At 46.8% G+C, this 57671-nt stretch carries 46 protein-coding genes (2 of these 46 cut by a window edge); 14 read left to right on the forward strand and 32 right to left on the reverse strand.

Going from position 1 to position 57671, the window contains the following annotated elements:
* Positions 1–219, forward strand: partial view of a hypothetical protein gene (locus ACMUEV_RS17575; protein WP_190649891.1) — the 3' portion only. Its footprint begins 183 nt before the window's first position; only the last 219 of its 402 coding nucleotides appear in the window; its start codon lies beyond the left edge, outside the window; the stop codon is at positions 217–219.
* Here ACMUEV_RS17575 and ACMUEV_RS17580 read toward each other — a convergent pair.
* Together ACMUEV_RS17580 and ACMUEV_RS17585 are read right to left on the reverse strand one after the other, a co-directional pair.
* Positions 143–682 carry a DUF456 domain-containing protein gene (locus tag ACMUEV_RS17580; RefSeq protein WP_190649892.1) on the reverse strand — a complete coding sequence of 180 codons (540 nt, stop codon included), beginning with the start codon at positions 680–682 and terminating at the stop codon, positions 143–145. The two genes, ACMUEV_RS17575 and ACMUEV_RS17580, sit on opposite strands and share 77 nt — an antisense overlap.
* A 33-nt stretch (positions 683–715) precedes the next feature.
* The gene (locus tag ACMUEV_RS17585; RefSeq protein ID WP_190649894.1) at positions 716–1558 is read right to left on the reverse strand and encodes a M48 family metalloprotease; all 843 of its coding nucleotides are present in this window, start codon (positions 1556–1558) and stop codon (positions 716–718) included.
* A 156-nt stretch (positions 1559–1714) separates the two neighbouring features.
* On the opposite strand from ACMUEV_RS17585, the gene ACMUEV_RS17590 reads away from it, so the two are divergent.
* Positions 1715–2815 (forward strand): glycosyltransferase, encoded by a 1101-nt coding sequence (locus ACMUEV_RS17590; RefSeq protein WP_190649896.1) that lies wholly within the window; start codon positions 1715–1717, stop codon positions 2813–2815.
* Here ACMUEV_RS17590 and ACMUEV_RS17595 read toward each other — a convergent pair.
* Together ACMUEV_RS17595 and ACMUEV_RS17600 are read right to left on the reverse strand one after the other, a co-directional pair.
* The gene (locus ACMUEV_RS17595) at positions 2812–3729 is read right to left on the reverse strand and encodes an NAD(+) kinase (protein WP_017287781.1); all 918 of its coding nucleotides are present in this window, start codon (positions 3727–3729) and stop codon (positions 2812–2814) included. The genes ACMUEV_RS17590 and ACMUEV_RS17595 overlap by 4 nt on opposite strands.
* Before the next feature lie 276 nt (positions 3730–4005).
* Positions 4006–4671 carry an NAD(P)H-dependent oxidoreductase gene (locus ACMUEV_RS17600; RefSeq protein WP_242044322.1) on the reverse strand — a complete coding sequence of 222 codons (666 nt, stop codon included), beginning with the start codon at positions 4669–4671 and terminating at the stop codon, positions 4006–4008.
* A 290-nt stretch (positions 4672–4961) separates the two neighbouring features.
* Between ACMUEV_RS17600 and ppsA the strand changes: the two genes are divergently transcribed.
* Complete coding sequence (gene ppsA / locus ACMUEV_RS17605; protein WP_190649900.1) at positions 4962–7400, forward strand: phosphoenolpyruvate synthase; 2439 nt, start codon at positions 4962–4964, stop codon at positions 7398–7400.
* Between the two features lie 78 nt (positions 7401–7478).
* Here ppsA and ACMUEV_RS17610 read toward each other — a convergent pair whose 3' ends face one another.
* The 3 genes from ACMUEV_RS17610 to ACMUEV_RS17620 all read right to left on the reverse strand — a co-directional run bounded on the left by ACMUEV_RS17610 (position 7479) and on the right by ACMUEV_RS17620 (position 10609).
* Entirely contained in the window at positions 7479–8165 is a 687-nt protein-coding gene (locus tag ACMUEV_RS17610) for a manganese catalase family protein (protein WP_017287778.1), read from the reverse strand.
* A 178-nt stretch (positions 8166–8343) separates the two neighbouring features.
* Positions 8344–9564 (reverse strand): zinc-dependent alcohol dehydrogenase, encoded by a 1221-nt coding sequence (locus tag ACMUEV_RS17615; RefSeq protein WP_190649902.1) that lies wholly within the window; start codon positions 9562–9564, stop codon positions 8344–8346.
* 184 nt (positions 9565–9748) lie between these two features.
* Complete coding sequence (locus ACMUEV_RS17620) at positions 9749–10609, reverse strand: DNA/RNA non-specific endonuclease (RefSeq protein ID WP_190649904.1); 861 nt, start codon at positions 10607–10609, stop codon at positions 9749–9751.
* Positions 10610–10739: 130 nt separating this feature from the next.
* Between ACMUEV_RS17620 and ACMUEV_RS17625 the strand changes: the two genes are divergently transcribed.
* Positions 10740–11960: a DUF790 family protein gene (locus ACMUEV_RS17625; RefSeq protein WP_190649906.1), complete on the forward strand. Its 1221-nt coding sequence runs from the start codon at positions 10740–10742 to the stop codon at positions 11958–11960.
* A gap of 211 nt (positions 11961–12171) precedes the next feature.
* Here the strand turns inward: ACMUEV_RS17625 and ACMUEV_RS17630 are convergent, their stop codons facing one another.
* Positions 12172–12690: an Lrp/AsnC family transcriptional regulator gene (locus tag ACMUEV_RS17630; RefSeq protein WP_190649908.1), complete on the reverse strand. Its 519-nt coding sequence runs from the start codon at positions 12688–12690 to the stop codon at positions 12172–12174.
* Between the two features lie 291 nt (positions 12691–12981).
* On the opposite strand from ACMUEV_RS17630, the gene ACMUEV_RS17635 reads away from it, so the two are divergent.
* Genes ACMUEV_RS17635 through ACMUEV_RS17645 form a run of 3 tightly spaced genes read left to right on the forward strand, consistent with a single transcriptional unit; the run spans position 12982 to position 16127 of the window.
* A complete protein-coding gene (locus ACMUEV_RS17635; RefSeq protein WP_415354611.1) occupies positions 12982–14016 on the forward strand; it encodes an ABC transporter substrate-binding protein in 1035 nt (344 codons plus the stop codon).
* A 24-nt stretch (positions 14017–14040) separates the two neighbouring features.
* Positions 14041–15237, forward strand: a complete 1197-nt coding sequence (locus ACMUEV_RS17640; protein ID WP_190649912.1) for an aromatic ring-hydroxylating oxygenase subunit alpha — start codon at positions 14041–14043, stop codon at positions 15235–15237.
* 8 nt (positions 15238–15245) lie between these two features.
* On the forward strand, positions 15246–16127 hold the full coding sequence (locus tag ACMUEV_RS17645) for a sugar phosphate isomerase/epimerase family protein (RefSeq protein ID WP_242044323.1): 882 nt from the start codon (positions 15246–15248) through the stop codon (positions 16125–16127).
* A 47-nt stretch (positions 16128–16174) separates the two neighbouring features.
* Here ACMUEV_RS17645 and gyrB read toward each other — a convergent pair whose 3' ends face one another.
* A complete protein-coding gene (gene gyrB, locus ACMUEV_RS17650; protein WP_190649916.1) occupies positions 16175–18097 on the reverse strand; it encodes a DNA topoisomerase (ATP-hydrolyzing) subunit B in 1923 nt (640 codons plus the stop codon).
* A gap of 125 nt (positions 18098–18222) precedes the next feature.
* Between gyrB and miaA the strand changes: the two genes are divergently transcribed.
* A complete protein-coding gene (gene miaA, locus ACMUEV_RS17655) occupies positions 18223–19209 on the forward strand; it encodes a tRNA (adenosine(37)-N6)-dimethylallyltransferase MiaA (RefSeq protein WP_199329407.1) in 987 nt (328 codons plus the stop codon).
* 214 nt (positions 19210–19423) lie between these two features.
* On the opposite strand, the gene ACMUEV_RS17660 is transcribed toward miaA, so the two are convergent.
* From ACMUEV_RS17660 to ACMUEV_RS17670, 3 genes are all read right to left on the reverse strand, one after another.
* On the reverse strand, positions 19424–20581 hold the full coding sequence (locus tag ACMUEV_RS17660; protein WP_242044324.1) for a DUF1822 family protein: 1158 nt from the start codon (positions 20579–20581) through the stop codon (positions 19424–19426).
* 38 nt (positions 20582–20619) lie between these two features.
* A complete protein-coding gene (locus tag ACMUEV_RS17665; protein WP_190649917.1) occupies positions 20620–21819 on the reverse strand; it encodes a sigma-70 family RNA polymerase sigma factor in 1200 nt (399 codons plus the stop codon).
* Between the two features lie 142 nt (positions 21820–21961).
* Complete coding sequence (locus ACMUEV_RS17670; protein ID WP_017287766.1) at positions 21962–22972, reverse strand: phosphate/phosphite/phosphonate ABC transporter substrate-binding protein; 1011 nt, start codon at positions 22970–22972, stop codon at positions 21962–21964.
* 238 nt (positions 22973–23210) lie between these two features.
* On the opposite strand from ACMUEV_RS17670, the gene ACMUEV_RS17675 reads away from it, so the two are divergent.
* Entirely contained in the window at positions 23211–24113 is a 903-nt protein-coding gene (locus ACMUEV_RS17675; RefSeq protein ID WP_017287765.1) for a c-type heme family protein, read from the forward strand.
* Positions 24114–24375: 262 nt separating this feature from the next.
* On the opposite strand, the gene ACMUEV_RS17680 is transcribed toward ACMUEV_RS17675, so the two are convergent.
* From ACMUEV_RS17680 to ACMUEV_RS17720, 9 genes are all read right to left on the reverse strand, one after another.
* Positions 24376–26841 (reverse strand): caspase family protein, encoded by a 2466-nt coding sequence (locus ACMUEV_RS17680; RefSeq protein WP_190649919.1) that lies wholly within the window; start codon positions 26839–26841, stop codon positions 24376–24378.
* A gap of 536 nt (positions 26842–27377) precedes the next feature.
* On the reverse strand, positions 27378–29195 hold the full coding sequence (locus ACMUEV_RS17685) for an ABC transporter ATP-binding protein (protein ID WP_190649921.1): 1818 nt from the start codon (positions 29193–29195) through the stop codon (positions 27378–27380).
* A 3-nt stretch (positions 29196–29198) separates the two neighbouring features.
* Positions 29199–30320 carry a methyltransferase domain-containing protein gene (locus tag ACMUEV_RS17690; RefSeq protein WP_190649923.1) on the reverse strand — a complete coding sequence of 374 codons (1122 nt, stop codon included), beginning with the start codon at positions 30318–30320 and terminating at the stop codon, positions 29199–29201.
* On the reverse strand, positions 30317–31198 hold the full coding sequence (locus ACMUEV_RS17695) for a hypothetical protein (protein ID WP_190649925.1): 882 nt from the start codon (positions 31196–31198) through the stop codon (positions 30317–30319). The genes ACMUEV_RS17690 and ACMUEV_RS17695 overlap by 4 nt, the downstream gene beginning before the upstream one ends.
* A gap of 142 nt (positions 31199–31340) precedes the next feature.
* Entirely contained in the window at positions 31341–31502 is a 162-nt protein-coding gene (locus ACMUEV_RS17700; RefSeq protein ID WP_190649927.1) for a hypothetical protein, read from the reverse strand.
* Between the two features lie 205 nt (positions 31503–31707).
* Positions 31708–32481 (reverse strand): class I SAM-dependent methyltransferase, encoded by a 774-nt coding sequence (locus tag ACMUEV_RS17705; RefSeq protein WP_190649929.1) that lies wholly within the window; start codon positions 32479–32481, stop codon positions 31708–31710.
* Positions 32481–34346 carry an asparagine synthetase B family protein gene (locus ACMUEV_RS17710; protein ID WP_190649931.1) on the reverse strand — a complete coding sequence of 622 codons (1866 nt, stop codon included), beginning with the start codon at positions 34344–34346 and terminating at the stop codon, positions 32481–32483. The genes ACMUEV_RS17705 and ACMUEV_RS17710 overlap by 1 nt, the downstream gene beginning before the upstream one ends.
* Before the next feature lie 3 nt (positions 34347–34349).
* Positions 34350–34667: a PqqD family protein gene (locus tag ACMUEV_RS17715; protein WP_190649933.1), complete on the reverse strand. Its 318-nt coding sequence runs from the start codon at positions 34665–34667 to the stop codon at positions 34350–34352.
* Between the two features lie 68 nt (positions 34668–34735).
* Positions 34736–36376, reverse strand: coding sequence for a lasso peptide biosynthesis B2 protein (locus ACMUEV_RS17720; RefSeq protein WP_190649936.1), 1641 nt, complete (start codon positions 36374–36376; stop codon positions 34736–34738).
* Between the two features lie 322 nt (positions 36377–36698).
* Here ACMUEV_RS17720 and ACMUEV_RS17725 point away from each other — a divergent pair, with 322 nt between their 5' ends.
* The 3 genes from ACMUEV_RS17725 (at position 36699) to ACMUEV_RS17735 (ending at position 38426) form a co-directional block, all read left to right on the forward strand.
* Positions 36699–37397: a glutathione binding-like protein gene (locus tag ACMUEV_RS17725; RefSeq protein ID WP_190649938.1), complete on the forward strand. Its 699-nt coding sequence runs from the start codon at positions 36699–36701 to the stop codon at positions 37395–37397.
* Between the two features lie 77 nt (positions 37398–37474).
* Positions 37475–37849 carry a helix-turn-helix domain-containing protein gene (locus ACMUEV_RS17730; protein WP_190649940.1) on the forward strand — a complete coding sequence of 125 codons (375 nt, stop codon included), beginning with the start codon at positions 37475–37477 and terminating at the stop codon, positions 37847–37849.
* Complete coding sequence (locus ACMUEV_RS17735; RefSeq protein WP_190649943.1) at positions 37830–38426, forward strand: IS630 family transposase; 597 nt, start codon at positions 37830–37832, stop codon at positions 38424–38426. Before ACMUEV_RS17730 ends, ACMUEV_RS17735 begins: the two co-directional genes overlap by 20 nt.
* A 124-nt stretch (positions 38427–38550) precedes the next feature.
* Here the strand turns inward: ACMUEV_RS17735 and bcsA are convergent, their stop codons facing one another.
* From bcsA to ACMUEV_RS17775, 8 genes are all read right to left on the reverse strand, one after another.
* Positions 38551–40761 carry a UDP-forming cellulose synthase catalytic subunit gene (bcsA, locus tag ACMUEV_RS17740; RefSeq protein ID WP_190649945.1) on the reverse strand — a complete coding sequence of 737 codons (2211 nt, stop codon included), beginning with the start codon at positions 40759–40761 and terminating at the stop codon, positions 38551–38553.
* Positions 40762–40874: 113 nt separating this feature from the next.
* Positions 40875–43331 (reverse strand): cellulose biosynthesis cyclic di-GMP-binding regulatory protein BcsB, encoded by a 2457-nt coding sequence (locus ACMUEV_RS17745; RefSeq protein ID WP_190649947.1) that lies wholly within the window; start codon positions 43329–43331, stop codon positions 40875–40877.
* Positions 43332–43340: 9 nt separating this feature from the next.
* A complete protein-coding gene (locus ACMUEV_RS17750; protein ID WP_190649949.1) occupies positions 43341–44573 on the reverse strand; it encodes a glycosyl hydrolase family 8 in 1233 nt (410 codons plus the stop codon).
* 63 nt (positions 44574–44636) lie between these two features.
* Positions 44637–46895 (reverse strand): tetratricopeptide repeat protein, encoded by a 2259-nt coding sequence (locus ACMUEV_RS17755; protein WP_190649951.1) that lies wholly within the window; start codon positions 46893–46895, stop codon positions 44637–44639.
* A 21-nt stretch (positions 46896–46916) separates the two neighbouring features.
* A complete protein-coding gene (locus tag ACMUEV_RS17760; protein ID WP_190649953.1) occupies positions 46917–48416 on the reverse strand; it encodes a porin in 1500 nt (499 codons plus the stop codon).
* A gap of 666 nt (positions 48417–49082) precedes the next feature.
* Positions 49083–49757: an ABC transporter ATP-binding protein gene (locus ACMUEV_RS17765; protein WP_277880275.1), complete on the reverse strand. Its 675-nt coding sequence runs from the start codon at positions 49755–49757 to the stop codon at positions 49083–49085.
* Between the two features lie 4 nt (positions 49758–49761).
* Entirely contained in the window at positions 49762–50400 is a 639-nt protein-coding gene (locus ACMUEV_RS17770; protein ID WP_190649955.1) for a class I SAM-dependent methyltransferase, read from the reverse strand.
* Positions 50397–51314 carry a metallophosphoesterase family protein gene (locus tag ACMUEV_RS17775; RefSeq protein ID WP_190649957.1) on the reverse strand — a complete coding sequence of 306 codons (918 nt, stop codon included), beginning with the start codon at positions 51312–51314 and terminating at the stop codon, positions 50397–50399. Before ACMUEV_RS17775 ends, ACMUEV_RS17770 begins: the two co-directional genes overlap by 4 nt.
* 112 nt (positions 51315–51426) lie before the next feature.
* On the opposite strand from ACMUEV_RS17775, the gene ACMUEV_RS17780 reads away from it, so the two are divergent.
* Positions 51427–52494 (forward strand): hypothetical protein, encoded by a 1068-nt coding sequence (locus ACMUEV_RS17780; RefSeq protein WP_190649959.1) that lies wholly within the window; start codon positions 51427–51429, stop codon positions 52492–52494.
* 45 nt (positions 52495–52539) lie between these two features.
* Here the strand turns inward: ACMUEV_RS17780 and ACMUEV_RS17785 are convergent, their stop codons facing one another.
* The 3 genes from ACMUEV_RS17785 to ACMUEV_RS17795 form a co-directional block, all read right to left on the reverse strand.
* The gene (locus tag ACMUEV_RS17785; RefSeq protein WP_415354612.1) at positions 52540–53457 is read right to left on the reverse strand and encodes a hydantoinase B/oxoprolinase family protein; all 918 of its coding nucleotides are present in this window, start codon (positions 53455–53457) and stop codon (positions 52540–52542) included.
* A 54-nt stretch (positions 53458–53511) separates the two neighbouring features.
* The gene (locus tag ACMUEV_RS17790; protein WP_415354613.1) at positions 53512–54582 is read right to left on the reverse strand and encodes a hydantoinase/oxoprolinase N-terminal domain-containing protein; all 1071 of its coding nucleotides are present in this window, start codon (positions 54580–54582) and stop codon (positions 53512–53514) included.
* A gap of 329 nt (positions 54583–54911) precedes the next feature.
* Positions 54912–56600, reverse strand: coding sequence for a serine protease (locus tag ACMUEV_RS17795; protein ID WP_190649961.1), 1689 nt, complete (start codon positions 56598–56600; stop codon positions 54912–54914).
* Positions 56601–57073: 473 nt separating this feature from the next.
* Between ACMUEV_RS17795 and ACMUEV_RS17800 the strand changes: the two genes are divergently transcribed.
* A protein-coding gene (locus tag ACMUEV_RS17800; RefSeq protein ID WP_190649963.1) for a glycosyl transferase crosses the window boundary here: on the forward strand, positions 57074–57671 show its 5' portion. Its footprint extends 485 nt past the window's final position; 598 of the gene's 1083 nt are visible here — the first part of the coding sequence; its start codon is at positions 57074–57076; its stop codon lies beyond the right edge, outside the window.

Genomic DNA, 57671 nt, shown 5'->3' on the forward strand with positions numbered 1-57671 from the left:
ATTTACGATTGTCGATCGAAAACAACGATTCAAGACAACAAAGTTTTAGAACTGTTTGAGCAAGACGGAACCGCTGAAGCCGTCTGTAGTTTTTTCAAACCTCCGCGTGATGCTTTTGGAGTAGCAGACGGCAAACCCAGAATCATGTCCACATTACCGACGGCAAAGTTACCCAAACAAAAACTGCCACCGCAGCGATCGCCAGAACCAATTCAATAAGATTTCCAATCAGTGCGCCAAAGCCAATGCCCAATGTGACTCGTCCAGCCGTTCTCAGCCGCTCTGAAGTCGGCAAATCGCTGCGATACAGAAACTCACCGATAAATCCCCCGAGCAATCCGCCGACTAAAATTCCAGCGATCGGGCCACCGAGCGGCAGTGCAGGCAGCAATCCAAAAAAGCCGATCGCCATCCCGATAAACATCCCCATCTGGCTCCACCGACTTGCGCCGATCTGTTTTGCACCCCAGTAAGATCCCAGCCATTCCACCACTGAACTGAGCAGCAAGGCGACAAAAATCAATCCCAATGGCAGCAGCGGAATCGCAAATTTCGTGACAATACACCACAGCAAAATTGCCACCAAGATTAAACTCGGTCCCGGAATCCCTGGAACTACTGCCCCAACGACTCCGACCAACATTACCGCCACCAATATCCAATAGAGCACTGTCAATTCCATAGTTTTACTCCGTCTGACCTATCCAAACTCGCCCTATCTACGCAAGACTGCCTGAGCAAATCGATCGCGCCCATCTTCGAGATCTCTCGGCAATCCTTGTGGAAATTGTTTCTGAATAGCTGCTTTTAATGCCTGCAACCGATTGCCGGGATCGGGATGAGAACTGAGAAACTCCGGCTGTCGTCCACTCCCTGCACTCTTTGCCAAAATCTGCATCACTTCTAAAATGCCACGGGGATCGTAACCTGCGTCCAGCATAAACTTGAGTCCTAAGCGATCGCTTTCGGATTCATCATTGCGACCGTAGCGCAGATTCACTAACTGGTTCGTGGCTTGTGCGATTGCGGCTGCGCCCTGTCCGCCATCTTGTCCCCCACTGGCTGCCACCCCGACTGCTGTGACTAGCGCGCTTCCTAACTGCTGTTTTGCTAAATGTTCTGCTCCATGCCGACCCACGACATGCCCGATCTCATGTCCAAATACGGCTGCTAACTGTGCTTCTGACTTCATTTGTCCAAGCAATGCTGCTGTGATAAAAACTTGCCCACCCGGTAAAGCGAAAGCATTCACGATTTTCGGATCGCGTAAGAGGTGAAACTCATAGGTATAAGGCGATTTTGACGCATCAGAGCGCTGCACAATCCGCTGTCCTACCTCATCCATATAAGTTTGCAAGCCCTGGTCAGGAAATAATCCACCGTGCCTGGCTGCCATTTGTTGACGGCTTTGCAGTCCGAGCACAATTTCTTGTCGAGGAGTCAGTTGGACTCGCTGATTTTCGCCTGTGACTGGGTTTTGGCTAGTATTGCCGTAGTAGCTAAACAATCCCCCGATCGCGAAGATCAGCCCCAAAATTAATCGAATTAAAACACTCACAGCAGATCTTTGTCTTAAACTTGCAGTCCATTAATTCTCAAATGCTCTGATCAGATAAATCAAGTGTTCTGCTCTGCAATTCATGATTTTTAGCATGAACGCTTTAGATACTGAGATCGTTCGGGCACTCTCTAGACTGAGAAATGAGGGAAAGACATGAGCGATCGAATTGCAATTTTGCTAGCCGGTAATAAGATGACTGGCGACACGAGAGTTATCTTTAATTTAGCCGAAGGACTGATTGCTAGAGGGTTTGAAATTGATTTACTGCTCGCATCTTCTGCGCAATTTGTTTTATCAGATTTGTCGAAGCAGGTGAATGTGATTGATCTGCAGACTCCTGTCACCGCCCGCACGTCTAGTATGATCAAGCTGTTGTTTCCGTTGCTTCATTACCTTCGGCGTGTTCAACCCAAAACCTTGATCTCGAATTTGTGTTTTGCAAATGCGATCATGACCCTCAGCAAATTTCTCACGTTTCCAGCCCCAAAACTGGTTCTGGTGGAGCATCTTGCCCTCTCTACCGATGAACATGACGGTGAACCTCACAGTAAACTTCTCCCACTGTTAATTCGAGTGCTCTATCCACATGCGGATGCTGTGATTTCTGTGTCTCAGCAAATTGGTGCAGAATTGAGAAGTAAGTACAATCTCACGAACGTGCTGGCGATCGCAAATGCGGTCGTCAATTCTCGTCTCACTGAACAAGCGCAATCAGACCTAGATCATCCCTGGTTTGCATCCGATGAGATTCCGGTCTTTCTGGGAGCCGGAAGATTCGCGGCGCAAAAGGATTTTACGACGCTGATTCGAGCGTTCTCAATTTTGCGACAAGAGATGCCAGCTCGATTGGTGATTTTAGGAGATGGAGCTTTGAGATCTCAGTTAGAAGCTCAAATCCAATCCTTAGGGTTACAAGCCGATGTCGAGCTTCCAGGCTTTGTTTATAATCCCTACCAATATATGAGTCGCGCCACTGCTTTTGTTTTATCCTCGCGCTGGGAAGCTCTGCCGACCGTCTTGATTGAAGCGATGGCATGTGGGTGTCAAGTCATTGCAACTCAGTGCCGATCAGGCGTAGATGAGATTTTATCTGGCGGCGAGTTTGGGCAAATTGTTCCGATCGCAGATCCAGTAGCAATGGCTGCTGCGATGAAAAATTCAATTCAACATCCCATCTCACCGAGACTGCTAAAATTTCGCGCCGATGATTTCAGTATTGAACAAGCGGTTGATCGCTATCTAGAAGTAATCTAATTGCGATGATTATTGTGATAGTGAATTCTAGCGCCTGCCCATTGTAATTTCTCGCGTAACGTCTGGTAGTAAGAGTAATTTTCGCGCAGCACGATAAATCTTGCTTCTTCTGCTGCCATCCGAATATCCACCCGCTGTCCAGGCCAAATCGAAGTTGCCAGCACTCCGTCCATCCAAAGTTTTGTACTCAAGTCATAATCTGCCAAAGGCCAAATACTCACGACTGATCCAGACGGAATCAAAATCGGGCGACTAGATAAACTCAGGGGACAAATCGGCGTAACGGAGATCGCTGCCATACCGGGATGAATGATTGGACCATTCGCTGCAACGGTATAACACGTTGATCCCGTCGGCGTTGAAATAATCAGCCCATCGCCTTGATACTGATCGACGACTTCTCCATCAATTTCCATTTCTAAAATTGAGGTGATCATACGATCGGCAGATGCAGGCTTAATACACATCTCATTTAAGGCGAGAAAGCGATCGCTGACAGGCTCTAAATTTGTGCGATTTCCTTCATGTACGGTCGCCTGAAGCATCATTCGGGTCTGCACGGCGTAGCGATCGGCTTCTAATCGATCCCAAATCGTCTCACTGTCAAAATCATCGGGTGATTCGGTCAGAAATCCTAAATGTCCCCCAACATTCACCGCTAAAATCGGAATGCCATCAGAGGCTAAATTCCGAGCAGCAGACAATGCGGTTCCATCTCCCCCAAGTACGACAGCGAGATTGATCGGCAGAGACACGGAGGCTAGAAATACAGGATAGGGATTGTCTTTCGGACCACTTGGTCCCATAAGGACATTGCAGCCCCGCTTTTCTAACGCTTCGGCACACTTTTTCGCCCATCGTTGGCTGAGCGCATCACCGGATTTATGAATAATCAGAACTTGTTTTAACTGCACAGGACTCGATCGCAATTTTAGAACTGCTTCTTATTGTGCAGCCATAATCCGCCTTGGAAAACGAAAGGGTACCTCGAAAAATAGACGCTATTGAGAAGAATGAAGCTGATCGTCCCGCGCTTTTACATCTCTTCTCTATAAAAACGAATTTTTCAAGGAACCCGTTTATCGTCTAAGCAACAAGAAGGTGGAAATTTGAAGAGTTTCTTACCCTACAAGTGTGTTCTTAACAATTGCGTTCTCAACAATTGCGTTCTCAGTTCTGCTACAGCTCTCCTAGTCAAGGTTTTGAACGACCTCCTGAGTTGCAAACCGTACTTTCGGTTTGGCTGCATACTTATCCTCAGCAGACCGATAGCCCGTAGGACAAAGCACAACGGAAGCGTATCCTTGTTCACTTAATCCCAACACCTCGTCATACTTGGCTGGAACAAATCCTTCCATTGGGCAAGTATCGATTTCCAACATTGCAGCAGTCGTCATAAACTGCCCCAGGGCAATATAGACTTGGCGTGTAGCCCAAGCCTGCACATCTGAAGGAGAGGGGCGCTGGTCAAGGAAGCCTTTGACGACATTAGCAAATCCTTGGAGTGACTCCACAGGCACTTGTTGAACTTCAGCCATCCGCGCAATATAGCGATCGACGTATGCGGCATCAATGTTTTTCTGGATCGCGAATACAACGAGATGAGAGGCATCGACAACTTGCTTCTGTCCCCAAGAATGCTCCAGCAGTTGTTGGCGAAGTTCTAGATTGCGAATCACTAGAAATTTCCAAGGCTGTAAACCAAAAGAAGAGGGTGAGAGGACTAGACTCTGTTCGAGGACGTTCCAAGTTTCGGGCGGAATCTTCTTAGCAGGATCAAATTGCTTCGTAGCATACCGCCATTGCAAGTGCTCTAGCGCGAATTGTGGGGATGCGATCTCAGACGTAGTTGACATAGAACCTGCCATTCTTCTAATTTCTGACTCTACAGTATCGTATTTGCTATCGATTCTGAGTACAACGGTTACTTGTCTGGTGATGAGCTATCCATTGGGAAAGGGGATCTCCTTTATGGATTATCAACACACCATAACAATCGGGTCAGATAAGGTGCAGTGGCAAGCCTGTCATTCCCAGGGTATGTAGGGCAGGGGCTTATTTTTTCCTCACAAGTTCCTCAAACTTTTTTTCTATAAATTCAGCAGGTTTGAAGCCTATCCGATACATTCCGTTGGGAAGTGCAATTATGCTAGAAGCTCAAGTATCGAACTCCCTCATCAATGAATCCACCAAAGCGCAAGCGCTTGTGTTGCCCTTTCAACAAGTTGGAATTGCAGATATTCCCATCGTCGGCGGCAAGAATGCTTCACTCGGTGAAATGATTCAACAGCTTACATCCAAAGGCGTGAATGTTCCCAATGGATTTGCGACGACCGCATTTGCTTACCGCTCTTTCATTGCAGGTGCAGGATTAGAAACACAACTGCGTCAACTGTTCGCGGATTTGAATGTCGAAGATGTGCAAAATTTGCAAGAACGGGGCAGAAAAGCAAGATCGCTGATTCTCCAAACTCCCTTTCCAGTCGAATTAGAACAAGCGATCGCGAATGCTTACCAAACGCTTTGCGAGGACTATGGCACAGATACCGATGTAGCAGTCCGCTCAAGTGCGACCGCAGAAGACTTGCCAGATGCTAGTTTTGCAGGACAACAAGAAACTTATTTGAACATTCATGGCTTATCGAGTTTACTAGAAGCTTGCCATAAATGTTTTGCTTCGATCTTTACCGATCGCGCAATTTCTTACCGCCAACTGCGCGGCTTTGATCACTTAGAAATTGCACTATCAGTCGGGGTGCAAAAAATGGTGCGTTCAGACCTTGCTGCGTCGGGCGTGATGTTCTCGATCGATACTGAAACGGGATTTAGAGATGCAGCGTTGATCACGGCAGCCTACGGTCTAGGCGAAAACGTGGTGCAAGGAGCCGTCAATCCTGACGAGTATGTTGTCTTCAAACCGACGTTGAAACAAGGCTATCGTCCGATTCTAGACAAACGACTGGGTTCTAAAGAGATCAAGATGGTCTATGACCTCGGTGGAACTAAATCGACGAAGAATCGCTCGGTTTCACTCGAACAACGGCAGCAATTTGCGATCGCAGATGAGGAGATTCTGCAACTCGCAAACTGGGCTTGCATCATTGAAGACCACTATTCACAAGTGCGTGGCGTTCCGACGCCGATGGACATTGAATGGGCAAAAGATGGCATCACAGGCGAACTGTTTATTGTGCAAGCTAGACCCGAAACGGTGCAATCACAAAAGACTCAGCAAATTCTGCGCACGTATCGGTTAGTCGCTACGCCTCCAGAACCCATGATCACGGGGCGGGCTGTCGGTGAAATGATCGGGCAAGGTAAAGCACGAGTGATTCTTGATGTGCATCAGCTTGATCAATTCCAAACTGGGGATGTTTTGGTGACGAATCGGACTGATCCAGACTGGGAACCCATCATGAAAAAAGCAAGCGCGATCGTCACTAATCAGGGCGGTCGAACTTGTCATGCGGCAATCATTGCAAGAGAAATGGGGATTCCAGCGATCGTCGGCTGCGGCAATGCGACGACTCAAATCTATACGGGTCAATCGATTACCGTAAGTTGTGCAGAAGGCGAAACCGGGCGAGTCTATGCGGGAATGATCCCGTTTGAAATCAATGAAGTTGAGTTAGAAACCTTACCGCAGACCAAAACCGACATTTTGATGAATGTCGGCAATCCTCAGGAAGCATTTAGTCTTGCTGCCATTCCAAACGATGGTGTTGGGCTAGCACGCTTGGAGTTTATCATTGCCAATCAAATTCAAACGCATCCACTCGCGTTGATTTACTTTGATGAGCTAGACGATCGCGTTGCCCAAGCTCAAATTGCAGCACTTACTCCCGGATACGACGACAAATCCCAGTTCTTTGTTGATAAGTTAGCCTATGGAATTGGCACGATCGCGGCTGCGTTCTATCCGAAACCTGTGATTGTTCGCATGTCGGACTTCAAGAGCAATGAGTATGCGAACTTACTTGGTGGACGGCAGTTTGAACCGCGCGAAGAAAACCCGATGATTGGCTGGCGTGGAGCTTCTCGTTACTATGATGAGCGGTATCAAGAAGGCTTCGCCCTGGAATGTCAAGCCATGAAGCGAGTTCGAGATCAGATGGGATTGACGAATGTGATTCTGATGATTCCGTTCTGTCGAACGCCCGAAGAAGGAAAACGAGTCCTAGCCGAGATGGCAAAATACGGTTTGACTCGTGGCGAAAATGGGCTGCAAGTGTATGTTATGTGTGAGTTGCCGAGTAACGTCATGTTAGCGACTCAGTTCTGTGAAGTGTTTGATGGCTTCTCGATCGGGTCGAATGATCTGACTCAGTTAACATTAGGACTCGATCGCGATTCTTCACTGGTTGCTCATTTGTTTGATGAACGTAATGAAGCGGTCAAGCAAATGGTCGGACTGGCGATCGCGAAAGTGAAACGCTGTGGACGTAAGATTGGCATCTGTGGACAGGCTCCCAGTGACTATCCAGAGTTCGCCAAATTCCTAGTTCAGCAGGGCATTGATTCGATTAGCTTGAATCCTGATTCTGTATTGAAGACGAGAATGGCGATCGCACAGGCAGAACAGTAACGAGGACCCATGAGGTTATATAGCAAAACGGAGCCTTGATCTTCAAGGCTCCTAGCATGAAAGAGAATTTAGATCTGGTTATGATTGTTGTGACATTGGGTCAGCAATATACTTAAACGTGGGTTCTGAATTCCAGGGACCACGCTGATCTTGACCATTTTGAGAGAGGTTGTAGTAAATATCCACGGTTTCATCCGGTTGAATATTACCAAACATCGGATCAGTCAGTTTGCCCATAGAATCCAATGCTTTCATGAACATTTGGGTGTGCGAAATTTCGCGAGTTAGCAAATGGACTAGCGTTTTCTCAGTTCCTTTGTCTGGAGCGAGTTTAATCAGCGCCTCATAAGTTTGTCGCGCTCCTGCTTCTGCGGCAATGTTAGCGCGTAAGTCACGGACAACATCACCGCCTTCGTTAATGTAGGCAGCCGTCCAAGCTGAGCCTTGGCTATCGAGGAAGTGAGGTCCCATCCCGCGCACAGCAAACAGAGAACTCTTGTAAGCTTCGGTTTGGTCTACATTCTTGGTATGGGATTCGATCAGTTTGCCCACCATTTCCAAGTGCCCAAACTCTTCGATCGCAATGTCCTGGAGCATATCTCGAATGCCAGGATTTTCGCAGTGAAAAGACTGTACCCAGTACTGTAGAGCAGCAGTCAACTCGCCCGTGGCACCCCCGAATTGTTCTAATAGTAATTGAGCAAACTTTGGATTTGCGTCGTCAACATTGACAGTATGGATAGATTCTTTTTTGTGAAAAAACATTTTGTCCCCTTGTTCTAGCTTATGAAAATACTTTCTTAGAAGGCTTTATCGTTTGGTGAATGAAACACATCTAAGAGATTAGGTCAGGGTTTTAGGAAGTACCTTGACCTTTAGGAAGACTTCTGCCAAATGTTCTAAACTCTGCTCTTAGACGTTTCTGAATTTGTTAGAAATAGTTTTAAGCTGTGGCTCCGGGCACTAATTCTACTTTGACCCATCCTGGTTTACGTTGATCAAACGATTTATAGGCATCTAGCACCGAAGTCATCGGCTCGATTTGTGACAGAATTTGTGTTGGTGTTACCATTCCGCTTTGTACCATATCAATCAGTTTCGGAATGTATTTACGGTGATTGCAATTTCCCATCTTGATCGTGAGATTTTTGTTCATTGCCATCCCGATTGGGAAAAACTTATGCGTCAGGGGGTACACCCCAATAATCGATAATGTTCCTGCTTTTGCTAGTGCTTGGACTGCCCATTCCAACGCTTGAGAAGGAGCATTTCCCGGATGCCAATTCCCATTCTGCGGATTGATTTGAGGCGCAATCTCATGGACTTGTTGCTGAAACTGCTGCATTTGTGCTTGAGCTTTTTGAGCAGCAGCACCTGAATGCGGCGCAACAGCATCGACACCGACAGCATCGATCGCTCGATCGACTCCTGCTCCTCCCGTTAAACTTTTCAGTGTCTCGACCGGATCTTCGACATTAAAGTCAATGATTTCGGCTCCGAGTGCCTTTGCCATTTGCAAACGAGAAGGAATCGTATCGATCGCAAAAATTCGTCCTGCACCCAAGAGTTGTGCGCTCTTAATAGCAAATTGTCCAACTGGCCCGCAGCCAAAGATTGCCACTGTATCTCCAGGTGTAATTTCTGCTAGTTCTGCTCCGAAGTAAGCGGTTGGGAAAATATCGGATAGTAGAATTGCTTCATCGTCAGTCACACCTTGCGGCAGTTTGACGAGTCCCGTACTGGCATAGGGAATTCGCGCATACTCGGCTTGCAGTCCATCGATCGGGCCTGTGGGTTCGGGTCCACCAAAGAATGCGGTTCCGGCATCGGGACCATTGGGATTAGCAACGTCGCATTGAGCATAGTAACCCGATCGACAATATGAACAGTAGCCACACGCAATGGTAGACGGAATCACCACTCGATCGCCTTTGTTCAAATTCCGCACATTTGCGCCGACTTCTTCAACGATTCCTACGCCTTCATGTCCGAGAATGGTTCCTGCCTTCATGCCTGTAAACGTTCCGCGAATCATGTGGAGATCGGTTCCACAGATCGCACTGGCAGTTAGGCGCACGATCGCATCTAGGGGATCTTTTATCTTGGGTTCAGGGACATTATCTAACCGAATATCACCGACTCCGTGAAACACAACAGCTTTCATCACTAAGTTCCTCGATTGTCTGAACCGTGAAGTCGATGTCATTCGCCATTTTTGGCAGGCTGAAAGCAGAGACAACACTTGGACGGATGATAGAGAGTCAGGATCCGAACTTCGTCTAACCAGAGGCAGAGCGATCGAGACAAAAGCTGTCGCTGAGAATTGTTTGTTCAGAATCTAATTTTGGCTATCCGCGATCGACTCGGCTCTCGATCGCGGTTTGCACGGCTTCCGGTACGTTGGTCAAAAAGTTATAGCCTGTTTTTGCTTCAAGCTGATCGACACTCACTCGAAAGTCTCGCCAAGTCTTATCTTTAATGCCTTGAATATTGGGAACATCGACTGCAATCACCCGCGTTTTATTCGTGACATTCGCCGCCCTTAACCCCGGCTTATCCAGAACGACAATTACTTTCCAAGTCGAAGCAGGAATCGAAATTTTTGCTGCCCCAATCGTGCCTTTTTCCCCAACTCCACCTGCAATGATATAAAGTTCTTTGCCCAGATTTGCCAATCGACGAGACTCGCTTTCTAAGCTCTCCCAAACATCACGATTGTTATCTGGCGTTTGAGGAACAATGTTGGTCATCAAGAAAGTTGCAGAATTCGTCGCGATATCTTTGGCGCGATCGGCAGAAGGAGCCATATGTCCACGATCGTATCCACTGCCGTTGTAGTCGCTTGATTTCACTTGATACCAGCCCTTCGGCAAAGTGGGATCGGCACGAAAATCATTAGTTCGAGGAGCTGTGCCTAACCAGCTTTTATTGAGCTGCCAACTCACCCAGTTGGGAATCCGTTTGGTGTTGTTGTATGACAGTGCATAGGGGCGCTGATTGTCGTCAATTAAATAATCATTGGCATTTTGAATGTCGCGAGTTGCTTTGCTCGGAATCCCCATCGTCAGATGAACATTGCCGACAACTGGAGGGAGAAAGGGTTGAGTTCCAGTCGGTTCCTTGGGGCGATTGATTAAAATAATGCCGCCTACAATTAAGGCAATGACCAGAGCCGCGATCGCGAAAATTTGCCAACGAGGTTTCAGCATACGAAAACTAATCTTTTGGACACCATTATGCAGTGGTTTTTGACTTCCATAGTACGCAAAGTGTTCAATCTTAACGCTAGAGTAGTGATGTGCCCGCTACTTCTAAGAAATAGAGAAATGTATTGCAATCATGTTACCGACTGAGTTATTAATTCATCGATTCAATGGAGAAGAAATTGCACCAAAACGGTTAGAGTTTGATGCGAGAGTTTTAGCGATCGCTGAAGATGTCATCACCTTATTTCAAGAAGCTCGGAACGGAACTAGAGGCGCACTCAATCGGCAACTGCAAGAGCTTGAAGGAGAAGAGACGGACTATCGAGTCAAGCGAGGATTAGCGCATTTACTCAATAGCTCATTTAGTACGTTTGAAACTGTGAGTCCCCTTGATCCGCCGATGTTACGAGAGCGGGTGTTTGCATTGTCTGCGCAAAGTGTTCCGAGTGCTCAGGCAACTCAGATGACGATCGAGAAGATTGCCAATGATTTGGGTCAAGAACTCGATCGCGAAGTCTTACCCGAACAAGTAAAAGCTGGACTGTATGCGGACTTACCAGAGAATCAAATTCTAACGAGCTTTGAAGCTCCAACGCCAGACGCACTGCTCCATCGCTACAATTTATCGCAAGTGCAAGGTGTGTTTTATCGGGCAAGTCATTTGGTGATCAATGCTCACCGCAATGATCCGGGACAGTATAAGCTCTTGTTTCGGTACATGAAATTGTTTCAGTTGATGACGTATATCGAAGGCGATGCGGATCATGGATTTACGTTGACGATCGATGGTCCGACCAGTTTGTTTAAGCCTTCAACTCGGTATGGACTTGCGATCGCAAAGTTACTTCCTGCTTTACTGCATGTAACTCGCTGGAGCCTTGCCGCAGAATTGCAGATTAACGATAGCTATTCTGGACAAAAGCGGCAAGGGCGATTTGCTCTAGATTCTGAATGTGGATTGGTCAGCCACTATCCGCCTGGGAAGACCTACGATAGTTTACTAGAAGCAGGATTTGTCGATCGCTGGAATAAAGCGAAGACGGAATGGCGATTAGAACGAGAAGTTGATTTAATTCCGATTCCCGGCAGTGTGATGATTCCAGATTTTCGAGTCGTGCATCCAGATGGTCGATCGTTTCTAGTAGAAATTGTCGGATATTGGCGACCTGAATATTTGCGGAAAAAGTTTTCACAAGTTAGACAGTCGGGGCGGGATGATTTGATTTTGGCAGTTTCAGAGCGACTGAATTTAGAGAATGCAGGGGTGAAAATCTCAGATACACCTGCTCGAATTGTTTGGTTTAAGGATCAATTGCTCCCGAAAGCGATTTTACAAGTCTTAGAGGATGTTTGAACAGTATCGTTCATCGCATTCACCCGCCCTGGAATGGAATTCCGGGCTAGTTGAACAAAGTCCACTCAAGGGACTAACAGTCAGTTAGAACCGGGTCTTCAGTCCTTTTCAAAGGACTTTGCACCGTTAGCCCTGGACTTCTAGTCCGGGGCGAGCTAGAACGGAGCGAGGAGACTGTTGATACGTTTCAAACACTCTCTTAGAGGCGAAATTAAGATGAAAAGCTAGAACTCTTCGTCGATCGTATCTGAAATGAATACTGAGTTTTCAGTAGCTTCAGAACTGTGGCTGTTTCACAATTAATGATGCCAGGTTTTGCTCTTAACGCGGTTAGAAAGTCAAGCAATCCTTCATTCGTATCGTAAGTAACTTCTACAAATAGATCATAGCTTCCTGCGACGAACGCAACATAGCTCACTGAATCTTGCTCGACTAACTCAGAGGCGATCGCTTGTGCTCGCTCTAAATTAACCGTTTTCAATTCAATCAGCGCAATGCTGCGGAATCCTAGCTTATTCGGGTTTAAGTAAGCCTGAATTGTAATTGCGCCAGAATTCGTTAAGCGCTGAACCCGATTGCGGATCGTGGCTTCTGACACGCCTAGCTTTTTAGCAATTTCCGTAAATGGCATCCTTCCATCTTTGTGCAGGAGTTGAACAATTTCAATGTCCAGCTCATCTAAGTTTGACTGAGTGCCTTCGACTCCTTGAGATGCGGGTTCATCAGACATAGCACCAACTTTATCGCACGGAACCCGTAGTATACATCGGAATGTCTGCAACTCATTCGATAGAGTTAAATTCGATATTCGCAGTTATAGGCAGAATTTTGTAGCTAAAACAAATCTGAATAGCTTTGAAGCTCTAAATTCGCAATTATTTTGGCGCATAAGTACGAATTTTGTTGCTTGAGACACATTTTTCTACTAGATATCCTCCTAACCTAGACAATGATTTTATCCCTATCGCTTGTTTGTCGTGCCTTTGAGTGACTACACAGTTCCATCTAAAACGATTGGAGAGTGACTAGAGTGATACAGCGTCGTCAATTGCTGAAATATGGCTTGCTGGCTGGAACAACAACAGCGATCGCAGCCTGTCAAAATCGAACGAACTCCTCATCATCAGACAAACCCAGTTCTCTCAAATCGATCAAAATTGCGATTTTGACCTGGGTTGGGTATGGTCCTTTCTTTGTTGCGAAAGACCAGAAACTCTTTGAAAAGTATGGACTCGATGCAGAAATTCTCAAAATTGAAGATGCAGCCCCCCGTCGAAGTGCCTTAGCTTCACAAGAAGTGCAATTTTCGATTTCTACACTCGACTGGTTTGCGATCGAAGCGGCTCAGGGACTCCCTGCATCCTGCATTCTCAAATTAGATGATTCTTACGGCGCAGATGGCATTGTTTCGAGTAAAGAAATTGCGAAAGTTGCCGACTTGCGAGGACAATCGATCGCCGTTGAAAAAGGCTCTCCCTCTCATTTCTTTCTCCTTTCTTTGATGAAAGAAGCCAAGTTATCCGCTCAAGACGTGCAAGCTATTTACATGCCAACCGCAGGCGATGCGGCAAGCGCATTCAGCGCAGGACGTGCTAAAGCTGCTGTAACTTGGGAGCCGTATCTCTCAACTTCTGCAAAACAAGCTCCGAATGCTCATATCCTGACCACTAGCCGAGAAAAACCAGGACTTTTACTCGACTTGTTGATTGTTCATCAGGAATATGCCAAAACCAATCCAGATGCCGTGAGCGGGGTAATTAAAGCCTGGTTTGATGCAGTTGAATACTGGAAAGCGAACCCAACTCAAGCAAATGCTGTGATTGCGAAAGGTTTAGGTGTGTCTGAGCAAGAAGTCAGCGAAATGGTCAAAGGGTGTAAGTACGCAGATCTCCAAGAGAACGCCACTTATTTTGGCTTAAAGGGAAATGGGACTGCTCCATTCTTTGAAAGCTTTCCGAAAGCACAACAAGTTTGGATAGAAGCAGGATTGATGACGAAGACTGTTAAAGCTGATTCGGTCGTCAATACCTCTTTTCTGAAAGGGATTCAAGCTTAGATCGATCAATAAGGAGTTGCATTTATGACCGTCTGTTCCCATCCGCAAAAGCTTGTTGAACTCCAACAGAAGATTTTAGAAGCTGCGAGTAGACCTTTAGAAACTGCGATCGCACTACCCGCAGAAACTTACACTGATCCAGACTTCTACCAATGGGAAGTTCAACACATTTTCAAACGACAATGGCTCTGTGTCGGGCATTGCTCACAAGTGCCTCAGCCCGGCGATTATATTAACCTTGATCTAATCGATGAACCTCTTGTAATTGTCCGAGGCAAAGACAATCAGATTCGAGTGCTGTCGCGAGTCTGTGCTCATCGCGGGATGGACATGATGCCAGAAGGATTTGGACATGCAGCACAAGGCAATCGTCGCAGCTTTCTCTGCCCGTATCATCATTGGGTGTATGGATTAGACGGAACGCTCGTCGGCGCGCCAGAAATGCACCAGAGTCAGCAGTTTGAGCTGGACAAAGTTTGTTTACCCAAGTTTCGGTCTGAGATTTGGCACGGCTTTATTTTTATCACCTTCGACCCTGAGATTGAATCGGTTAGCACTCACTATGCTGCACTCTCTCCCTATCTAGAACGGTGGAACATTGCAGAAATGCAGATGGTTGCGAACCTAGAGTGGAATTGCCAATTTAATTGGAAGGTCTTAGTTGAGAATTTTATGGAACCCTATCATCATTTAGGGACTCACGCTAAAACCTTTGAACCGATGCTGCCTGCGGCAAAAACATGGACAGAGCCAGAAGTCTTCAACGGAGTTGTCTGTCATTTACCGTTAGCAAAATCGATCGTAGAACGGATTAACGCAGGGCAGTCTCCGACAGTGTTTCAAACGCCAGTGAATCTGCTACCTCAAGATCATTATGAATATGCAGTCTATCTTGGGAATCCGAATTTCTTATTGTTTACAGGACCCGATCGCGTTTATTGGTACTTGCTACTACCGACGAGCGCAGGTGAAATGACGCTGCATACAACATTGTTAGTGACTTCTGAAAGCAAAGATATGCCAGAGTTCCCGCAGATTCTCGAACGAGAGATTGCCGGACTCAAAGAGTTTCACTTAGAAGATGTTGAGGTTTGTACTGCGGTACAGCGAGGATTGCGATCGTCGGTTTATTCACCCGGAGCGTTGGGACATTTAGAAATGCCGATTTGGTTATTTCAAAAATATCTAGCCCAGCAAATTCAAGTTGCCAATTCACAATGAAACTATTGATGCTACGTTCAGTCTGGTCAGGTTCATCCGATCTCGATGAACTGATCGAGCAGACGCTTCAGGGCGGATTCGATGGGCTAGAAGGCCCGATTCCAAAAGAAATTGAACACCGCCACAAGCTACGTCAAAAATTAGCTGATCATCAATTGGTCTACATTGCTGAAGCGACCACTGGAATCCATCCCGATGCACCTGAAGATTGGTGGATTCCTCAGCGCGATCGCACAATTCAAGATCATCTCAATGATTTACGCTGGACTGTCGAACATGCGATCGACATGGGGGCGATGTTCGTTTCGACCATGTGTGGGTATGATGCTTGGTCATGGCAGCAGAATGTGGACTTTTTTGGACAAGCGCTTGAACTAGAGCAAACGTCAGGAGTAACAATTAGCTTTGAGACGCATCGAAGTCGATCGCTGTTTAATCCTTGGATTACGCGAGATTTGCTCGCACAATTTCCAGAGATGAAATTGACGTGTGATTTTAGCCATTGGTGCGTCGTCTGTGAACGGTTACTCGATAGTGAATGGGCAATTCTAGAGCAGTGCGCTCAGCGAGCGATGCATATTCATTGTCGAGTCGGCTATGCTCAACATGCTCAAGTTCCTGATCCGCGAGCGCCAGAATATACGGCAGCTTTGGCGGCGCATGAACGCTGGTGGGATCTCATTTGGAAGGCACAAAAGCAACGAGGATTCTCTCAAGTCACAATGAATCCAGAGTTTCTATGGGATGGCTATATGCAGACCTTGCCGTTTACGAAAATGCCGATCGCGGATGTGTGGGATGTGACTTGCTGGATGGCAGAACGCCAGCGGCGACAGTTTATGCAATCCGGATTTGGAGAAGCTGCACTCATCAACAAAAAGCTCAGCTAGTGCTTTTAAACTAGCTGAGCTTCAAGACAATTGAAATAGCAAACCAATTAGATATCGAGGTCTGCTAAATTCATCTTCGAGCCATAAGTCTCGATGAATTCGCGACGGGGTGCGACGCGATCGCCCATCAAGACAGTAAAGACGCGATCGGCTTCTGCTGCATCTTCGATTTCAACTCGTTTGAGTGTCCGAGTTTCAGGATTCATCGTTGTATCCCATAGCTGCTGCGGCATCATTTCACCCAACCCTTTGAAGCGCTGAATGTTGTAGCTCGCATTGTCTGGGAAGGTAGACAAGCGTTCTTGCAGTTCTCGCTCACTGTAGCAATAGTAGTGATTGCGCCCGCGTTCGACTTTGAACAATGGAGGACAAGCAATATACACATAGCCTTGATCGACCATCATCCGTTGATAGCGATAGAAGAAGGTCAGGAGTAAGGTACGAATATGTGCGCCATCTACGTCTGCGTCCGTCATGATGATGATGCGGTGGTAGCGAAGCTGCGACACATCGAATTCTTCGCCTTTGATACCCAAGCCCAAGGCAGTAATCAAAGCTTGAATTTCAGTATTCTTGTAGATCTTCGAGTCATCGGTTTTCTCGATGTTGAGAATCTTACCGCGCAACGGCAGAATCGCTTGGAATCGGCGATCGCGTCCTTGTTTTGCAGAACCGCCCGCAGAATCCCCTTCCACAATGTAAATCTCTGATTCGCTTGGATCGCGAGATGCACAATCTGCGAGTTTCCCAGGCAGAGTAGAAGATTCGAGAACCGACTTGCGGCGCACCATTTCTCGTGCATGTCGAGCCGCTTCTGCTGCTTTGAACGCCTGAACTGCTTTCTCAATAATCGCATCCGAAACGTTCGGACGGAATTCTAGATACTCAGTCAGCACTTCACCGACCAGCGAATCAACAATTCCTCGAACTTCGGTATTGCCTAATTTCGTCTTGGTTTGACCTTCAAATTCAGGATCAGGAACCTTCACCGAAATCACAGCCGTTAAGCCTTCTCGGATGTTTTCCCCGGCAAGATTCGATTCGTTTTCTTTAATCTTGTTCCGCTTGCGCGCGATCGTATTCAGGGTGCGAGTCAGAACTGCTTTCAAGCCTTCTAAATGCGTTCCACCATCGACGGTACGAATGTTATTCGCAAAGCCAATAATATTGTCGTTGTAGGCATCGGAACACCATTGCAGCGCCACTTCAACTTGAATGCCGTTGCGTTCCCCACTAACAAAGATGACTTCTTCATGCAGCGGTTGCTTTTCGCGGTTCATGTAAGAGATGTACTCACGAATTCCGCCTTCGTAGAAGTAGACATCTTCTCGTTCAGAGCCTTCTCGGTGATCGGCGAATTTGATCCGAACCCCACCATTAAGATAAGCAAGCTCCCGCAATCGTCCAGAGAGGGTAGTGTAGTCGAACTTCGTGGTTTCCGTGAAGATCGAAGCATCGGGCAGAAAGGTGACGGATGTTCCGGTTCTCGCTTGAGGATAAGGCTCGACTTGCAATTCCCCCATCGCAATTCCCCGCTCAAATCGTTGCAGGTGAACTTTCTTCTCGCGCCAGACGGTGACTTCGACCCATTCGGAGAGTGCGTTGACAACTGAAATCCCAACCCCGTGCAGACCGCCAGAGACTTTGTATCCACCGCCGCCAAACTTACCGCCAGCGTGTAGAATCGTCATCACGGTTTCCAGTGCTGACTTCCCGGTTTTAGGATGAATTCCAGTGGGAATGCCGCGTCCGTCATCGGTTACGGTGACAGAACCATCGGCGTTAATTGAAATATCGATCGCTTTACAGTAGCCCGCAAGTGCTTCATCGACGGAGTTATCGACAACCTCGTAAACAAGATGGTGCAGTCCGCGAGGTCCAGTACTGCCGATATACATGCCGGGGCGTTTTCTTACGGCTTCAAGACCTTCAAGGACTTGAATCTGCTGCGCATCGTAGTTTGTCGTCATAGGAAGCGTTCTTTTAGGGCAATAAGGAGCGAAATCAGTAAGAGAGAGACAAATTTCACCAAAATTATAGCACAAATGGCTTATGAGCGGTTTTAGGACAGTCTCTGATGAATTTTGAAAGTAGGATGGATCGGTCTATTTTGGCTTATAAATCGCAAAACGATCAAAAAAGATTAAGCAATACACCTGTACTTATTATAATCGCTGGCGCGACGGCAAGTGGCAAATCAGGTTTAGCGATCAAGCTTGCAAAACGCTCGCAGTCTATCATCTTGAGTGCCGATTCGCGCCAAGTGTATCGAGAGTTTACCATCGGAACGGCAAAACCGACTCAGCGAGAGTTAAATCAAGTGCCGCATTTTTTGATTGATATTTGCGAGCCGACGGAGACGTTGACGGTGGCGGATTATCAGGAGCGGGCGAATGGGTTGATTGAGAGAGTGGAGAGTGGAGAGTGGGGAGTGGCTACTCCCCACCTTTTCCTGGTTGGTGGAACTGGACTCTACATTAAAGCGATCACGCGTGGGATGAAGATTCCGCGAGTTGCGCCTCAGTTGGAATTGCGATCGCAGTTGGAAACACTCGGGCAGAAGACGCTTTATGCAATGCTGCAACAAGTAGACTCGGCTGCGGCAGAGCGGATTCATGCGAATGATCAGGTGCGAACGTTGAGAGCGTTGGAAGTTTTTTATGTAACGGGTCACCCGATTTCTGAACAGCAAGGGGAGAATCCGCCGAATTATCCGATTTTGCAGATTGGATTGGAGTCGGATCAGTTGGAGCAGCGGATTGCGAAACGGGCAGGACAAATGATTGAAATGGGATTTGTCGAAGAAGTAGAACGACTGTGCCAGAAGTATGGCGAGGATCTGCCACTGTTGAATACATTGGGTTATGCAGAGATGCGGCAGTACTTGAGAGGAGAATTTTCTCTGCAAGAGGCGGAACGATTGACGGTGCTGCACACGCGGCAGTTTGCAAAGCGGCAAAGAACTTGGTTCCGAGCCGTCCCGGAACTGGAATGGTTTGATGCGGATGCAGGAAATTTAGTCGATCGAGTTTGGGATCGGATTCAGGTGTTTTTAGCAGAAGCGCGATCGCTGCCTGGATGAGGACTAAGAGGATGTTTAAAAGGTATTGTTCATCGCCTTCACCCGCCCGTGATTGAAAATCCGGGCTAGTTGAACAAAGTCCACTAAAGGGACTAAAAGCTAATAAGAATGGGGTCTTCAGTCCTTTTCAAAGGACTTCGCACGGTTAGCCCCGAATTCATTCCGGGGCGAGCTAGAACGGAGCGAGCAACTGTTGATACATTTCAAAGACCCTCTAAAAGCAAAGAATTTCGCGATCGTAGTTCTCTGGCAAGGGTTCTGTTTCCCAGACTAAAGTATCGCCAGGGCTAAGCCGCACTTCTAGATAAAGACACTCGATCGCATTCATGGCGACATCTTCGTTATTTTCAAACGGCATCAAATCTTCTAGAAGCAATCGCAGCTTAAAGCCACCTGGAATTAATGCTCCAGAAGTACTTTGTAGCTCAAAGCGCCAGACATCATCGCTCTTTTGAAACACTCTCAACTCATAAGGTTTTCCAGCGATCGACAAATGGCGTAACAATGCCTTTTGTGAGCTAATCTCAGACCCACGCGCCCAAGCCAGATTTGACTGCATCTCTGTTGCTCCCCAGCCGAATTGTTCTGCTAGCGTGGAAATGCCGCTCTGAAGCCATTGTTGTACTGACCATTGTTCGGGTAGACCTAAGCGTCGTTGATACAGACGTTGCCGCCAACCGCCATGCTCCAGTAATGCGCCCCACTGCTGAAAGGGTATCGCTAAACGCGGCACAACCACATCCGTAGTTCCCAACCGAGCAAGTAGATTTTCAGCTTGCTGAAGGGAAAGCGCAGGTAAAGGCGCAAGCTGCGATCGCAAAACTTCATCCGGACAAAGCCGTCGCGTAATCCACAGCACATTCGTATCAGGAATCAGATCGGCTTCATCGAGCGAATATGTTCGATCAAGAGGATCATACTGAGCGCGCTGCTTGAGCATTTGATGGGTGGTGTATCCCAAAACCTGAATTTCATCGTCTTCTAAATTGACGGCAACCGATAGATAATAATCCCCTGCCCAACTGGGAAGATCCACCCATTCTTGGGGCACTCGCAGTTCGCGATCGTCGATCGCAGCAGTTGGAATTACCACTAAACGCTGATTCTCAAACTCGATCGCTCCGCCGTTCACCACTTCCCAAAAACTAGAAAGCGCGGCTGAATTTGCCCAAATTCGCGCATTCGGCGCAAAACTTTGTACCCAGGGCAAGAGCGTTTTGAGACTCGCTTGATTGAGTGCCGCTTGCCAATGAATTCCATCCGTCGTAAATGCTTGTTGCTGCCAAACCTGGGACAACGCATCGCTCGGAATTTCTAATTGAAGTTGCGGGGTGTCAGCGATCATAATGGGTGATGTACCAGGATAAGACATAGGACTTGCCTCAGAACGCGCTAAATATCGCTCGATATTTAGGAGGGCAGGTCTGGATGACTGTAGTGCAGTTTCAGCCATTCCTCCAAAATCGTACTCATATTAGACACTACGTTCGAGTTGAGAGTTTGATGCAGGGTTGTCTGACTCCATTCTGCAAGAATTTGTAACAGGGTTTGCTTGAGATTGGTTAATCGTCGCGAAACTGTGTATTGTTTTGTGTCTAATTCTTTCGCAATTTCTTGCTGCGTCATACCTTTACCGTAGTACATTTGCAGCAACCGTTGCGCGGGTAAATCCAGTTTGACGAGGGCTTTCAAAAGAGTCGCATTCAACTGCGATCGCGTTTGTTTCCGCTGATCTTCCTCTTCTGCTTCAATAATTTGGCTGAGATTTGACTCCTGAAAGGTCGATTCAAAATTGTCTAACATCTCCGTATTCTCGGCTCCCGGCTGCGGTGTGTCTGCCGAAATCAAGGACGGGTAGAGATACGATCTCGCTGCCTTGCCGCAAGTGGTCAGCCATTGCTCTAATAAAACTGGATTGCAAGGTTGGGCAGTTGCGCCTAACGTGGCAACGCGATCGCGATTATAAAGATCGACGATCGCTTGCAGGGTCGAAAGGTCAGGTTTTGCTAATTTTCGTAAGCCTTTGCCTTGAGCAGGTGCGTAGATGATTTTGAAACATTGCCAAGCGAACACTCGTTCTGCGATCGCAGAAGCATCTAGCCCAAAATTCTGCAACGATTCGACAAATCGTTTGTGGCTGAGTTTGTGCATGAGTGCCCAATCGGTGCAGATATCGACTTCTTGGCGCAGGCGCAATGTATCTTTAATCACATTGCTAAACGCTAGGCTTGCGTAGCGTTTCAGACCTGAACTGTGTTGAGGATTGAACCCTTGCAGGACACGGTGAATTTTGACGATCGCGATTTGAAAGAAATCCGCAAGCGACTGACTGCTGCCGATATTCAATGCCAGCTTTCGAGCTGACCAAAAGCAGACTTCTTGCAAATAAGCAGATAAATGAGCGACTGCGAGAGGATGACTGTCGGCTTGCCAGAGCCGATGCCAATATAGCGACCAAACCATTTCGGAAAGGTCTTGTTCATCGGATTCTTCAAGACAGCGTTGCATACTCCGACGCAGGCGAGCATCTGAAACCCATCGAGTCGCTGAATCGCTCTCAAACTGTAGAAACGTGGAAAAGATTTCAAGAATACTTTGTCGCGATCGCATGAGTTCAGATTGAGCGAGAGCTAGTCTTCAAACTATATCCATTTTCTAGAAAAAGCACCAGAACTGCATATTCTTCTTCACCCCGTCGTAAGAATGACTAGAAGCAATTTTTGGAGGTGGGTGATGAATGATTGGCGATCGCTCAAGGTGAGCCAGGAGCAGGAGAAGAGCTTGCGGTCGGTGAAGCATCAGGTGTTGATGCAGGAGATTCTGACGCAGGCGAAGCAGTGGGCGAAGCAGGAGCAGGTGAAGCAGCTTGAGGCGCTGCTGGCTGTCCATCTGTAAACAGTCGAACGGGTTTTTGGGCGAGTAAAGCTGCACCTTCAGCGCGATCTGCCGGAAAAATTGCACGCACACGATCGACGACCGAAATCATATATTTGTAGTCCGGAACAGTTCCCGTCGGAACAAATCCTGCTTCTTGGGCAACGACTGAAGGCGTATCTCCCAGAACTTTGCGAATCGATTCTAGCAGTGTGCGATCGACACTCGGACTAACTAGCACGACTCCCGCTGGAACTTTGTGCGGGTCGTTGTACAAAATGCGAAACTCTGCTGAGCTAAGTTGCGATTTGTAAAGATTGAATTCTTCAAGGGACAGCGCTCCCGCATCTGCTGTTCCTTGTGCGATCGCTTCTAAGACTGCTTTGGGAGTGGATGTCACCAGAAGCTCTTTGAGCGTCAAACCATAGAGATTAAAAATGGGAAAGTAATAGCCTGTCGCTGATCCAGGTTGTCCGATTGCTAACCTTTTACCTGATAAGGCTTGCAAGTCTGAAATAGGACTCTCTTTGGGAACGACCAGAACCGAGCGCAGATTGTTCACCCCGACTAAGGGAAACAGCGGCGTGTATTGATATTGTGACATCGCGATCGCGGCAAGTCCAGGAGGTGCAAACACGATTGACCAAGCTTGTGCTTTGATGCGCTCTAAGGCTTTGCGTTCATTAAAAGCAGGCTCAAATTGGATGACCGCTTGCAGTTTCTCAGCCAGATATTGTTTAAAGCGATCGTACTGATTGCCAGAATTGGCGGCTCCGTAGCTAACCGTTCCAATGGTGAGTTGAATTGCTTGAACTGAACGTGAACCGATGCCACATCCCGATAGAAATAACAGAATTAGAAATGAGCGCCGGGAGGTTCTGCTATCCATTGCTGAATGAATTTATGAATGCTAGTTATTGTTTCATACTGCCGGATGCTCGTCTTGTTTTGCTCGGAATACTACCTAACGTTTTGTGAACCGTAACTGTTTGTAGCGCTTTGATAGGAAAAGACCCAAAATTCGCTACTTTTAAGAAGAGCATACAGATTGATTCGATCTCCTTTTCCCTGCCTGAATGAGCATCTATTTGTTGATGTTTCTTGATCCCCGCGAGGTTGTCTGAGTCATGATTTTAAAGAAACTAAAGCTTGGCGCTAAATTTAATGTCTTGTTAGCAGCCGCATTTTTAATTGGATTGCTGTTGAGTAGTTTGGCACTATCGCAGGTGCTCGAAAATCGAGCTAGGGGAGAAGTGACGACGAAAGCTTTGATTCTGATTCAATCCATGAACTCAGTGCGTGATTATACGAGTACTAAGATTCAGCCGTTGCTCAAATCGCGCTTAGAGACAGAGCCGACTTTTATTGCTGAAACGGTTCCTGCTTACTCTGCAAACGAAGTCTTTCAGCGGTTTCGCGAAAATAACGAGTACAAAGATTTCTTTTACAAAGAAGCCACTCTGAATCCAACTAACCCGCGAGATAAGGCAGATGTATTTGAGGCTTCTTTAGTCGAGCGGTTTCAAAAAGAACCTAACACTAAGGAAATCTCTGGGTTTCGCGATTTACCGGGTGGGCAGGTTTACTATATTGCTCGTCCGTTAAGTGTGAGTAAGCAAAGCTGTTTGGAGTGCCATTCGACCCCGGATAAAGCACCGAAAAGTCAAATTGCAACCTATGGCGATGCGGGTGGATTTGGTTGGAATCTCAATGAGATTGTTGCAACTCAGATTATTGCTGTACCAGCAGGTGAAGTGATTAATAACGCTTGGCGATCGCTCTTAACCGTGATGGCAATTTTAACGGCAGTCTTCATTGCGCTCGCGCTGTTAATTAACACCTTGCTCAGACGATCGGTGATTCGTCCGATTCGTCGGATCTCGAATGCTGCGGAAGCAGTCAGTATGGGGCAAATGGATATGGAGTTTGAGCAAGATACTCAAGATGAGATTGGAGCGTTGGCCGCAGCTTTTAATCGGATGAAGTCGAGCCTGGAGATTTCAATGAACTTGCTGAACAAGCGCAAGTAAAGGATTTACGATTCAATAAAATCCTGTTGTTTATCGCGTTCACCCGTTCCTGTAGAAGTCAGGGCGGGTGAACGCGTATCAGCGAAAACTTTTCATTCACCTGCTCAGATGCGCTTCGCGAACCGCTCAAAATTGAGGATTTTTCGAAGGTTGGGGCGAAGTCGAGACCCAATTCATACAGCCTCAATGAACCTAAGTTCGCCGAGATGTTTAATTAACATATGAGCGATCGACGAATCGAATTCGCGCCGATTCTAATCTCTTAATTTCTCAATATCTTCCGCCGAAACTCGTCTGCTTTCTGACGATCAGGAATCTCTGTGATCAACTCCTCCACAAACGTGGTCAGAGACACCTGATTCTCTAAATCTCGTTTCGTTGTCACAATAAACTTCGCGATCGGCCCAATCAAACAGGTCAGTTCTTGCTCACAGACCTGAATCAGTTGAGCGTTGACTAAGCGATCGCTCAGCGCTTCTTGAGTCTGCTGTGGCTCTCGGACAGCAACTCCATACCCTTTTGCCGTACTCAAGCGAGGACTCTGTGGTTTCGGAGGCAACTGCATCAGTGCAGTAATGCGCTGCGCTAATTTTGTCTGCTGCACAGGTGATAGATGCACGGCTAACTCTTCCTGCATGACTATCGGATCACAAGCTGCGGGAGAGAGTTGCCCTAAGAGCATGGGTGCGATCGGTCCTACAAGTTCAATCAGAAATTGCTCAATGCTTGCAAGCTGTTCTGCGGTGAGACGGGGAGCCGTTTGATCGACAAATTGGTCGCGTTGCTGAGGGGGTACGCTTTGCTGGATAGATGGATGAGTTTGTGGCTGAATTTGCTCGGGGATCGGTAAAGCGATCGCTCTTGCTTCACTGATATTTTCAGGCTGAGCAGGAACTTGGATCAACGATCCTGCCTCTTGTTCAAAATATGTGCGATGCTTGGCGGGGATCAGTGCAGACAAGGCGCGAATCAAAAGTTGAGGACTGCTTTCTTGCAGCGGTTCTGCTGCCTGCTCGATTAAACTCGGCGCGATCGGCCCGACTAATTTCAACAACAAGGGCTTAATCCGAGCGATGAATTCATTCAACGGAATTTCAGTACTCGCCGCTTGCGAATCATGCGAAGTGTCTGACTGAACCGATTGAACGGTTTGCGTCTCTAGGACTGGAGGCAGCATTTCAATCAATCCCTGCGTCCCAGACAGCCAAAGGTAGCACGTCAATCCCAAACCATCTAAGTTCGTTTGCAGCTTTGCCAGCAATCCTGCCATCGACAACCCTGTTTGAGCCGGAGCCGCAATCAATGCTTCGAGCAAGACTTGAGCAAACAATTCTGGTTCATCTTGAGGCGAAGCACAGGCAAGAATGCACTGACCATGATCCGACGAAAACTTCAGATCCTCGACCCAATCTTCTAAAGAAGTTGCGCCCGGACAATCGAGAATGACAATTTGCTGAGCCGTGCGCGATCGCCGAAGTTCTTGCCGCAGCCAAGTTCGACTCAGCCAAGCCCCATCTCCCAAAAATAACCAGGAATCGCCATCCTCTGAAGATTCAATCCGTCCTCGCAAATACAATAATCGCGTTGCCACGGTTTGAATCGACCCGGACGATCTCTGTTCCGGCACAGTCATGTCTTGCTGAAGAAATGTTGCAATCTCAGATCGAACATTCGACCAAGCATCACTGGGCTGGGGGAAGTAAGTTAGGTCAAAATTACCATCCTGACGCAGAACGTCCGATACGGCAGGACTGACTGTATGATGAATCAGCCCGTCCACAATCAAAGCTTGTCGTTGTTGCACTACTTCAGTGTGAGTTGGTTTAAGTCCTAAAATTGTCTCTCCGATCCCCTCAACAATCCGCTTCGGTGTTTGCAAGGAATACTCTGGATGTAAATCTGTTTCGCCTTTATTGCGTTTCTGTTGATTGATTAACCGCAACTGCTGATTCGTTTGCTCAATGTACTGAAGTGTTTGATGATACACATAACGATAAAGAGCATCTGCATCGATAATGCCATAAGCTCCCGCCGCTTCTCCGCGCAATCCGCGCATTAAGTAGTAACTAAATACACCATGACCCAAATCGGGAAACTCCCAAGATTGCTGTCCTTGATCGCACGAAAGCAAGGCATAAAATCCGCGACTCTTTGCTGCTCTTTGGCGCAGCATTTCTAAAAGTTGCGGCGTTGGATTGAGCAGAGCAGGTTCAGAGAAGTGTCCACGCGCACCAGATAGGGAAATATTGCCGCTGTGACAAGCGTCGAGCCAAATCAGTTGACTATGAGCCGCACAGTTGCCCAAAGTCGCTAATAGATTTTGAAAACATAGTCCAGTCTTGAGTAGATGCTGTTTTTGTGTGTCCGCAAGACATAACACGGTTTGCTGGCTCTCGGGTTCTAGAACACCATGCCCAGAAAAATAGAATAAAACTGTATCTTGCGTTTTTGCCGAGGCAACAATGCGGTCTAAGCTCGCCTGAATTGCTTGTAGCGTCGGTTTGTCTGGAGTCAGATCGTGATGAATAAAAAATTCTTTCTGCGGAAATGCTTGCGTTGCTTCAGCGAGTGCTTGGCTCAACCCTTGACAGTCAAAAGCGGCATAGCGTAACTTTGGCAATGTTGCATCTTGGTAATCATTGATCCCAAGCATCATTACCCAGAGTTTTGCTTCACCTGTTTCTAAGGCGGAAGCAAATCGACTCGCACCAACACCGACTGGGGGCATTTCTTGACCTCAAGCGAAACAACACGAATGTGTCCGTTCTGTCATAAAACGCGGAAAATGTGACGATACTCCCTATCAAGATTACAACGTACTCTCGATAGATACAGCAACCGTAGGGGGTTAGTTCGCATTTTTTGCTACCTAATGTGAACTGCAACACCCAATCTTCCGCAGATTGTGGCTGATATTAATTAATATGTTCAAGCCTGCTCGCTTATGCAGTTTAAAGAATCGCTCTCCCAAGCCGAGAAGATCCGGAGCAGCGATCGCTTCATAAGAATTCTTGGAACGCAGTTTTCTCAGGAGCCGCCCCGCCACTTTGATAAACGGCTTCGGATTCGATTGAGGAAATCGAATCCGAACTTGTAGAGAAACTTGCGAATCTGAATAATTTGGAGGGGATTTTGATTTCTGCGCTCGCCAGATTCAACTTGTTTTACAAAACAGCCACTTTGGGATTTTCTAGAAAATCAGAGTTGGTGAAGATGTTGCTGACTGAGATAAAGCATTGATATCTCTACAGTGCTCAAGAATTCCTAGCGATAGTTCTGAGCCTGAGTTTCAAATAAATGAGCATATCTGCCGTTTAACTGCATTAATTCAGTATGCGTGCCTTGTTCCACGATCGTTCCTCGATCGACGACATAAATTCGGTCAGCCATCTTAACCGTAGACAATCGATGGCTGATCAAAATGGCAGATTGATTCTGAATCAGTTGCCGAAACTGCTGAAAAACTTCATATTCTGCTTTCGGATCCATTGCACTGGTCGGCTCATCTAAGACAACTAACTGGGACTGGCGCAAAAACGCTCTCGCCAGCGCAACTTTTTGCCATTGTCCAATGCTTAACTCTTCGCCTTGTTCAAATAATTTTCCGAGCATCGTGTCATAGCCTTGGGGTAATGTTTGAATCACCGCATCGGCTCCCGATTGTTTAGCAGCTTGCATCACCGTTTCTGCCCCAGGTGGAAGTTCGATATTGCCGAACCAAATGTTTTCCCAAGCTGTGAAATAGTACTTCACATAGTCCTGAAAAACTACACTAATCTGTCGGCGCAAGTCTACGAGATCATATTGCTCTAAGGCAACGCCATCGAGGGTAATCTTGCCTTGTGTAGGTTCATATAGCCGACAGAGCAGTTTAATCAGAGTTGTTTTTCCAGAACCATTTTCGCCGACGAGAGCAATGACCTCACCAGGGCGAATTGTCAGGCTAACGTCTTTCAATGCCCAACGGGGCGTATTGCTATATTGAAAGCTCACGCGATCGAATACAATCCCCGATCGCATCGGTCGAGGGAGCGGTTTAGGATGAAGGGGTGCGGCGATTTTTGGCTGGAGTTCTAGAAATTCATAAAGATTGCTCAGGAAGAGATTGTCTTCGTAGAGTGCAGACAAACTTCCAAGTAACCCTTTCAAAGCAGCTTGTCCTTGTTGGAGTGCAGCATGGTAAAGGACTAAATCTCCGATTTGTAGTTGACCCTGAAACGCTTGATAGACCACAAAACTGTAAGCAGAAAAAAGGAGCAGAGCAGAGAGGCTTTGGGCAAGAACATTCGCGATCGCGCGCTGAGTTCCAATCTGCAAAGTTTCTTGATACAACTGCTTGCGAATCCGCTGAAAGCGTTGACTAAAAAGGTTGCCGAGATCGAAGAGGCGTAGCTCTTTTGCAAACCAATCCCCTGTGAGTAACCAGCTTAAGTATTCTCCTTGTCGCTGCATCTCAGTTCGACGACGTTGCCAAGCATGTAGGATAGAGGCGTACTTCAAACGAACGAGAATGGATGGAACCGAAGCCGCAAAGAGAATGCCTGCAATTCCCCAATGTAGCGCAACGAGTAAGCCGACCATCAGCACTAACGTGATCATTGTTTGACCAAGCTGGATCAAGTGCTCCAAGATTTGATTAGGACGGTAAAAAGCTTCTTGTTGAGCACGTTGTAGGCTATTGTGATAGTCTGGATTTTCGTAGTATTCTAGGTCAATTTCTAGTGACTTGGCATGAACAATGCCTTGCATATAATCAGTGACTTGTTGAGTCTGGGCACTGTTAACTAGCTCGGCTAAAGCAGCGAGAATCGCAGCGATGACGGTAACAGCACCCATCAATCCAAGTAAGACAAGTAAACGCTGAAACAGCAATGTTTTATCAGGCAGCGCAATACTACTTGTAACGATATCAATAATGAGTTTGGTTAGATAGAGTAATGCGATCGGCAAAAGCCCTTGAATGAAAATTAGCGACACATGGGCTAAAGTCCATCGTGGCGAACCTTTCCAAACAAAGCGCAGTGCAGGAAGCAAATGGCTTGCACCCTGAAGTTTGCGAATCAAATAACGGAGAGACAACATTCGTTATGCCAACCAACTGACGAGCGTTTGAATAAATTTTGTGGCTTTCTGATCTGTCGCAAATGTATCTGGAAACAGCGAAACGAGTTGCTGTGCGAGTTCTTGTACAGAGTGAGTTCCATCGGCATGAGCCAAAATATAATGCACGGCTTTGCCTTTGGTATTTAGATTAGGCTGATAAGCAGGAGCCATCTTTTGCAGGGTTTTTAGGGTGTTGGGCACAGAGAAGAATGTCGATCGCTGTTGCTGTGTCTGCTGGCTCTTAAATTGCCAAATCCAGTCCCCATAAGGCGGGCGTTGTAATTTGAAAGTAACAGTCTCACCTACTTCAAAAGCAACAGGTGGATCGATCGGCATGAATGCAGATGACCAGTGCAGCGGAGGTTCGTGCGGCGCAGTCGAAAGCCACTGATCTCCAAGCAGCATTTTGAACCAACCGATCCAACCGTGACAGATGCCTGCTTGAGTGATGGTATGGTGTATCTCTGCACGACAATTCGTATCAGTGGCTTGATAGAAATCTAATGCCATGACTTTTTCGGGTTCTGCCAGATATTGAGCCTGTCCAAGGTCTTGACGTGCAAAGAACATAGCTTGGCTCACATAGGAACGAACTGGACTATGATCTAAATCCAGATGTGGATTTGACCACACTGCAATCTCTCGTTCATAGAAAGCAGGGACAGAGGCAGGAACCGTCTCCATGACTGCCGCTGAGGGAATGAGCGCGCCACCTGGCTTAAGGTAGCGATCGCGGGCGTAGAATAGCGAAGGTAGGAGATCTTCTGAGAGTAAAAAGTTCCCTGTAAAGACTGAAATAATCACATCAACAGGCTCAGGGATCGTCACTTCTTCGATTTTGCCTTGTAAACATTGAATGCGATCGCTGTATCCATTCGCTTTCACAATCTGCTGTGTCAAGCTGATAATGTCTTCTGGCTCGACCATGTAAACTCGTTTTGCGCCCAGTTGAGCTGCCAGCAGTCCAAAAATTCCTAGACCTGCTCCTAAATCTAGCACCACACTGTCTGGGGTGATGACTGCTTGCATCGCCTGAAGATAAGCTGCATTGCGTCTAGCATCAAGGGTCATCACCTGCTGCCCCTGTAGAAGAAGATAGCTCATAGAAGTTGAGGAGTAAAAGAATGCGTTTCGGTTTGCAAGAAGTCGTAGAGCTTGGGTAGGCTCTCGAATGATCGTGGGTAGAACAGTTTTTTGACGGGGACTTGTGCCACTAAATTGGTGTAGGCATAAAACAAGCTCGGCTGATCGGGCATGATTTCGGTCACGTGATAACTATGAATCAGGAGATCGAGTAGGGCTTGACTAGGTGAAAGCTGCTCAGTATAGATGCGATCGCTTTCTTCGAGTAGGTAAATGGTACCCAATGGGAAAGATTGGTTCTGAGGAGTGATCCCCAATTGTTCTATTGCATAATGAATTTTGTAGGTTGTTGTTTCGGAAGCGTCTAATCCAAAGCGTTCTCCCGTATGAGGAAACAGCTTAATCCGAGGACTTCCAGGGCGAACTTGCCCTTGGTCATTGACGACTAAAACATCATCGGTGACAAAGCTTGCACCACGGCTTACACAATATGTAGTTAAGGTCGATTTCCCCTTTCCAGAACATCCTGCAAACGCGATCGCGACTCCATCTAAAGCGACAACATTTGCATGAAGTGCGATTTGTCCCTGTAACCCTAAACAAGTAGCAGCAATATGAGCAGCAAAACACAATACGGGAGAGCCTTGAATGTTCTCGATTGGGGCTGATTCAACCACGACGAGGATTGCATGATGACCATTGGCATCAATCCATGCACCCATCTCTTCTGTCCAAGGAATCCAGTAATGATGTGAAGTATTTTGTGCAGAGCTATTCTTATATATAGAGCCTGCTACTGAGTTTAAGGGAAGTTCGGCAACTAACTCTAAGGTTAGTTGAGTGTTTGAGATATGTCTGAGTTCGTCGGTAGCAGCCTGCAGAATGCTCTGAAATTTCATGGGTCAATCCTGATGAACTTGCTAGGAGCATTCCACAAGCTGGAATGCTCCCTTGATGAATGAACCAACTGTTAAGTTGCTGAACTTAGCACATGAAAACTACTAAGTGGCCAAAATATAACAGCATTCATCACATCAATGTTTAGGGGATATTTTCGCTGCCATCAAAACCACCTGGATTGGTGACTCTCATGTTAATTCCATCTTGAAATGGACCTGATTTAGGATTCCCTTGCGCTTGTTGGGTAAGCTCTGCGAGACTTCCTAGCTGCGAAACCTGCATTGATAGGTATGTCTTCTTCATTGTGGTTGACCTCCTTATGGTCTTATAAATTACGAAGCGCACCCTGTATATATACTAGTTTCAATCGATTAGTTTAAAGATAAAGTTTCAGTAAATGTATGAGAAAAAATGAGGAGTTTGAAAATCAGTTTTAAAGGAGCTGATAGAAAATTCTTCTAACATCAATTCATACATTATTAGGAGTAATCGATTGATTTTTTTTCAATCATTCGGCGATTCCGACTGCATGTCCGTAGTTGAGTTCTGAATAGAACTCAAGTCTAAATCCTGCTTCCTTTAATTCGGAGGAAATCTGTTCTTTCGAGAAGTAATGGACAAAGTTTTCTGGAAGTATAAAGTCGCCGATTTCGGTTTTAGATTGCCATCGTATTGCTCGAATAAGATTCGCGATCGTACTAATCATCTTGTAATATTTTGCAGGCTTATAAGCGTACAGAAATGATAAGAGAATTGGCGATCCGCTCTTAACACGATCTCGCATTTGTTTTAGAAAATCAATCCGAGTTTGCCGCCCTTGAATTAAGGTATAAGCTCCCCAACCAACAATTAGTCCGTCGTATATTTCTTCGTAAACCGGGCAAGTGTCTCTCACCGCGATTTGAACTGTGCAATTGATCTGCTTTTCCTGAAGAAATTCATTTGCAAATTTGACAAAATTAGGATTACATTCAAATGCATCTACTTCATATCCTAAGGCATGCAAGGCTAAGATTTCTCGTCCTCCTCCTGCGCCTGCAAGCAGAATCGTTTTACAGGTTTTAAAATGAGTTTGGATCGCCTTGAATTCCCACTCCCAAAAACCGCTTTGATTATATTCTTCATCTCGATAGATGGCTTCGCTATCGTAAAACTGTTGATCAATTTGATACATCGAATTGCGATCGAGCACTCCTAACCAGAAGCCAACAAAACAAGCCGTGAGTAAGTCAATCAATTGATAAAAATAACGATAGGCTTGCTTATGAATTTTAATCATCATTAAATTACCCTTCTAGCAAGATATTTTTTATCCAACTGCGTTAACCAATTGGCTAATCCAAGTGTGCTGATCAACTGATTCGCAATTCCATCGTGGAAAGGTTCGTCTGGTCGATAATCTTGCTCGTATGACTGCCGATAGGACAAGAGCGAATTTTCTAGTTGCTTGAAATCAATTGCTTCTTGTAAATAGGAATTTTGTTTTGCTTGTTCTAGCAATTCAAGAGCTTGGCTTCCTCTACCGAGTCCAGCATACTTCAATGGATCGAAGTAGTTGATTTTTGGACGTAACCTAACTGCATCTGGTAAAGTTGTTCGGTTTGCGTGGCGCAAAAAGACTTTTTGATAGTTTGAATCCAGTTGTAGCGAAGGATGTAACCGATTTGCAAATTCAACTACGCGCTGATCGCGTAGTGGCGAAGTATATTCTAATTGATGAGCAGATCGAAGCAATCGGTGAACTTGCATCGTCCCAACAAAACTAGCATCTTCGATCTCTTGATTCAAAGCCTTAACTCGATCTAATCCAAAAGACTTCATCGCAAGCTGTTCCACAACTTGAGTCTGTTGTATCTGTGCTAGATAGGTGGATTGAATCCATTGCGGCGCAAGATTTCTGAGCTTCAGGCGTGACATCATCCACTGAGTTTGCCAGGGCTTTGGACAATTGGGCAAAATGAGGTCTTGCAAAACAAACGATCGACGATTTCCTGGGCTTCTAAGCTGTTGCCACAGAAATTGCCAGTCTCCCACTTGAATGCGATCGCGCCAGAATATATAGCAAAACTCATCGCCCCACTCGCCATCAAATATCAGACCAAAGCCCAATTTTTGAGCCTGTTGCATCATCCGTAAATGCATTGGTACAACACAACTCGTAAACGGATCATCAGGCAGCGGCAATTGTTCCCATGGTTCACTCAATACCCAAGCATCATCACAGTTAATGGAATGCCATTTGACTTGGGAATATCGATTCAGAAATGCTTGAATGGGTTCGCTTTCATCAATTGCAGCATAACGCTCTGTAGTGACTGAGAATGCTTCAAGATTGGAGAGATGATTGAGGAGAGCAACTGTTACCGTTGTAGAATCTAACCCACCGCTCAAGGTCGTACATACCGGACGGTAGTTGCGTAAGCGATCGCGAACGGATTGATTGAGAAGATACCAAAACTTCTCGAAGTAGGTTTCCGGTGAGTCCCGTAAGTCGTAGCTTGTCGGTGCTAATTTTGCAAGTTGACGCTGCTGAAGTCGTCCTGATTGGAGGATTAAGCCGTATCCAGGTCGGAGCCGTTTAATTGCCCGAAATGGAGTAATTTCGGCAGGATGTGCCCAGGCATCGCAGATCGTATGAGCCATGTAACCTTCATCGAATTCATGGCTCACTTGCGGATGAAGCAATAAAGTCAAAACCCGTGAGCAAAGCAATAAAGTATTGCCATCCCAAACATACGCGATCGTACGATTGCCGACAGGATCACAGCCGACGAATAATAGGTCTTGGCTCGCATCCCAAAGGATGAATACAAACTCACCCACGAGATGGCGCAGACTATCCACTCCCCAGCGTCGATAGCTTTCAATAATCAATTGAGCATCTGGGACTTGAGTACGCCCTGCGAGTAACGTCTCTCGATCGTCAAGTCGCCCATCCCAAACGAGTACACAGCCATCTTGCTCAACAACAGGTGCTTCTAAGCAAGATTCTGGTGTATTAAATAACTGCGATCGCCCTAAACTGAGTCCAATCGATGGATCATGCCAACTGCCTTGTCCATCTCTTCCCAACACGGTTAAATCACTCAGCATTGCTTCCCAAGGGCTAGGCTGCTGGCTATTCCAGATTCCTAAAATTCCGCTCATAGCTCACTCTAGGTTAACGGGAGAAATCAGACCATAAGCTGATAGGTCTTGGAGTACTTGTTGCAAATCCGTGAGAACTTGAGTCCGCTCAACGTCGTATTCATCCAGAATGCGGTCTACCGCAGAGGCGAGCGGCTGCTGATTTTTGAGCGCGTCCCAGATGTAAATACTGGTTTCATTCAAACTATAGTAAGCGCCACCAGAAATGCTGAGCAGGATTGCTTCAGTATCAACTTGGCGATAGAGTACATCATCCGCAATCTGGTATTTCTGCTGATTAAGAAGTGAATCTGTTAGGGTGATTTGAGGATGTTCAAGCATTGGTTTGAGAAGTGATAGTTGTTAATAGTGCTTTGCTGTATCCACAGCAATTTATTCCAATCCGGAGATTAGTCAGATGAGAGCTTATGCATAAGTGTCGAGTCAAAGGCAGCAAACGATTGGTGAACATCGGGGATATCATTCAGGATTTTGCCCTGACATTCCACCCAAGCATGTGCTTGAAATTCCCCTTGCTCTCGGCGCACCCCAATTCTGAGTTCACTCGCAATTCCTTGACAGCGCAGCAGATACCAGAGCACTAGCGATCGCTTCAGGCAATTTGCCCAGCGAGAACTGTATTGCCGTGCTGCAATTTCGACTAATCTGACTGTTCGCTCTACTTGAACTGGTGATGCAGGAGAGAGCGGTCGGCATAAGCGAGTGAGAACACCTTGAATCTGTGCAATATTCCAATGCTGTAGTGCGATCGCGATGCAAGGGAACAATGCTAAGGCACAGATGAAACGAATGCTGTCTTGTGGAGAAAGGCGCAAGAAAAGCTTTACTTTGTGTAGCAATACTTTCAGCCGAAATAGATTAGTCTTCGGTCCAATTGTTCGGCGAATTAAGTATAGATAATCGAATGCTTTGGGTAACTGGATGCGTTGCGGATGATCAACGGGCAGAGCAGCATAATTGAGAAAGTAAGGGATTTTATCCGACCAGCGTTCTCTGAGCGCCAAATAGAAAGTGTGATCCAAGCAGAATGTTTCTGAATCAAACTGTAGAAGCTGAGGCTGTAAATTGGTTTTAAGTAGATTGGTTGCAAGTGGATGCAGCAACGACTCGATCTCTGAATTGTGTTGAATCTGAGTTTGCATCATTTTCGGTAAGGGAATCTGCAAAAGCTGCTGTCCAAGTGCTAGTGTCACCAGAACCATATGCAGGATGCCGAATCGACGAGATTGGTTGAGAACCTGATGCCAGTCGAGATTGGGATAAGCTTGAATCAGTTGAGCGATATCGCACAGTTGAATGAGCCGAGATTTTTGTTCATGGCGATCGCGGCAAAAGCTCACACAGAGGATGAGCAACATATCAATCGGGGAGAGACAGTCGATCTGCTGATTGTCGAACGAACAAGATTGAAGGCGCGATCGCAGTTCTTCAAACTGCAAATCGAATTTGAAATAGGGTGGAGTTAGGGCACGGTGGAGATCAATTCCTACTCCACTTGATGAATGAGCGAAAGCCGTTTGCCACCCTAATACTTGATAAGGCTGGTAATTTTTTTCCCGCAATAAGGTTTGAGCACGTTCAAAATCATTTCGAGCAACAAGCAGATCGAGATCGTTAAATTGCCTTAAATTCAAGTCGCCGTAGTACGAAATCGCCAACAATGGACCCTTGAAAGCGAGAACGGGAATCTCTGCATCCTCAAATTGTTTTAATAGGATAAGCAGCGTTTGTATCAACAGTTGATTGTTGAGTGAGATTGCATAGAAGGACTGCCGGAGCCGCTTAGAAATTTCAGGAGGAATCTTTTCTGGACAGACTGTGTTTAAGGTTTGATAGACCAGCGGCAGGACACTGTGCCACTCGGCTAGGGGAATGAGGTTTTCCCATCGAATCGGCTGGTGTACTAGTTGATGAATCTGAGCCACGGTTGTAGCATCGCGATGAGTTCTGGCACAGCATAGGAGTAATGCTAGCTCAAGGTCATCTTGAGAACTCAAAGGGGCAACAATGTCTTGAGATAAAGATGTCATAAATTGCTTATGCTAGAGGGCTGAGCAGGAATAAACAATCTTCATTGATCTGAACTGTAGACATACCGATGTTGAAATTTTTTCATCACAATTTTTGGCGAGTTTTCTTGTATTAATGCGCTTTCATAGCCAGAGGGAATGTAATAAAAATCACAAATATATCTCCTCTATTACGTGAAAAATTCTTGCTCTCCGGAACTTTTTTACATCGGTAAAGTTGATTCAGAGTCGAATAAGAATTAGATAGCTTGATGCAAATCGATGAGACGGAGATTCGCTACGATCGTGGAATTGAAGTATATTTCCAGGAATACAGACTCTCATGCTCGATCTCTACTACTGGACAACACCCAATGGGCATAAAATCACAATCTTCCTAGAGGAGGTTGAACTTTCCTACAATCTTGTGCCAATCAACATTGGTAAAGGCGATCAGTTTCAACCTGAATTTCTTAAGATTGCTCCAAACAATCGAATTCCAGCGATCGTGGATCACGAACCAGCAGACGGCGGTGAGCCGATCTCTCTGTTTGAATCGGGTGCGATCTTGCTCTACCTTGCTGAAAAAACAGGCAAATTGATTCCGGCTGACCTTCGAGGTCGGGCAGATACGTTGCAGTGGTTATTTTGGCAAATGGGAGGGCTAGGTCCAATGGCAGGACAAAATCACCATTTCAGCCAGTATGCGCCTGAGAAAATTTCGTATGCAATCAATCGATATGTGAATGAAACAGGAAGGCTCTATGCGGTGATGAATAAACAATTGAGCGATCGCGAATTTTTAGCAGGCGAATATTCGATCGCGGATATTGCTTGCTATCCGTGGATTGTGCCGTATGAGCGTCAGGGGCAAAAGCTCGAAGACTTCCCCAACTTGAAGCGCTGGTTTGAGACGATTCAAGCTCGTCCAGCAACAGTACGAGCTTACGAAAAAGCAGAGGCATTTAAGGCAGATCAGATCAGCCCAGAACAATCACGAGAGTTGTTGTTTAATCAATCGGCAGGAACCGTCAAAAAATAAACCACAGCAATTACAGCGGTTTCTGATTGGATGTGCCACAGTTTGGGCATCCTAGCAGCAGTCATAAGGAATGAGCTATGCCTGCTGCTTACTCAGTCGATTTACGTCAACGGATAGTGGATGCTTACGAAGCCAAAGAAGGCAGTCAACGCCAACTGGCAAAGCGCTTCAAAGTCAGCTTGTCGTTTGTGCGCGACTTGATGCGACACTACCGAACACAGAAGACCGTACAGCCCAAACCGCATGGCGGTGGAGCCGTCGCTAAAATCGGTGAGAAGGAGCAGGCGTTGATTGCCAACTGGTTGAAACAACACCCTGACCTGATGCTGTGGGAATTGTGTGAGCGCCTGGAAAAAGAATGCTCCATCCAAGTGGGTATCTCGACCATGTGGCGCACGTTAGAGCAGATGAACTTGAGCGTCAAAAAAAACTTTGAGTGCGACCGAAGCTGAAACCAAGCGTGTGCAAGACTTGCGCTTTGCTTTTCGGCACTGGACATTCAGGATTGACCTGCGCAATCTGGTGTTTGTCGATGAAGCCGGGGTTCACTTAGGCATGACTCGCCTCAACGCTCGTGCAGCGAAAGGCGAACGGGTTCATGATGTGCGTCCGCGTAGTGTCGGACAAAACATCTCGCTGATTGGGGCAATCGGACTCGAGGGACTAATTGCAACGATGACGATTCCCGGTAGCGTCAATACCGAGGTCTTTGTCACCTATCTGCTTGAGGTGTTGATTCCACAACTTTGGGTTGGCGCGATCATCGTGATGGATAACCTGCGGGTGCATTATGCTGAGCGAGTTCGACAAGCGATTGAATCCGCTGGAACGAAACTCGTCTTCCTGCCACCCTATTCCCCAGACTTATCTCCGATTGAACTCTGCTGGTCGAAACTCAAACAATTACTGCGCTCTGCCAAAGCGCGATCGTTAGAGGCACTGAACCAAGCTTTGACTGAAATTGTAACTGAGAAAATCTCTGAGGAGGATGCAATTGCTTGGTTTGCACATTGTGGCTTATTCACCTAGAAATCGCTGTAAAACACCGTCCGGCTTAAATTCTCTAGAAGGTTTTCTTCTATAGAGGACTGAGTCGGACGGTGTTGTTCTCTGTATTGGTACAAATGCTAGCTGCTAGGTTCAGTTTGTGATCCTAGACCGTAATTTCAGAACGACGAGGACGCAGCGATCGACCAATACTGCCTGCAATGAACCCGAATGATGTAAACAAATCATCGATCGAGTCGCGACGCTGAGCATACCACTCCTGAACATCCGAATAGATGACCAAACTTAGTGCATCTCGCTGAGCACGAGAGAGAGCTAGGAAATTCACTAAAACAATCGATTGACCATCCTGAGTCGAAGCGAGTCGAATGACTTGCGATCGCATCGACACATAGGTATTAGAATCCCCCATCAGTTCAATCTCAATTTCAGGAGAAAGATTGTCTAGCTCTTGGTTGAGTAGAATCCGAGCGCCCGAATCGCTGATATCTAGAGTGACTCCTTGCATCGCTTGCCCACGATCATGTATCGTTGCTCTGAGATTCCGAGCGAGACGATGTGCGGCTCGCTGCTGTGGTTGTTCTAGTCCAACCAGTAAAGCTGCAATGATCAACGTGAAATTGAAAAGACTCCAGAATAAGTTCACCATGACCGCTTCTGTCTTTTCTGGACTCCAAGCAATCCAAAATGGAACCGCCAAGATAGAAACAGCAACAAACACCCCGATGACGAGCAATACTTTGGTCGATCGCCAATCAAAACTGCGCTGATCCACAATCAATCCTTTTTGCGTCACATTAAACTTGCCGAGTCCCGGATTGAGCAATGCGAGCAACGTGACGATCGCTGTGTGAAACGACATCGCAAACTCATATACTTCATTCCAGAACGAGAAGCGCACATGCTTGTAAGCAATATAGTTTGCAAATGCTGCTAGTAAAAAGTGAGGTAACGCATAAGCAAGCGTTTCTAACCCCAAGCCTCGCACTGGATTTAAGCCAAACAGTAAGAAGAGAATCGGTGCGATCGCATACATCAAGCGAGGAAACCCAAAAAAGAAGTGAGAAGTTGCACTGAAGTAGCAAATTCGCTGAGGTAATGTTAAGTTCAATCGCGGATTGAACAGGGGATTCTCAAGTCGCAAAATCTGCGCCATGCCTCGCGCCCAACGAGTTTGCTGACCGACATAAGCAGAGAATTTTTCAGGAGCTAAGCCCGCGACCATGATTTTGTCATAGTAGACCGTTTCATAGCCGCTAGAATGCAAGCGCAATGAGGTATGGCAATCTTCGGTCACTGTTTCTGTCGCAATGCCGCCAATCTCTAAAAGCTGCGATCGCCGAACTACTGCTGCTGATCCACAAAAGAAAGCCGCATTCCAGAAGTCGTTGCCTTTTTGTAAGACTTTGTAAAACAATTCATTGCCAACTGGAACTTTACCAGCCGTGCGTAAATTGCGCTCAAACGGATCAGGATTGTAGAACCAATGCGGCGTTTGAACTAATGCGACTTTAGGATTGAGAAAGAATCCAACTGTTTCTAGTAAGAAACTTCTCAGGGGAATGTGATCCGCATCTAAGATCAAGATCAAATCGCCCGTTGTTCGGGTCAAAGCTGCATTGATATTGCCCGCTTTGGCATGATCATTGTTCTCGCGAGTGAGCAACGTACAGCCAATTTCTTGGCACATTTGAATCAAGGCGAATCGACGATCGCGCAATGCTTCTGATGCACCATCATCTAAGATGTAAACCTGTTTTTTATCGGTCGGATAGTCCAGCGCCATTGCTGCTAGTGCTGTTTTGCGGACGATTTCGACATCTTCACTATAGGTTGGAATGTAGACATCCACGCTCAACCATTCATTTTGAGGCAGGTTCGCAAGACGAATGGGCTGTCGCTCTTTGAGCTTGAGGGTCTGAAAAAATGACAACACAAGCGTCATGATTGCGTATAGCTCAGCCAAAAATAGCAAAATACTGGCAGTGCCATCGAGCCAGCCATTGTGCAAATTTAGCGTATAGCTCACCCGATAAAACAGATAGCGAAACGTGGTGATCAAGCTCAGCCAGATCATGAACAAATGGAGATATTCACTGGTGCGGTCAGTCGCATGTTTGCGCTCAATCACCGAGACTGCCCAACCGATCGCAATCAGTAAAATTGCAACGACTCCTTGTTGCCAAATTTTGAGGGGCGTAATGATCAACGGAACTGAAAGAAAAAGCAGTACCGTGATGATGAAAAAGAGCTGAGTTTTACCACTCCAGTGGAGTACACGATCGAAGAAATTCGGAATCAGATCTGCCAGCACTGAAAGTAAGCGCTGACCTTTCGTTGGAGAGGATTGTGCCATGAGTTTATAGCGAATTGAGGGTTGAGTGTCACAGCTCTTGCGAGTCCTCTAAATCCGCAGATTTGAGGATTTAGGGGACGAAGACTGTGTCGCATGAACGGATAGCGCTGGTACTACCTTGCAACGCGCTTGAGGAATAATTGCGCCACACCATAGAGGATCAGTGCCGCAGTGATGATACCGAGTGGTAAGAAGAACCATTGATCTTCTAGGAAGCGCCGCGCTTTACTCAACGGGCTGACATTCTCAATCCGACGGCGCTCTGCTTGATCCAAGAACTGCAATTGATAGGCATTATTATCAAAGCTCGATGTACTTTGCGGGTTTGCATTGATCAAAACAGTGTCATTCTTCAGCTGATAGAACCAGTTATCTTTGCTCAAGATGTCCTGAATTTGCTTCAAACCATTCTCCGTTTGACCACTCAACGCGATTAAAACACGCTCGGGATTCCAAGGGGACATCACACTTTTGATTACGCCACTCGCATCGGGAAGGGTTTGAATCCGGTCTTGTCCAAGTCCCCGTCCGAAGACATCCATTAACTGGAAGCTGCCTGTTTCAAACGCTTGTTGAACCGGAAAGCGATCGCGCGTTCCGATCGCAACAATGTTTCGGTCTTTTCGAATTCCTTCTGGGAGTGAGCCTGCCTTGAAGACATCCATTTTCACAGATTGAGCATTCGTTAAGCGTCCCATGCGTTCACTGAACTTGAGTAACGTCATCAAATCAGTCGTCGTGGGTGCATCCGGAACTACGATCGCGGTGTTCGATAAATCTTGGGGAGCCGCGAGCGGAAAGCCGGTTGTGAGTAATTTTAAGTCTGGTAGTTCAACTGAATGCTCACGCCGCAGGTTGAAGCTTGAAGTGCTGTGAACTGTTCCCCAAAGTTGCTGGTCATTGCTATACCCACATTGACTTGCATCTTGTGGATACAAATCAAAATCGACATCAATGATGGAGTTTGGCTTGATTAAGTTCGCGGGTAAATCAACTGTTAGAGTTTCATTTTGCCCGCCTCGATCCGAGTCCAGTTTACGGCTGCCAATTCCTACCCCATCAATCCGCACCGAGACATTGGAAAGCCGAGGATTGACTTGGGCACTGTAGCTATATTTCAAATTCATCGTGCTGCCGCGCATAAAGCGATCGTCGGGTAGCGCCCGAAAATGCACTTGAACGGGAGCCGCAGACGTTCCTTTCACGGTTTTATCTTTGAAAGGCTTGTTATCGAGTCCAGTTAGCTCAGCGAGTTGGAAGGAGTCTTTATCGGGGAGATAGTGTGACCAAGCTCTGGGTGCAGGAGAAGGCGCATCTGCTAAATCGTTGACCAGAATTGCATTGCCAGCCCCGATCTGACGATTCACCGGTTGAATCAAAAATTGTGCTGCTTTCGTGACTCCTTCTGTTCCATTGCCAGACACAACTAAGGCTGGGAGTTCACCATTATTCAACGTTGCGAGCATGACCACACCCACTGTGTCCGGCAAGGGGACATTGTTGCCATCGACAAAGCGATTGTTTGCCATTTTGTAGGGCAATTTCATCGTTTTGAGTGCAGGCTGCTCATCGGGTGTCCCCAAGATGACAATGCGATCGTTCCACTGAAACTTTTTGAGATCGTTGATTAACAGCGTTTCTAAAGGTCGGAACTCAGCGACGCGACCATAATGCGTGTGGAAACGGCTGAGTGCAGTTAGCCAAGACTCACTCATTTGCGTCGGCATGAGATAGCTCATCCGGTTAGAATCAAGCCCATACTGATCAAAGAACGGGAAAGGATAGCGACTGAAATCTAAATCGATCGGCTTCACAGTGTAGTCAAAAACAATCTCAGAATCAGACAGTACTTCTGACCAGAGTGTCTGATCATCCGGATTCGAGCAAGTTGAAGAATTGACTTGTTGAGCCACGATCGAGATCTGATTTTCATCTTGCAACAAGTTCAGGGGGATGTTGAATTCTGCTACTCCTGCCTGAGCATTCTTGAGATTGAGCGGAACACTGCCGATACTCGTATCATTCACGCGCACCACCAGATTAGACTTGTCTGGAATCAAGGCAGGTGAATGCTGATAGCGAATTTTTGCTTTCGCAGATTTGACTTCCCACTGACGTGGACGAGTAAAGCCAAACTGGGATTCTGCATAGAGTCCTTCTAATCGAAAGCGATTGCCAATGATCGGACTGCGATTAAATTGCACAATGTAGCGGCTGATGGGATTTCTCCCTTTTGCTTCAGGAGGTTTCTCTGTTGGATTCGGAGAATTCAGCTCTGCTGGCTGCGGTTCAGTTCGCTGCGTGTCTGGGGTTGCCTGTGCAATCAACCGATCCGATTCAGAGACGAGAGGACGATATTGACTGATGCTAGTAGCAGTCGGCAGCTTAAACAATTGCGAAGAAGTTGGAGCTTGAGGCGCTTGTGCCGATACTTGGGGGACAGGTTTCTGAGTTAGCGCGATCGCAAGAGCTGTGACACATCCCAAACTGCCAAAAAAGATCAGTTGAGAAAGCCAAGTTTTGTCACGCAAAGCGCTTCGCCGGGTTTGTCCATTAGACCGTTTGTTCATGAGAGTTATTTAGGTAGATTGCGACAAATAAGGAACCACCATCGAGGCAGGAACCAAGCCAAACCAGGCTAGATTCTGAGTGTAGTAAGCACTATCGTTTTCCCAGAACCCATTGCGGTACTGAGGAGAAAGCTTGGATTGAAAGATTTCAGAAGCAATTTTGGGATCAATGATTCTGAAAGCGGCATACAACATCCCATACTGAGAGGTTGCTTCATACGAAACGAGAGATCGACCCTGCAAATCGAGTTGGGCGGGGATCGATTTTTGCGATCGCCAAAGCTGAGCGAGATAAGCGAGATGCTCTTTTAGAAACGCTCTAGCTCTCGGTTCATTGAACCATTCTGCATCGATCGCGACTCTCCACCAGACTCGACTTGCATCAAAACCGTAATGACTCGCCAGAGTGTTGTGTGCAAGCGGAGCATAGTTGCCTGTATCTGGCTGAAAGAGCACCCAATCACTTGGAAGATTGACGGTTGAGAGGTCAGTCGATTGTTTGAGGACGGCATAGCTACTGTCAATCAAACTTTGCCAATCATGATGAGTGTCAACCTGGGCAAAGAGTCGAAAGGCAGCCGGAGCCAGGTAAGAAGGATTAAATTTGAGTTGATCTCCTTTGCGAAAAACCTCGATCGCACCTGGAAGAAGATAGCGACGTTGATTGACCAAGACTGTGCCATGCTCCCACAGATCAGTCAGCTTTGTGTCTGCCAACTTGAGGTAGTCAGAATGCTTCCATTTCCGAGCAGCAACAATCAATGCGGTAATTGCATCAATATCGGCATCCGTCGCAAAGTTTGCATCTAAGGTTGTCCATTGATGGGTAACTGGATTGCGTCCCCATTTCCAAGCCCAAAGGCTATCAATTTGCTGCTGCTGTGCATCTCTGCGTTTGAGATTGTTTTCTGACCATTGCAAAACGCGAGCGAACGTGTCTCGATCATTGACCAAGACCGATCTCAATAACGCATAAGCTTGACCTTCGGAGATGGAGCGATCGGTGTCTTGCCGATCAATAATGCGCCCGTCGCTTTGAATAAATCTTTGACGGTAAGCCTTCCAGCTTTCCTGCAAGAGTTGGGTGTGTTTGGGTAGAACCGAGGCTTCGGTGCAAGCCGAGAGGGTAAAAAATAGAGTACTTGCGATCGCGAGAACAAAAAGTAACCAGGCTTTTCTGACTCGAATTCGTCCTCGCGGGTGAGGAGAAAAGTTCAATTTGAAACTAGCGAGTAGATGCATAGGAAATACAGGAAACAACAAATGCGTAATTTTTGCGCGTGGTTCGTCGGGTCATATTCCCTACTAGTACCGCTCCCAAGCAGGCTGAAACCCGCGTTGCCGCAGCATATCTTCTTGCAACTTCTGGATGCGCCGATCGAGTTCAACATCAGTTGCCCCTTGTTCTGCTTGCTCAATTTTCAATTGCTCCAACTGATCCATAGCCGCAAATGGCATCCCTTGAGCGGCTGCGAGTTCCGCGATCGAGCGTCTCACTCCAACATTTTCTGGATTGACGCTGAGCGCTTGGTCATATAATCGAGTAGCGGTCTCAAAGTCCCGTTTTTGGAAGCTCACACCTCCGAGATTGGTGAGCGCATCCAAATTTTCAGGCTGCAATTTCAGGATGGCTTGATAGGATTCCTCAGCTCGATCGAGATTGCCTAACGTCTGTTCTAGTCTGCCTTTGAGCATAAGCAGTGACAGATCATCAGGAGCCGCTTGACGAGCTTTCGCAATCAGTTGATTGGCTTTGGTTCTGGCTGCTCTTGGATTGCGATCGGCAAGGACTTGAATCAATTTCACTTGGACTGGAACGTTGCTCGGATCAGCTTCAATCAGTTCGTTGTACAAAGGTTCTCGCCGTTCACGCGCTGGTAAAACGCCAACGAGGGTATATAACTGCTCTGGAGAATCAGATGGACGTGTCGCGAGAAATTGATCGAGTACTCGTTCGGCTTGAGGTTCAGAGACTTTCCGGGCTTGATACGCGATCGCAGTTCTCTCTAACTGCAACAACGGATCATCGGGTGTACGAGTGAGTAACTGATCATAAAGCGCCAATGCTTCTCCATAGCGAAACTGAGCAATGCGAATGCCAGCCAGTCCTCGCATCGCACCCGCTTGCAGGTCGCTGGATTCATTCATCAAGCCTTCATAGCGGTTAGCGGCTCCATTGAGATTCCCTTGCCGCCGATCGATTTCAGCCAGTAAGAGTTCAGAAGTGCGATCGCGTTTTCCAGCAGGTGTGGCTTGATATTGCGCGATCGCAGTTTGAGCCTCGTCAATTTGATTGCGTTGAATCAGCAATTGCGCGAGACGAAACTGTAAAAATGGCTCGTTGGGAGTAGTCTGTGCTAACTCTTGATACGCCGAAAAGAATTCGGGTTCTGGCTCCATCCGTACTAAAGCACGCGCGATCGCAAATCGCTGGACTGGCTCCGTAGGTAAAGGCTGCAAAATCGGCTTGAGCTGTTGCCGAATTGCTTGGCGGGGCAGCGTACCTAACTGCTTCTCTAAGGCGAGCTGCTGCACAATCAGAGCTTGATTATTAGGCTCTTGGGCAACGAATTGCCGATAAAGCTGAAGTGCAGTTTGGCGCTCTTGAGGAATGCCGCTCAGCACATCTGCGGTTTCTCGAACTAGAGCAGGCGATGGAGAACTCGACTGATTCAAAGCTTGCAGATAAAGCTCCGCAGATTGAGCTTGAAATTCTGGACGATTTGATTGTTTGCCAATTTGATTCAAAGCCCGCGCCAGCGGCAAGCGCGCCTCCGGACGATCGCGCAAGGGTTCTAATACTGCGATCGCCTGTGTAGGCTGTTGATTTGCCACATAGGCTTGCGCCAGTTCAGATCGCATTTGAATACTATCCGGTTGTGCTTCTAAGACCCGAATCGCTTGCGGCGCATTTCCGGTTTCACTTAAAGCCCGTGCATAAGCGATCGCAGCATTTCCCTGGATTGCCCGACCGCGAGAACGATACTGTTCAAAGAGGGCAAGTCCTCGCTGCTCATCGCCTGCATAGGTATAGGTCTGTGCTGCATTCAGTAACACTTCCGGCGGAACTGAACCTTGAAGCGCTTGCTCATACTCTGCTAACGCCTCAGCAAATCGATTTTGATAGCCGAGCAGTACCGCTCTTTGTGCTCTTGCTTCGATATCATTGGGAGCTTGTGCCAGATAAGCTGTGAGGGCTTCAATCCCTTTGACTTGCCACTGCGGACGAAATCCGCCGAGGATGCCAACGGTTTTGAGTGCGAGCTGATTATTTGGATCACGAGCAAGAACTTGCTGATAGGCATTCCAAGCATTTTCATCTTGTCCTGCTCGACGATATCCAATCGCTAAGCCTAACCGAGCTTCGATGGAATCAGGATGGCGCTCGATCGCGCTTTGAAACACCCGAATGGCATCATTCACCCATCCTTTCTTTAGTAGCGCATATCCCTGTCGAATCTCAGATGGAACAATATTCGATCGTGTAACCGCAACCTCTTGGCTCAGCGCCAGTGTAGGACTCCATATCATCCCTAAACTGAGCGCAATTGCAATGCTTTTCATGATTGAACCGTGGTAGATGACTTATTCAGGAAATTGAAATCTAGGCAACACATCAAATTCAGTTCTGAGCCGCACCCCTGCGATCGTGTCTGTAAAATCATTGCGAGACTGTACCGAAAAGCCCAATCTCAAACCAGAAAGTAATCGAAAGTCATAAAAGACCTCCAACACATTCGGATTGGTATCCTCTCGCTGCAGTTGAGCATTCGATAACCCTCGACCGTACCCAATCCCGAAGCGATCATTGCGAGTCAATACATCCAAAAATGTGAATCCGAAGCTGTAAGTATCGCCTCCTTCGTTTAGTTCTAGATTGTTGTACCGCCCATAGCGCCCAAATAGCCCTAGCTTGAGATTCGGGATAAATAACTCCGCATTGACTCCATAGGCTTCTTCTCGATCGCCTTTTAGCAAACCGAATTGATTGTTACCGCGATTGAAAGAAAAAATTTCATCAAATCCAGTTTTAGAACCCGCATCGCGATCGGTGGCATAGGTTCCGCGCACAATCAAATTCCCGGCTCGAACTCCCACTTCTCCCACAAAAGCATCTAGTGCAAAATCTGTCAGTCCCCGTGCTGAGGAGAACACAGCCGCTTTTGCTTCAAAGTGATCTCCCAAGCTAAGATTGACCAAAGCACCTGGACGAGAAGAAATTCCAGTTGCACTCAAAGCAGGATTAGTTTGAAACACTGAATTAAAAAAGTGCGTCGCACCATCTTTTGCAAAACTATTGCGATCGAAGTAAGAAGTCAGATCTAACTGACCAACGACAAATCGCAGTCCCGGAGCTTCGCGGGGTGATACGGCAACGTACAATTCATTCACGTTGAATCCTTCATCGGGTGTATCGCTGAAAGCTCGACCGGTGACAACATCGACTGTGCCCCCAAAAATGACATTCGGAGAGAGTGGATAGACTCCAGTGAGACGCGCACGGGCTGAAGTTTCGTCTCCCTGATACAAGTAAATCCCCTGAAACACGAGATTTGCTGGAGTGAGCGCATTCGTGCGAAGAGGATTTCGGAGAAGAGAACCGTTTTGACGATCGGGAAGTTGAGAAAATTCAGCTTGATCGAGAACAGGTTTCGTCGGAGTCGGATAAGCTTTTTGAACTGAAATCGGTTGACTTTGCAGACGAGTCGGAAGCGTGAAGCGAGTGGTCGAGCGAGATTGTGCGGATGGCGATGGAGGTAGAATCCCTGCTTGGGCAGGTTGAACTGGAGGTAATGGAGTCGTTAAGGTTGCAGTAGGCGGTGAAGTCGAGTGTTTTGAACCTGTTCGCCTCAGTCCGATGCCGTTTGCAACTTGTCGAATGACTTCGTCCTCGCTGACGATCACATTGGAATTTCCAAAAGATTGTGCAAGAAGAGTGGGCTTTGAAGAAGGATGAGAATCAGAAACCGATTGAGCGATCGCAGGGACTTGCAAACCAGCGACGCACGAAACTGTGATCGAAGTACCGAATACTTCGATCACCCATGACAAAGGAGTCATGGCGTGACGAGTTAAGTCAGACATGCTGTACTAAGAATCGTGGGGTTGGAAATAGAAATAAGGAAGACGTGACGGAATTCAACGTTGCAGGAACAACAAATCAGGAAAAGTGAAAAAAATGAGAAAGAACTTCAGGAATTATTTGAGACTGCTCTGAATTACTTGCATTTTTCAGAACATTAAATCAACAACGTGGAACACATAAGCTAGTTTTTAGCCTTAAATATATTTACCGCAGAAATGTAATTTTTTAGCGTAATTTTGCGGATATTTTTTGGCTGTTTTCCGCGACTAAGCCGAAAATGTGCTGAGTGCCACTAGTGAAAACACGTAAGCTACGACAATAACTCCTGCATCCTAAGCATATTAAGTATGAATTGCCAGAGTACTGGTTATGAAGTTTACTTCCAATTTTTTTGCGATTTCGAGATAGTTTGATGTGCATTTTGTTGCTCTCTAGCACGGCAAATTTTGAGCGAGTAGAGTAGGCTCTTCAAATGGTATTGCACCCTACAAACTTAATTGACGATGCAAGTGAGATTGCTCGATTCTGAAACTTTTATCGCGTTGAGACGGACAAACTGACTCGATCAAACGTATCTCACTCGACACTGTAGTGCGATCGAAGAATTGTCGATCGCACTACTAGGATTTTGTAGAATTTTGAAGTCGCAATTGATCCCTGCGGTCTTAATGACTAACGACTAAACCATCTTTGACGTGAATCGTCCGCTGAGTTTGTGCAGCAATATCCGGCTCATGCGTCACAATCACGATCGTAATTCCTTGCTGATTGAGTTCCGTCAACAATGCCATCACTTCGGCTGAAGTTTGCGTATCTAAAGCACCTGTTGGCTCATCAGCGAGGACGAGCGCCGGGCGATTGACCAAAGCTCGTGCGATCGCAACTCGTTGCTGTTGTCCGCCAGACAGTTGATTGGGACGGTTTGATAAACGTTCTGCAAGTCCAACTCGTGTGAGAGCTTCTTCGGCTCGGCGTTTTCTTTGCGATCGGGCAACGCCTGCATAGACCATTGGCAACATCACATTTTCTAAAGCCGTCGCACGGCTGAGCAAATTGAACTGCTGGAAGACAAACCCAATGCGTTGATTGCGAATAAAGGCAAGTTCATCATTATCTAAGGTCGTCAAATTCCGACCTTCGAGCACATAATTGCCATCGGATGGGCGATCCAGACATCCGATGATATTCATCAAAGTGGACTTACCCGATCCGGACATGCCCATGATGGCAACATACTCGCCTTCTTCGATCGCGAGATCAATGCCTTTGAGAACCGGAACATCGACTTCACCTAAACGATAGGTCTTGGTGATGTCTTCCATCCAAATCATATTTGCCATTGGATTAACCTCGATACTGCACTCGCCAACGTCTGACCGTTTCCGGTTCGTTCAGGTCTTCAAACTTGACTTCATGCAGTCCAGCTTGAGTAAAACCAGATAGCTCTATCTTAGTCAGCGGAAATGGCACGGTCGTTAACGGCTGTTCCGGTTCTCTGCCGAGACAAATCACAAGCAGTTGTCCTGACGGTGCAACAAGTTCGGCAATTTTGGGAATCGCTTGAGCGCGCAATTCTGGCGGCATCGCTTGAATTGTGTAAGACTCCAGAACAAAGTCGAATTTGCCCAATGCAAGCTGGAATAAATCAGCGACTTGATAGTTCACAGATGAGTCGGGAAATCGTTTTTTGCACCAAGCGATCGCGGTTTCCGAAATATCAAAAGCTGTCACTTCCATGCCTCGTTTTGTGAGTTCTTCGGCATCGTCTCCTAATCCGCAACCGATGACGATCGCCGTTTTTCCGACAAGCGAGTGTTGATTTAACCATTCCCCAAACAGCGGATGCGGGGTTAACCTTGCCCAAGGAACTGTGGTGGGATCTCCGTTTGCAGTCGCATAGAGTTCTTCAAACCATCCCAAGGGGTCGCCCTTGCCGATGAAGTCAGTTGCGAGTTGAACGGTGCGAGTAGATGCATCTGTCATACTGCTACCTGAGCTTGCCGAGCAATGATACCGCGATCGAACACTAGCCCATCTGTGCCGATGCCTTCGATTTGGAGTCGATCCGGATAGACTTCGATCGCACTAAATCCAAAGCGAGAAACTGAGTATTCAGTTGTTTTTGAAGTTCCAACGGGACGGAGACTTGCGCCTCCAATACCAGTGACTAAGTAAGTCGTGCCATCAATGGATGTCGATCGCTCATAGTGATGCTCGTGCCCATTGATATAAAGCTGCACTTGATGTTTTTTGAACAATGGCGCAAATTTTCGGATCATCTCTCGATCGGTTCCGTAATGCCCGGAGGAATAGATCGGATGATGTCCATAGACAATTTTCCACGGAGCATTACTCCGTCCTAGCTCAGCATTCAGCCAAGCCATTTGATCTTTCCAGTCAGCATTACCATTAGTATCCAACACAAAGAACTGCACATCTTTTTCGCGGTAGGTGTAGTACCGTCCTTTCATGTGAAAGTTCTTGTATTGAACTTGTGGATAGCCGTTTGCTGTGCGAATGTCATGATTGCCCAGGCAGGCTTGGAAGCGAACATTTTGCTTCAACAAAGGTGCATAAGGCTGCTCGAAAGCAATGCCAATCCGCTCCATTTCGCCACTGTTGTAAATATTATCTCCGGCGAGCGTGACGAGTGAATAGGGATGCTTCTTGTGATAGTTTGCCATTGCATTCGCAGAATCAAACTGATTTTGATCGCCTGCTCCTGAATCTGCGACCGCAACAAATCGCAGCATCAATTCTTGACTTGCAGGTTTAGGCGGTTCAGAAACCGTTTGTGGCATTGGCTCAAATTGCCGACTAAAGCTCTTTCCGGCGACGGCAAGTCCGGCTGCACCGACTCCCCCTAACACCAGCAGTTGACGACGACTTAATCTCATACGACTTTGTTCTTAACAACAGTTGCGATCGCTCAGATGGTAGATTGAAGATCTTACCGCTCTTTACTCTACTGGATTCATACAGATTTCTGTTGTCGAGGAGGTCACATCTATGTCACAAGACTCAAACCAAACCCCAGAATCCCAGTCTAGTGTGGCACAGTCTCAGACAACGGATTTTATTTCTTCGCTAAAAACTGGCACGATTAAGCTCTTACGATCGACGATTCAGTTTCTCGAAAAAACTGCCAATACGCTAGAAGGTTCGTCAGAACCGAATCCAACGGTTGCGAAGATTTTGAAGTTCTTCTCTGTCGTGTGGGAGAAGTTTTTACCGATTTGGAATCAGTTGTTAAAACTGGTACGCGATCGACTCTCGCCCGAATGGAATGAGAAATTAGGCGATCGCGCTTTAAGCGGGATTTTGGCAGGCGCGATCGTGATTTTATTCTGGTTCACGACATCGCTTTTTTCCTCGAAACCCCCTCAGCCACAAGTCGCAAATCGTCCCCCGCTGATTCTGCCAGATCAGACAAAATCGTCTTTTCCCTCTGATTTATCCACTCCTGACACTGCACCACAAACCGTGACGACTCCTGTGGTGAGCGAGCCGGAAGTAGTGAGTGAACCGATTGTCGTCAGTGAGCCAGAAGTGGTCAGCGAACCGATTGTCGTCGGTGAACCAGAAGTAGTTGGTGAGCCAATTGTTGTAAGTGAACCGATTGTCGTCGGTGAACCAGAAGCGGTTAGCGAACCAGAAGTCGTTGCAGAGATTCCAGTTGAAGCAGCAGAACCGATTGTAGAAACGCCAGAAGTAGAAGTGCCGGAAGTTGTTGCAGAACCAGCTATTCCTCAACCAGAATTGACACCTGAAGAGAAACGCATCGCTGCGATCGAGGATCAAGTGATAGAAATTAGCGATCGCTTCATCAATGGTCTAGTCGTGTCAGTTGAGCAGAATGAAACACGGGGTCAGATGCAAGTTACCGTGTCAAATGATTGGTATCGATTTAATGCAGAACAGCAAGACCGATTTGCAGACGAATTGTGGACACGATCTCAGACGTTCAAGCTTCCCAAATTAGAGATTCGTGATCCGCGAGGTGTGTTACTAGCACGACCGCCGATCGTAGGAGATTCAATGGTTGTCGTGAAGCGAAAAAGCGCGATCGCATCATAGCTCTTAAAAATCCCCACTCCCTATCATCTAAATTCCGGCAAACTACTAGCCTTCCCCAAACCCACCCCCGCCCGGAGTTTCAATTACAAACACATCTCCCGGCAACATCTGAACTTCCGCTTTTCCCGACACTTCTACGATCGTTCCATTCGCTCGTTCGACCCAATTCCGTCCCGTCTTTCCGGCTTGACCTCCGGCTAATCCAAACGGCTGAATGCGCCGATGCCCTGACAAGATTGCAGCAGTCATTGCCTCGCGAAACCGAATCCGACGAATCACACCATTTCCGCCGGAATGCTTCCCTTGACCGCCACTTTCTGCTCGGATTGCAAACGTATCGACTAAGACAGGAAAGCGCCATTCCAACACTTCAGGATCAGTGAGCCGCGAATTGGTCATATGTGTTTGAACGGCATCTGTTCCATCGAATGTCGCGCCTGCTCCAGACCCGCCACAAATCGTCTCATAGTACTGATACTGTTCATTGCCGAATGTGAAATTGTTCATGGTGCCTTGAGAAGCTGCTAAAACTCCTAATGCACCATAGAGAGCATTCGCGATCGCTTGTGATGTTTCCACATTGCCAGCCACGACTGCTGCCGGATATCGAGGATTCAATAAGCACCCTTCAGGCACAATAATTTCTAGAGGCTTCAAACAGCCTGCATTCAGTGGAATATCATCTTGAACTAAGGTACGAAAGACATAGAGAACTACTGCTTTACAAATGGCGAGCGGTGCATTTAAGTTCGATGACTGTTGCGGAGAAGTTCCAGTAAAATCAACGATCGCGCTGTGGTCTTTGATTTTGACACTGACTTGGATTTGATTGCCATCATCCATTTCGTAAGTAAAATTGCCATCTTGTAGCACTGTAATTGCTTGACGCACAGATTCTTCAGCATTGTCTTGAATATGCTGCATGTAAGCTTGAACAGTTTCTAACCCATAGCGATCAACCATTTGTAAAAGCTGCTGTGATCCTCTCTCATTCGCTGCGATCTGAGTTCGCAATCCTCAGCGATATTCTGCTGAGGATTGCGAACTGGATAAGGCTGATTCCGGACCTACTCGATACCGAGATCCATCAAAGCGAAGGATGGATCCGCCTCCTGCTGCAACCGTGTGAATTGCCATCATTGGCGATCGCAATCTCACTCCGGCGACTTCAGTTTCAAAGGTGCGTTCATACTGTCCATTAAAATGCGAAACATCTGTAGAAGTCCCGCCCATATCAAAGCCAATGATTTTATCAAACCCCGCTAATGCACTGGTTTTTACCGCTCCGACAATTCCACCCGCAGGTCCCGATAAAATACTATCTTTCCCTTGAAATTGCTGAGCATTGACTAAGCCCCCATTAGACTGCATAAACATCAAATCAGTGTTGTTGAGCGCGGCTGAAACTTGATCGACATAACGGCGCAAAATTGGAGAAAGATAAGCATCAACAACGGTTGTATCGCCTCGACTGACGAGCTTCATGAGCGGACTCACCTGATGCGAAACAGAGATTTGAGTAAATCCAATCTTTTGAGCTATCTCAGCGAGCTGTTGTTCGTGCTGAGGATAGCGATATCCATGCAGTAGAACGATCGCACAAGCTTGAATCCCGTCTTCATACGCAGCAGTGAGCGATCGAATAAGTTCCTCCGTAATCTGAACCGGACAAAGTTCTGCGCCTTGAGCGCTAAAGCGTTCCTCTACTTCGATCACTCGCTCATACAGCATTTCTGGTCGCACGATCTGTTGAGCAAAGATGTTGGGGCGGTTTTGATAGCCAATTCTCAGCGCATCTCGAAAGCCTTGAGTAATCAGTAATACAGTGCGATCGCCTTGACGCTCTAACAAAGCATTGGTTGCTACAGTCGTTCCCATTTTCACAACTGCGATTTGGTCGCAAGGAATCGGTTGATCATTCGTCAGTCCTAACACATCTCGAATGCCTTGAATTGCAGCATCTTGATAGCATTCAGGATTTTCAGACAGCAATTTGTGAACGACGATCGTGCCATCTGGACGTTGAGCAACAACATCAGTGAATGTGCCACCTCGATCAATCCAAAACTGCCAGCCCTGATTTGCCATAAGAAAAATTGAGTGAAATACGGGGTAAGGTGCGGTGAGACTTTGCTCAAAAATTCAAATCTGAGTCCTCGGAGGTTAGAGGATTTTAAAGAAGTATCGTTCATCGCAATCACCCGCCCTGGAATGGAATTCCGGGCTAGTTGAACGAAGTCCACTCAAGGGACTAACAGCCAATCAGAATCAGCTCTTTAGTCCTTTTCAAAGGACTTCGCACCGTTAGCCCTGGACTTTCAGTCCGGGGCGAGATCGAACGGAGCGAGGAAAGGTTGATACTTAACAAACGCCTTCTTAAACGCAGTCAAAATCAAATCCCCACGACAAAAACCTCGTTATCGAGATTCTTGTGATTTTACCTTGCTTCTTAGTTGCGCGATCGTCGCTGAAATTCCCTGATATGCTCTGGAATTGATCTGACCATTCTCTCGCAACAAGTTCATCACAGCCTCATAAGCAACGATCGCATTTTGCAGATCTCCTATCCGCTCATACGCCATCGCTTGCACCGTATAAGATTCGCTCAATTTCGGATCAAGCCGACTCGCTGTTTTCGCATCTTGAATCGCATTCTGAGGATTGTTTAAGCCAAGCCAAGCAAATGCTCGATCAGCATACGCGATCGCATAAGTAGGATTGATCTCGATCGCGCGATTACAATCATTCAAAGCTGCCTGATAACGATCCATTCCCATTTGAATAAAGCAGCGCAGATCGTAAGCAACGGCTGAGCTAGGATCGAGTGCAATCGAGCGATCGAGATCTTTCAATGCACTCGGTAATTGTTGTAGTCCGAGATAGCTACGTCCTCGTTCTCGATAAGCAACTGCATCTTTAGGCTGGAGTACAATTCCCGCTGTAAAATCGTCTACTGAGGCTTGATAGTTCCCCAGTCGGCTGTGTGTCATGCCTCGATTGAAGAGCAAGCTTGGGGTTTGAGGAGCAAATTGCAGGGCTTCGGTGTAATCTGCGATCGCGCCTGTGAGATCATTCCATTGAATGCGCATTTGTGCCCGTGCAGACAACGCATCACTGCGATCTGGATTGAGCTTCAGTACTGTTTCAAAATCGCGCATTGCACCTTGTCGATCGCCCATTCTGGCTCGAATTGTAGCTCTCGTTCGATACGGCATCATCAACTTGGGATTTAGCTCAATTGCTTTTGTCAAATCAGCGAGTGCAGATTGGGGTTGATCAATTTGACTGACTCCTCGCAAAAAGTAATCTTCAGCCGTTTGAGGTGTGCTCAACTGTGGTCGAGTTCCGGTGAGAGCAGAGCGATCGACAGTCAGTGTCATCTGATTTAACTTCGACGATTTTTGCAATAAATCCGAGACAAAATTCGAGGGAATGCCTGCTAAAACGCCCATATCGCCGGATTGCCCAAAAATGGCAATCACTCGCCCGCTTGCATCAAAGATCGGGCTACCGCTCATTCCAGGAGCCGCGATCGTCGTAAACATTAATGAGTAACCTTCACTATGAGGATCATTCACCTGAGAGGTGAAAAAGCCTTTGTGAAATGCAACAGGCTCTGTCCCAGGAGATTGATGCGGACTGCCTGGATAACCATTAATCCAGATCAGATCCCGCTTAGCTAATTGGGTTGAATCCCCGAATGTTGCAACTGGATAACTTTGTGAAGATTGAAATAAAACCACTGCAACGTCAGGAATGCCTTTCAACTGCTCAAATGTATGAGTATTTGCGACTGGATAGCGCTGACCATTGGCAGTCCGAATCTGAAGTCTTAAATTGCGATCGCATTGTCCCGCGAAATCCAAATTGCAAATTACATGGCGGTTGGTTAACACTGCATAAGTATTGCCCTGTTTCGCAATGATCACACCTGATCCCGTCTGACTTCCTCCTGGACTAAAACCTAAGATCTGAACGGTCAGTGGTTGAGCCGTTTGGCGAATTTCAGACGGAGAAAGAACTGCTTTGGCAAGTGTAATTGAAGCTTGACTAAATGCGAGTGTGATGCCGGAGAACAAGCCGACTATCCAACCAATTCGAGCCATCTGGGAACCCTCTTTGAGCAAAATTTTGTAGGTGAAAATCTGAACCGGGTAGGAGATAAGCGAATGATTGGCGCAAGTTATGAAGGCTCGAGATGATGTCTTTTCATCTCTCAAAAGGTGTTTTGAAAGTATCAACAGTTTCCTCGCTCCGTTCAATCTCGCCCCGGAATGAATTCGGGGCTAACGGTGCGAAGTCCTTTGAAAAGGACTGAAGATCTCATTCTGATTGGCTGTTAGTCCCTGAAGGGACTTCGTTCAACTAGCCCCGAATTCATTCCGGGGCGGGTAAATGCGATGAACGATACTTTGTCAAACATCCTCTTATACTTGCGCCATCACACTCAATCAATTCGGTACTAAGACAAGCCCTGAGACAAAATCTTGAAAAGCTCAATGAGTAAAATTCTACAACTTGTTGCGTTTTGATAGGTATCGCTTAAGCTTGTTTACGGATTGCTTTCTCTAAACTCCCTATGCCCCAACCCATTCTCTATCTTGCAATTACGAATCATGGCTTTGGTCATGCAACTCGCGCGGCAGCGATCGCGGCTGAAATTCAACGCCTTGATCCCGAAATTGTTTTAATCCTGGCGACAACGGCTCCACGCTCGGTCTTAGAAGCTTACATTCCCGGCGATTTTATCCATCGCCCCAGAGCATTAGACGTGGGAATTATTCAGCAAGACAGTTTAATCATGGATAAGCCTGCAACGCTAGAGAAATTAAGAGAAATTCGATCGCGTCAACAAGCAACGATCGCATCAGAAGCGAATTTTATTTTGCAAAACAAAGCCGGATTAGTGCTTGGAGATATTCCACCTTTAGCGGCTCCCATTGCTAAAGCAGCAGGTGTTCCAGGTTGGATGATGAGTAACTTTGGTTGGGACTTTATCTATCGAGATTGGGGCGGTGAGTTTCTAGAAATGGCAGATTGGATCAGCGATTGTTTTTCACAATGCGATCGCTTATTCAGAATGCCATTTCACGAATCGATGCAAGCGTTTCCAACTGTCACAGATGTCGGTCTAACTGGCGTTGCTCCAAGATTCGAGGCAGCAGAAGTTTTAGCAA

The sequence above is a fragment of the Leptolyngbya sp. FACHB-1624 genome, from assembly GCF_047649235.1.
Lineage (GTDB): Bacteria > Cyanobacteriota > Cyanobacteriia > Leptolyngbyales > Leptolyngbyaceae > Leptolyngbya > Leptolyngbya boryana.

Coding starts and splice junctions, on each gene's coding strand:
- ACMUEV_RS17580 (WP_190649892.1), bottom strand. CDS start 682: ATGGAATTGACAGTGCTCTATTGGATATTGGTGGCGGTAATGTTGGTC.
- ACMUEV_RS17590 (WP_190649896.1), top strand. CDS start 1,715: ATGAGCGATCGAATTGCAATTTTGCTAGCCGGTAATAAGATGACTGGC.
- ACMUEV_RS17600 (WP_242044322.1), bottom strand. CDS start 4,671: ATGTCAACTACGTCTGAGATCGCATCCCCACAATTCGCGCTAGAGCAC.
- ppsA (WP_190649900.1), top strand. CDS start 4,962: ATGCTAGAAGCTCAAGTATCGAACTCCCTCATCAATGAATCCACCAAA.
- ACMUEV_RS17610 (WP_017287778.1), bottom strand. CDS start 8,165: ATGTTTTTTCACAAAAAAGAATCTATCCATACTGTCAATGTTGACGAC.
- ACMUEV_RS17615 (WP_190649902.1), bottom strand. CDS start 9,564: ATGAAAGCTGTTGTGTTTCACGGAGTCGGTGATATTCGGTTAGATAAT.
- ACMUEV_RS17620 (WP_190649904.1), bottom strand. CDS start 10,609: ATGCTGAAACCTCGTTGGCAAATTTTCGCGATCGCGGCTCTGGTCATT.
- ACMUEV_RS17625 (WP_190649906.1), top strand. CDS start 10,740: ATGTTACCGACTGAGTTATTAATTCATCGATTCAATGGAGAAGAAATT.
- ACMUEV_RS17630 (WP_190649908.1), bottom strand. CDS start 12,690: ATGTCTGATGAACCCGCATCTCAAGGAGTCGAAGGCACTCAGTCAAAC.
- ACMUEV_RS17640 (WP_190649912.1), top strand. CDS start 14,041: ATGACCGTCTGTTCCCATCCGCAAAAGCTTGTTGAACTCCAACAGAAG.
- ACMUEV_RS17645 (WP_242044323.1), top strand. CDS start 15,246: ATGCTACGTTCAGTCTGGTCAGGTTCATCCGATCTCGATGAACTGATC.
- gyrB (WP_190649916.1), bottom strand. CDS start 18,097: ATGACGACAAACTACGATGCGCAGCAGATTCAAGTCCTTGAAGGTCTT.
- miaA (WP_199329407.1), top strand. CDS start 18,223: ATGGATCGGTCTATTTTGGCTTATAAATCGCAAAACGATCAAAAAAGA.
- ACMUEV_RS17660 (WP_242044324.1), bottom strand. CDS start 20,581: ATGTCTTATCCTGGTACATCACCCATTATGATCGCTGACACCCCGCAA.
- ACMUEV_RS17665 (WP_190649917.1), bottom strand. CDS start 21,819: ATGCGATCGCGACAAAGTATTCTTGAAATCTTTTCCACGTTTCTACAG.
- ACMUEV_RS17670 (WP_017287766.1), bottom strand. CDS start 22,972: ATGGATAGCAGAACCTCCCGGCGCTCATTTCTAATTCTGTTATTTCTA.
- ACMUEV_RS17675 (WP_017287765.1), top strand. CDS start 23,211: ATGATTTTAAAGAAACTAAAGCTTGGCGCTAAATTTAATGTCTTGTTA.
- ACMUEV_RS17680 (WP_190649919.1), bottom strand. CDS start 26,841: ATGCCCCCAGTCGGTGTTGGTGCGAGTCGATTTGCTTCCGCCTTAGAA.
- ACMUEV_RS17685 (WP_190649921.1), bottom strand. CDS start 29,195: ATGTTGTCTCTCCGTTATTTGATTCGCAAACTTCAGGGTGCAAGCCAT.
- ACMUEV_RS17690 (WP_190649923.1), bottom strand. CDS start 30,320: ATGAGCTATCTTCTTCTACAGGGGCAGCAGGTGATGACCCTTGATGCT.
- ACMUEV_RS17695 (WP_190649925.1), bottom strand. CDS start 31,198: ATGAAATTTCAGAGCATTCTGCAGGCTGCTACCGACGAACTCAGACAT.
- ACMUEV_RS17700 (WP_190649927.1), bottom strand. CDS start 31,502: ATGAAGAAGACATACCTATCAATGCAGGTTTCGCAGCTAGGAAGTCTC.
- ACMUEV_RS17705 (WP_190649929.1), bottom strand. CDS start 32,481: ATGATGATTAAAATTCATAAGCAAGCCTATCGTTATTTTTATCAATTG.
- ACMUEV_RS17710 (WP_190649931.1), bottom strand. CDS start 34,346: ATGAGCGGAATTTTAGGAATCTGGAATAGCCAGCAGCCTAGCCCTTGG.
- ACMUEV_RS17715 (WP_190649933.1), bottom strand. CDS start 34,667: ATGCTTGAACATCCTCAAATCACCCTAACAGATTCACTTCTTAATCAG.
- ACMUEV_RS17720 (WP_190649936.1), bottom strand. CDS start 36,376: ATGACATCTTTATCTCAAGACATTGTTGCCCCTTTGAGTTCTCAAGAT.
- ACMUEV_RS17725 (WP_190649938.1), top strand. CDS start 36,699: ATGCTCGATCTCTACTACTGGACAACACCCAATGGGCATAAAATCACA.
- ACMUEV_RS17730 (WP_190649940.1), top strand. CDS start 37,475: ATGCCTGCTGCTTACTCAGTCGATTTACGTCAACGGATAGTGGATGCT.
- bcsA (WP_190649945.1), bottom strand. CDS start 40,761: ATGGCACAATCCTCTCCAACGAAAGGTCAGCGCTTACTTTCAGTGCTG.
- ACMUEV_RS17745 (WP_190649947.1), bottom strand. CDS start 43,331: ATGAACAAACGGTCTAATGGACAAACCCGGCGAAGCGCTTTGCGTGAC.
- ACMUEV_RS17750 (WP_190649949.1), bottom strand. CDS start 44,573: ATGCATCTACTCGCTAGTTTCAAATTGAACTTTTCTCCTCACCCGCGA.
- ACMUEV_RS17755 (WP_190649951.1), bottom strand. CDS start 46,895: ATGAAAAGCATTGCAATTGCGCTCAGTTTAGGGATGATATGGAGTCCT.
- ACMUEV_RS17760 (WP_190649953.1), bottom strand. CDS start 48,416: ATGTCTGACTTAACTCGTCACGCCATGACTCCTTTGTCATGGGTGATC.
- ACMUEV_RS17765 (WP_277880275.1), bottom strand. CDS start 49,757: ATGGCAAATATGATTTGGATGGAAGACATCACCAAGACCTATCGTTTA.
- ACMUEV_RS17770 (WP_190649955.1), bottom strand. CDS start 50,400: ATGACAGATGCATCTACTCGCACCGTTCAACTCGCAACTGACTTCATC.
- ACMUEV_RS17775 (WP_190649957.1), bottom strand. CDS start 51,314: ATGAGATTAAGTCGTCGTCAACTGCTGGTGTTAGGGGGAGTCGGTGCA.
- ACMUEV_RS17780 (WP_190649959.1), top strand. CDS start 51,427: ATGTCACAAGACTCAAACCAAACCCCAGAATCCCAGTCTAGTGTGGCA.
- ACMUEV_RS17785 (WP_415354612.1), bottom strand. CDS start 53,457: ATGGTTGATCGCTATGGGTTAGAAACTGTTCAAGCTTACATGCAGCAT.
- ACMUEV_RS17790 (WP_415354613.1), bottom strand. CDS start 54,582: ATGGCAAATCAGGGCTGGCAGTTTTGGATTGATCGAGGTGGCACATTC.
- ACMUEV_RS17795 (WP_190649961.1), bottom strand. CDS start 56,600: ATGGCTCGAATTGGTTGGATAGTCGGCTTGTTCTCCGGCATCACACTC.